44 protein-coding genes and 2 pseudogenes (1 of these 46 running past the window's edge) are annotated in these 57,671 nt (G+C 69.6%); 32 read left to right on the forward strand and 14 right to left on the reverse strand.

All coding sequences use genetic code 11. From position 1 onward, the window contains the following. The first annotated feature begins 325 nt into the window (after positions 1-325). From MILUP08_RS23005 to MILUP08_RS23035, 8 genes are all read left to right on the forward strand, one after another. Positions 326-1,711, forward strand: coding sequence for an extracellular solute-binding protein (locus MILUP08_RS23005; protein ID WP_237747175.1), 1,386 nt, complete (start codon positions 326-328; stop codon positions 1,709-1,711). After that, on the forward strand, positions 1,708-2,658 hold the full coding sequence (locus MILUP08_RS23010) for a carbohydrate ABC transporter permease (protein WP_007462172.1): 951 nt from the start codon (positions 1,708-1,710) through the stop codon (positions 2,656-2,658). The genes MILUP08_RS23005 and MILUP08_RS23010 overlap by 4 nt, the downstream gene beginning before the upstream one ends. Then, positions 2,658-3,569: a carbohydrate ABC transporter permease gene (locus MILUP08_RS23015; RefSeq protein ID WP_007462174.1), complete on the forward strand. Its 912-nt coding sequence runs from the start codon at positions 2,658-2,660 to the stop codon at positions 3,567-3,569. Before MILUP08_RS23010 ends, MILUP08_RS23015 begins: the two co-directional genes overlap by 1 nt. Then, entirely contained in the window at positions 3,569-4,636 is a 1,068-nt protein-coding gene (locus tag MILUP08_RS23020) for an ABC transporter ATP-binding protein (RefSeq protein WP_007462176.1), read from the forward strand. The genes MILUP08_RS23015 and MILUP08_RS23020 overlap by 1 nt, the downstream gene beginning before the upstream one ends. After that, positions 4,636-5,712 carry an ABC transporter ATP-binding protein gene (locus MILUP08_RS23025; protein WP_007462177.1) on the forward strand — a complete coding sequence of 359 codons (1,077 nt, stop codon included), beginning with the start codon at positions 4,636-4,638 and terminating at the stop codon, positions 5,710-5,712. The genes MILUP08_RS23020 and MILUP08_RS23025 overlap by 1 nt, the downstream gene beginning before the upstream one ends. A 125-nt stretch (positions 5,713-5,837) precedes the next feature. After that, positions 5,838-7,298: an NAD-dependent succinate-semialdehyde dehydrogenase gene (locus MILUP08_RS23030; protein WP_007462179.1), complete on the forward strand. Its 1,461-nt coding sequence runs from the start codon at positions 5,838-5,840 to the stop codon at positions 7,296-7,298. Then, positions 7,295-7,444: a hypothetical protein gene (locus MILUP08_RS36060; RefSeq protein ID WP_167626061.1), complete on the forward strand. Its 150-nt coding sequence runs from the start codon at positions 7,295-7,297 to the stop codon at positions 7,442-7,444. Before MILUP08_RS23030 ends, MILUP08_RS36060 begins: the two co-directional genes overlap by 4 nt. Then, on the forward strand, positions 7,437-8,660 hold the full coding sequence (locus tag MILUP08_RS23035; protein ID WP_007462181.1) for an iron-containing alcohol dehydrogenase: 1,224 nt from the start codon (positions 7,437-7,439) through the stop codon (positions 8,658-8,660). The genes MILUP08_RS36060 and MILUP08_RS23035 overlap by 8 nt, the downstream gene beginning before the upstream one ends. A gap of 4 nt (positions 8,661-8,664) precedes the next feature. Here MILUP08_RS23035 and MILUP08_RS23040 read toward each other — a convergent pair whose 3' ends face one another. Further along, positions 8,665-9,750 carry a hypothetical protein gene (locus MILUP08_RS23040; protein WP_039906480.1) on the reverse strand — a complete coding sequence of 362 codons (1,086 nt, stop codon included), beginning with the start codon at positions 9,748-9,750 and terminating at the stop codon, positions 8,665-8,667. Between the two features lie 128 nt (positions 9,751-9,878). Between MILUP08_RS23040 and MILUP08_RS23045 the strand changes: the two genes are divergently transcribed. The 4 genes from MILUP08_RS23045 (at position 9,879) to MILUP08_RS33970 (ending at position 14,302) form a co-directional block, all read left to right on the forward strand. Further along, positions 9,879-11,018: an alpha/beta hydrolase gene (locus tag MILUP08_RS23045; protein WP_007462185.1), complete on the forward strand. Its 1,140-nt coding sequence runs from the start codon at positions 9,879-9,881 to the stop codon at positions 11,016-11,018. Positions 11,019-11,031: 13 nt separating this feature from the next. After that, complete coding sequence (locus tag MILUP08_RS33965) at positions 11,032-12,141, forward strand: sensor histidine kinase (RefSeq protein WP_167626062.1); 1,110 nt, start codon at positions 11,032-11,034, stop codon at positions 12,139-12,141. Between the two features lie 51 nt (positions 12,142-12,192). Next, a complete protein-coding gene (locus MILUP08_RS23055) occupies positions 12,193-12,837 on the forward strand; it encodes a response regulator (RefSeq protein WP_039906483.1) in 645 nt (214 codons plus the stop codon). Positions 12,838-13,072: 235 nt separating this feature from the next. Further along, entirely contained in the window at positions 13,073-14,302 is a 1,230-nt protein-coding gene (locus MILUP08_RS33970; protein ID WP_007462190.1) for a GH25 family lysozyme, read from the forward strand. Between the two features lie 73 nt (positions 14,303-14,375). On the opposite strand, the gene MILUP08_RS23065 is transcribed toward MILUP08_RS33970, so the two are convergent. Continuing rightward, a complete protein-coding gene (locus MILUP08_RS23065; RefSeq protein WP_007462192.1) occupies positions 14,376-15,215 on the reverse strand; it encodes an ABC transporter ATP-binding protein in 840 nt (279 codons plus the stop codon). Between the two features lie 387 nt (positions 15,216-15,602). After that, positions 15,603-16,256 (reverse strand): hypothetical protein, encoded by a 654-nt coding sequence (locus tag MILUP08_RS23070; RefSeq protein ID WP_007462196.1) that lies wholly within the window; start codon positions 16,254-16,256, stop codon positions 15,603-15,605. A 220-nt stretch (positions 16,257-16,476) separates the two neighbouring features. On the opposite strand from MILUP08_RS23070, the gene MILUP08_RS33975 reads away from it, so the two are divergent. Beyond that, positions 16,477-17,631 (forward strand): HEAT repeat domain-containing protein, encoded by a 1,155-nt coding sequence (locus MILUP08_RS33975; protein WP_237747285.1) that lies wholly within the window; start codon positions 16,477-16,479, stop codon positions 17,629-17,631. Positions 17,632-17,731: 100 nt separating this feature from the next. Here MILUP08_RS33975 and MILUP08_RS23080 read toward each other — a convergent pair whose 3' ends face one another. Further along, the gene (locus tag MILUP08_RS23080; protein ID WP_039906485.1) at positions 17,732-18,340 is read right to left on the reverse strand and encodes a TetR/AcrR family transcriptional regulator; all 609 of its coding nucleotides are present in this window, start codon (positions 18,338-18,340) and stop codon (positions 17,732-17,734) included. A 70-nt stretch (positions 18,341-18,410) separates the two neighbouring features. On the opposite strand from MILUP08_RS23080, the gene MILUP08_RS23085 reads away from it, so the two are divergent. Together MILUP08_RS23085 and MILUP08_RS34210 are read left to right on the forward strand one after the other, a co-directional pair. After that, on the forward strand, positions 18,411-19,397 hold the full coding sequence (locus MILUP08_RS23085; RefSeq protein WP_007462205.1) for a hypothetical protein: 987 nt from the start codon (positions 18,411-18,413) through the stop codon (positions 19,395-19,397). Positions 19,398-19,528: 131 nt separating this feature from the next. Continuing rightward, a complete protein-coding gene (locus tag MILUP08_RS34210) occupies positions 19,529-20,197 on the forward strand; it encodes a hypothetical protein (protein WP_039906486.1) in 669 nt (222 codons plus the stop codon). Between the two features lie 470 nt (positions 20,198-20,667). Here the strand turns inward: MILUP08_RS34210 and MILUP08_RS23095 are convergent, their stop codons facing one another. After that, positions 20,668-21,336 (reverse strand): hypothetical protein, encoded by a 669-nt coding sequence (locus tag MILUP08_RS23095; RefSeq protein ID WP_007462210.1) that lies wholly within the window; start codon positions 21,334-21,336, stop codon positions 20,668-20,670. Between the two features lie 120 nt (positions 21,337-21,456). Between MILUP08_RS23095 and MILUP08_RS23100 the strand changes: the two genes are divergently transcribed. From MILUP08_RS23100 to MILUP08_RS23115, 3 genes and pseudogenes are all read left to right on the forward strand, one after another. Beyond that, on the forward strand, positions 21,457-22,377 hold the full coding sequence (locus MILUP08_RS23100; protein WP_039906489.1) for a hypothetical protein: 921 nt from the start codon (positions 21,457-21,459) through the stop codon (positions 22,375-22,377). Between the two features lie 61 nt (positions 22,378-22,438). Beyond that, positions 22,439-23,288, forward strand: a pseudogene (locus MILUP08_RS34820) (IS5 family transposase). 74 nt (positions 23,289-23,362) lie between these two features. Further along, positions 23,363-24,500: pseudogene (locus MILUP08_RS23115) on the forward strand (IS701 family transposase). Positions 24,501-24,726: 226 nt separating this feature from the next. On the opposite strand, the gene MILUP08_RS23120 reads toward MILUP08_RS23115, so the two are convergent. Both MILUP08_RS23120 and MILUP08_RS23125 read right to left on the reverse strand, forming a co-directional pair. Continuing rightward, complete coding sequence (locus MILUP08_RS23120) at positions 24,727-25,296, reverse strand: hypothetical protein (RefSeq protein WP_007462222.1); 570 nt, start codon at positions 25,294-25,296, stop codon at positions 24,727-24,729. Between the two features lie 17 nt (positions 25,297-25,313). Then, positions 25,314-27,029 carry a hypothetical protein gene (locus tag MILUP08_RS23125; RefSeq protein ID WP_007462224.1) on the reverse strand — a complete coding sequence of 572 codons (1,716 nt, stop codon included), beginning with the start codon at positions 27,027-27,029 and terminating at the stop codon, positions 25,314-25,316. Positions 27,030-27,174: 145 nt separating this feature from the next. Here MILUP08_RS23125 and MILUP08_RS23130 point away from each other — a divergent pair, with 145 nt between their 5' ends. Both MILUP08_RS23130 and MILUP08_RS23135 read left to right on the forward strand, forming a co-directional pair. Then, positions 27,175-30,333 (forward strand): hypothetical protein, encoded by a 3,159-nt coding sequence (locus MILUP08_RS23130; RefSeq protein WP_202805234.1) that lies wholly within the window; start codon positions 27,175-27,177, stop codon positions 30,331-30,333. A gap of 135 nt (positions 30,334-30,468) precedes the next feature. After that, a complete protein-coding gene (locus MILUP08_RS23135; protein WP_007462227.1) occupies positions 30,469-31,155 on the forward strand; it encodes a Type 1 glutamine amidotransferase-like domain-containing protein in 687 nt (228 codons plus the stop codon). Positions 31,156-31,224: 69 nt separating this feature from the next. On the opposite strand, the gene MILUP08_RS23140 is transcribed toward MILUP08_RS23135, so the two are convergent. Continuing rightward, positions 31,225-31,836 carry a cupin domain-containing protein gene (locus MILUP08_RS23140; protein WP_237747176.1) on the reverse strand — a complete coding sequence of 204 codons (612 nt, stop codon included), beginning with the start codon at positions 31,834-31,836 and terminating at the stop codon, positions 31,225-31,227. Between the two features lie 121 nt (positions 31,837-31,957). Between MILUP08_RS23140 and MILUP08_RS23145 the strand changes: the two genes are divergently transcribed. Genes MILUP08_RS23145 through MILUP08_RS23165 form a run of 5 tightly spaced genes read left to right on the forward strand, consistent with a single transcriptional unit; the run spans position 31,958 to position 38,855 of the window. Then, a complete protein-coding gene (locus MILUP08_RS23145) occupies positions 31,958-34,084 on the forward strand; it encodes a molybdopterin oxidoreductase family protein (RefSeq protein ID WP_007462231.1) in 2,127 nt (708 codons plus the stop codon). A 16-nt stretch (positions 34,085-34,100) separates the two neighbouring features. Beyond that, positions 34,101-34,448: a hypothetical protein gene (locus MILUP08_RS23150; RefSeq protein WP_007462233.1), complete on the forward strand. Its 348-nt coding sequence runs from the start codon at positions 34,101-34,103 to the stop codon at positions 34,446-34,448. Further along, positions 34,448-37,081, forward strand: coding sequence for a nitrite reductase large subunit NirB (gene nirB, locus MILUP08_RS23155; RefSeq protein ID WP_007462234.1), 2,634 nt, complete (start codon positions 34,448-34,450; stop codon positions 37,079-37,081). Before MILUP08_RS23150 ends, nirB begins: the two co-directional genes overlap by 1 nt. Then, positions 37,081-37,410, forward strand: a complete 330-nt coding sequence (locus MILUP08_RS23160; RefSeq protein WP_007462236.1) for a Rieske (2Fe-2S) protein — start codon at positions 37,081-37,083, stop codon at positions 37,408-37,410. The genes nirB and MILUP08_RS23160 overlap by 1 nt, the downstream gene beginning before the upstream one ends. A gap of 53 nt (positions 37,411-37,463) precedes the next feature. Continuing rightward, positions 37,464-38,855 (forward strand): nitrate/nitrite transporter, encoded by a 1,392-nt coding sequence (locus MILUP08_RS23165; RefSeq protein ID WP_007462238.1) that lies wholly within the window; start codon positions 37,464-37,466, stop codon positions 38,853-38,855. Positions 38,856-38,964: 109 nt separating this feature from the next. On the opposite strand, the gene MILUP08_RS23170 is transcribed toward MILUP08_RS23165, so the two are convergent. Both MILUP08_RS23170 and MILUP08_RS36065 read right to left on the reverse strand, forming a co-directional pair. Further along, positions 38,965-40,044, reverse strand: a complete 1,080-nt coding sequence (locus tag MILUP08_RS23170; RefSeq protein WP_039906496.1) for a hypothetical protein — start codon at positions 40,042-40,044, stop codon at positions 38,965-38,967. A gap of 101 nt (positions 40,045-40,145) precedes the next feature. Next, a complete protein-coding gene (locus MILUP08_RS36065) occupies positions 40,146-40,322 on the reverse strand; it encodes a hypothetical protein (protein WP_007462242.1) in 177 nt (58 codons plus the stop codon). A 160-nt stretch (positions 40,323-40,482) separates the two neighbouring features. Between MILUP08_RS36065 and MILUP08_RS23175 the strand changes: the two genes are divergently transcribed. The 3 genes from MILUP08_RS23175 to MILUP08_RS23185 all read left to right on the forward strand — a co-directional run bounded on the left by MILUP08_RS23175 (position 40,483) and on the right by MILUP08_RS23185 (position 46,150). Next, positions 40,483-40,737 carry a three-helix bundle dimerization domain-containing protein gene (locus MILUP08_RS23175; protein WP_007462244.1) on the forward strand — a complete coding sequence of 85 codons (255 nt, stop codon included), beginning with the start codon at positions 40,483-40,485 and terminating at the stop codon, positions 40,735-40,737. A 182-nt stretch (positions 40,738-40,919) separates the two neighbouring features. Next, positions 40,920-44,810, forward strand: a complete 3,891-nt coding sequence (locus tag MILUP08_RS23180; RefSeq protein ID WP_051065791.1) for a Pls/PosA family non-ribosomal peptide synthetase — start codon at positions 40,920-40,922, stop codon at positions 44,808-44,810. After that, positions 44,807-46,150 carry a M1 family metallopeptidase gene (locus MILUP08_RS23185; protein WP_007462250.1) on the forward strand — a complete coding sequence of 448 codons (1,344 nt, stop codon included), beginning with the start codon at positions 44,807-44,809 and terminating at the stop codon, positions 46,148-46,150. The genes MILUP08_RS23180 and MILUP08_RS23185 overlap by 4 nt, the downstream gene beginning before the upstream one ends. Before the next feature lie 100 nt (positions 46,151-46,250). Here the strand turns inward: MILUP08_RS23185 and MILUP08_RS23190 are convergent, their stop codons facing one another. The 3 genes from MILUP08_RS23190 to MILUP08_RS23200 all read right to left on the reverse strand — a co-directional run bounded on the left by MILUP08_RS23190 (position 46,251) and on the right by MILUP08_RS23200 (position 50,074). Then, positions 46,251-47,522, reverse strand: coding sequence for a CehA/McbA family metallohydrolase (locus MILUP08_RS23190; protein ID WP_144056998.1), 1,272 nt, complete (start codon positions 47,520-47,522; stop codon positions 46,251-46,253). Positions 47,523-47,592: 70 nt separating this feature from the next. After that, positions 47,593-49,314 (reverse strand): NAD-binding protein, encoded by a 1,722-nt coding sequence (locus MILUP08_RS23195; RefSeq protein WP_051065792.1) that lies wholly within the window; start codon positions 49,312-49,314, stop codon positions 47,593-47,595. 82 nt (positions 49,315-49,396) lie between these two features. Further along, positions 49,397-50,074 carry a hypothetical protein gene (locus MILUP08_RS23200; protein ID WP_007462257.1) on the reverse strand — a complete coding sequence of 226 codons (678 nt, stop codon included), beginning with the start codon at positions 50,072-50,074 and terminating at the stop codon, positions 49,397-49,399. 185 nt (positions 50,075-50,259) lie between these two features. On the opposite strand from MILUP08_RS23200, the gene MILUP08_RS36070 reads away from it, so the two are divergent. The 4 genes from MILUP08_RS36070 (at position 50,260) to MILUP08_RS23220 (ending at position 54,134) form a co-directional block, all read left to right on the forward strand. Continuing rightward, entirely contained in the window at positions 50,260-50,748 is a 489-nt protein-coding gene (locus MILUP08_RS36070; RefSeq protein ID WP_007462259.1) for a hypothetical protein, read from the forward strand. Positions 50,749-50,993: 245 nt separating this feature from the next. Continuing rightward, positions 50,994-51,317: a hypothetical protein gene (locus MILUP08_RS37455; protein WP_237747178.1), complete on the forward strand. Its 324-nt coding sequence runs from the start codon at positions 50,994-50,996 to the stop codon at positions 51,315-51,317. A gap of 96 nt (positions 51,318-51,413) precedes the next feature. Next, on the forward strand, positions 51,414-51,986 hold the full coding sequence (locus MILUP08_RS23215) for a hypothetical protein (protein ID WP_007462263.1): 573 nt from the start codon (positions 51,414-51,416) through the stop codon (positions 51,984-51,986). Between the two features lie 804 nt (positions 51,987-52,790). Beyond that, positions 52,791-54,134 carry a poly(ethylene terephthalate) hydrolase family protein gene (locus MILUP08_RS23220; protein ID WP_039906502.1) on the forward strand — a complete coding sequence of 448 codons (1,344 nt, stop codon included), beginning with the start codon at positions 52,791-52,793 and terminating at the stop codon, positions 54,132-54,134. Positions 54,135-55,096: 962 nt separating this feature from the next. Here the strand turns inward: MILUP08_RS23220 and MILUP08_RS34825 are convergent. Then, positions 55,097-57,671 carry the 3' portion of an RICIN domain-containing protein gene (locus MILUP08_RS34825; protein ID WP_007462269.1) on the reverse strand. Its footprint extends 134 nt past the window's final position, so 2,575 of the gene's 2,709 nt are visible here — the last part of the coding sequence; the start codon falls outside the window, past its right edge; it ends in the stop codon at positions 55,097-55,099.

The raw sequence follows: 57,671 nt of genomic DNA on the forward strand, positions 1-57,671 counted from the left end.
CGTGAGGACCTTTCTTGCGCCTTCGGGAACCTGTTGACATCAGTCACAACGCTGCGGGATGCTGACGCCCCCACCGGATCCTATAGGAAAAGCGGCGGATGATCTTCATCCTCCGCCATCGCGGAACCACCGCCATCGCTCTACTTCGATCACGTGACGCCAGCCCGCGGGTCGACCCCGCGACAGCCCGGCAACACGCCTGAACAACCCAGCAACTGCTCGACGAAGCACATAGCGAGGCTCTAGAAGTCCCCACCACCAGAAAGCAGGCAGGAATATGCGGCATCCGAAGCGAACAGGACGAACATCCGCACCCGGTCGGAAGGTGCGGTTGGCGACCGCGGCCATGCTGCTGGTGGCCGCGACCATGACGGCCTGCGGTGACAGCAAGGACGACGACGCGAAGGCGAGCGCCCCCAAGGCGCCGGCGACCATCCCGGAGCTCACCAAGGACCCGCTGACCCTCAGCTTCATCTGGTTCGACTGGCCCCCCGCCCACGCGCTGGAGGACTTCGCGAACGCGGAGTACAAGAAGGAACGGCCGAACACGACCATCAAGGTCAACACCGTGCCGAACGCGAATTGGCACGACGCGATGTTCACCCAGTTCGCCGCGCACAAGACCGACTTCGACATCGCGATCCTCGACTCGCAACACATCGGCGAGGCGGTGACGAACGGCAACATCCTCGACATCACCGACTTCGTCAAGCAGAACATCGACGTCGCGGCCTACAACCCGTACCTCCTGGCGGCCTACGGCCAGTTCCCCCAGGCGGAGACCGGCAAGCGCGACGAGAACGCCAGCCTGTACGGACTGCCGTTGCTCGGCGACACCTGGACGATGATCTACCGCAAGGACCTGATCGGCGACAAGCCGCCGCAGACCTGGGACCAGATGATCTCCGTCGCCGAGAAGTGCCAGAGGGAGAACCCGGGCGTCAGCGGGCTGGCCTTCCACCAGGCCAACGGCTCCGACGCCGCAGCCGTCACCTACAACACGGTCAACGGCATCTACGGCGGCAACCTCTGGGACTCCAAGACGCGCAAGATCGACGGCGTCATCAACGACGCCGCGGGCCAGGAGGCGATGGACGTCCTGGTCAACAAGATGAAGCCGCTGACCGCCAAGGGCTCCGGCAACTGGTTCATCGACGAGACGAACGCGGCGGTCGCCCAGGGCAAGGCATGCATCGCGTTCAACTGGATCGCCGCGAGCGGCGGCCTGCTCGACCCGAAACAGTCGACGCTCGGCACCACGCGGAAGCAGATTCTCGACAAGCTGGGCTTCGCCACGCTGCCGACCCAGAAGACGAACCTGGTCCCTCTGGGCGGTATGGGGATGCACGTGTCGGCCTACTCCGCGAAGGCGAACCAGGCCGAGGCCCTGAACTTCATGAAGTGGTTCGAGCGGGCTGACATCCAGAAGAAGTGGGCCGCGGCCGGTGGCGTGCCATCGCGTACGGACGCCCTGCAGTCGCCCGAGTTCCTCAATGCCGGGCCGTTCAACCAGGTGTACACCGACTCGGTTCCGCGGATGCGGGACATGTGGAACGTGCCCGAGTACGCGCGCCTCGTCAACATCGAGAACACCAACGTGAACGCGGCTCTCAACGGCGCGAAGAAGCCGAAGGATGCGCTCGACGACATCGCCAAGGAGCAGCAGGGCGTCCTCGACTCCAGCGGCCGCAAAGGCGGCGGCGGACTGTGAGTGACGCCGTCCCTCTGACGACCGACCACCCCGGGCAGGTGGCGTCCGCGACGCCACCTGCACCGGGTCGGTCCCGCCGGCTGAGCGACCGTGGGCTCGCCGTTGCCTTCATCTCCCCCGCACTGCTGCTGCTGCTCGCCATGTCGGTGTTCCCGCTGCTGTGGGCGTTGTACCTGTCCTTCACCGACTACTCGGCCACCCGCGGCGGGCCCGCGAATTTCGTCGGGTTCGGGAACTACACCGCCATCCTGGCGTCGGCGCAGGTCCACCAGAGGGCCCTGACGACGTTGATCTACGTGGTCGGCGCGGTCGTCCTGCAGACCGTGCTCGGTTTCGGCATCGCCTACCTGATCTCACGGCGTACGCGCGGGCGAGGAGCGCTCACCACTCTGTTCCTGGTTCCGATGATGCTGTCGCCGGTCGTTGTCGGGCTGTTCTGGCGCTTCATGCTCGACGCGCAGTTCGGCGTGGTCAACAGCATGCTCGGCTCGCTCGGCCTGGGGCAGGTGGAGTGGCTCACCCGGCAACGAACGGCGTTGCTCTCCCTGATCGTGGTCGACACCTGGCAGTGGACGCCGTTCATCATGCTCATCGCGCTCGCGGGCCTCACCGCGGTTCCCAAGTACCTGTACGAGGCGGCCTCGATCGACCGGGCGTCCGAGTGGTTCCGGTTCCGCACCATCACTCTTCCGCTGGTGTGGCCGCTGCTGCTCATCGCCGTGATGTTCCGGGGCATCGAGGCCTTCCGGCTGTTCGACCTCGTCTACATCCTCACCAGCGGTGGTCCGGGTGTCTCCACCGAGACGTTGTCGTTCCACGTCTACAAGGTCGCGTTCCTGGGCTTCAACACCGGAACCGCCTCGGCGTACGGGATTCTCATGGTCCTCGTCGTCATCGTCCTCACGCAGCTCTACCTGCGCTACCTGAACAAGCTCAAGGAGGGCTGATGGCCGTCTCCGTCGACGAGGCCGTGTCCACGGGTCCTGCCCCGGATCACACGCCCGCCGCGCGTCGCCTCGGCGGCCGGGGCCGCTCCGGGCTGGAGGTCGCGCTGCTGATCGTGCTGGCCGTCGTGATGCTCTTTCCGGTGCTGTGGATGATCGAGACGTCCATCAAGGACAACCGCGACGTCTACGCCATCCCGGCCAAGTTCTTCGGCTTCAACGTCACCATGGACCACTTCAGGGACGTGTTCGTCGCGCCCGGCGGCGGGCGCTCGGCACTGTCGGTCGCGTTCCTCAACTCCGTCGTGGTCGCCGGAGTCTCCACGCTCCTGGCCACCGTGCTGGGCGTCCCGGCGGCCTGGGCCTACTCACGCTTCTCCGTGCGGGCCAAGAAGGACCAACTGTTCTTCATCCTGTCCACCCGCTTCATGCCGCCCGTGGTGGTCGTGGTCCCGATCTTCCTCATGTACCGCCAGGTCGGACTCATCGACTCCAAGATCGGCCTGATCCTCATCTACGCCGCGTTCAACGTCCCGTTCACGATCTGGATGATGAAGGGGTTCGTCGACGAGGTGCCCGCGGAGTACGAGGATGCCGCCATGCTCGACGGTTACACCCGATTGCAGGCGTTCTGGCGATACACCCTTCCCCTGCTCGTGCCCGGCATCGCCGCGACGGCGGTCTTCGCACTCATCTTCTCGTGGAACGAGTTCGTGTTCGCGATCTTCCTCACCTCCAGCGACGACGTGCGGACGGCGCCACCCGCCATCGCCGGCCTCATCGGTGGCACCACCACGGACTGGGGTCTCGTGGCCGCCGCCTCCGTGGTGTTCGCCCTACCGGTGCTCGTCTTCGCCTACCTGGTGCGCAAGCACCTCGTCGCCGGCGTGACGCTCGGGGCGGTGCGACGCTGATGGCGGGCATCGAGGTGACGGCGCTGCACAAGCGCTACCCGGACGGGACGGTCGCGGTCGATCACGTGGACCTGTCCATCGGCGACGGCGAGCTGTTCGTGATGCTCGGCCCTTCGGGTTGCGGCAAGACGACCACGCTGCGGGCCATCGCCGGCCTGGAGAGGCAGACGACTGGCGACATCCACATCGGCAACACGCTTGTCAACGACCTGCCACCCGCCGATCGCGACATCGCCATGGTGTTCCAGTTCTACGCTCTCTACCCGCATCTGAAAACCCGCGACAACCTGGCGTTCCCCCTGCGGGCCGAGGGACTGCCCAAGGCCGAGGTGCACAAGCGGGTCAACGAGGCCGCCCGACTGATGCAGCTCGGCCCGCTCCTGGACCGGCGCCCACGCCAGCTGTCCGGCGGGGAGCAGCAGCGCGTCGCGCTCGCCCGCGCCCTGGTACGACGACCGCGCGCATTCCTCATGGACGAACCGCTCACCAATCTGGACGCCGAACTGAGGGCGGACATGCGCACGGAGATCAAACACCTGCAGGGCGAGCTGGGGGCCACGATGGTCTACGTCACCCACGACCAGGTCGAGGCGATGTCGCTCGGTCACCGGATCGCCATCCTCAACAAGGGCCGCGTCGAGCAGATCGGCACGCCGCTGGAGGTCTACGACCGTCCGGCGAGTCTCTTCTGCGCCGCGTTCATCGGCTCCCCGCCGATGAACCTCATTGAGGTGGAGGTGGCCGACGGGACGCTGCGCAGTAAGGGCGGACTGGTCCTCACGCCACCGCCAGGCCTGCCGCGCGACCGTTCCCTGGTCGCGGGCGTCCGACCGGAGGCGCTGGAAGTCACCGAACCAGGGGCGGAACGTTCGGTCCCGGCCCGCGTGGTCTCGGCGGAGTGGCTGGGCGACGAAATCATCTACGTGGTTGATTACGGCGGCCAGCACGACGTACGGGTCCGGATGCCACCGACTGTCCGTTTCGCCACTGACGCACGGGTCGGGCTACGGCACACCGGCGCGACCCCGGCGGTCTACGACGTGAGCACGGAAGAGCTGGTGGCCTGATGGGAACCGTGGCAGCGCAGGGGCTGTGCAAGTCCTTCGGGAAGGTCCAGGCCCTGGACGGAGTGACGCTGGACGTGCCGGACGGCTCGTTCTTCGTCGTGCTCGGGCCGTCCGGGGCAGGCAAGACGACGACGCTACGAGCGATCGCGGGCCTGGAGAAGCTCGACTCCGGGTCGGTGCATCTGGACGGTAGGGACGCGACCGGCGACGCCCCGGCCGCACGTGACCTGGCCATGGTCTTCCAGAGCTACGCCCTCTACCCGCGACACACGGTGTACGAGAACATCGCTTCGCCACTGCGGGCACGGCGCCGTTCGTCGAGTGAGATCGCCGCTGCCATCGAGCAGATGTCGAGCCTGCTGCACATCGAACGTCTGCTGCAGCGTCGTCCCGCGCAGTTGTCGGGCGGTGAGATGCAGCGTGTCGCCCTGGCCCGGGCGCTGGTCCGTAGCCCGCGCGCGTTTCTCATGGACGAGCCGCTGACGAACCTCGACCTCAAGCTCCGCGTCGAGATGCGCACCGAACTGACCCGCATCCACCGCAGCCTCGGGGCAACCTTCGTCTACGTGACGAACGACCAGGTCGAGGCCCTGTCCATGGCCGACCAGGTCGCGGTTCTCAAGGAGGGGAAGGTGCAACAGGTCGGCACGCCCACCGAGGTGTACGAGCGTCCCGCCAACCAGTGGGTCGCAGGATTCGTCGGGAGCCCGCCGATCAGCCTGCTCGCCTGCCGCGCCGAGGGAGATTGCCTGGTGGGTGCGGGAGGCTGGACGCTGCCGCGGCCCCGCTGGACCACCGCGGAGGACGGCCGCGCGCTGATGCTGGGCCTGCGCGCGGAGGACCTGTCCGTCGAACAGCGTGGGGACGCGTCGTTGTCGGGGGAGCTCTACGGACTTGAGCCGCTCGGTGACCGAACGGTGGTCGACGTCCTCGTGGGGACGGAGATCCTCAAGGTCAAGGCACGACCCACCGTCACCGGCGCGCCGGGCGAGCGGCTGCTGGTCACGGTCGATCTGGACCGTGCGCACCTGTTCGACGCGGGCACCGGGCTGTCGCTGTCCGAGGCTGGGCGCTGACCGCGCAGGGCGGCGACGGCACCATGCGCCCGGACCTGGCAATCGAGCGTCGACGGATCGTCACCGGCGAGCGCGACCGCTGAGGCACGCCGGACAGCAGCAAGAAGAACACAGGAGGCGACGCGATGAGTGACCCGATGAACGTCCTGGCCCCCGAGCACCGGCGGCTCCGGATCGGCGACGCCTGGCGCGACGCCGCAAGCGGCGCCACCTTTGCCGTCGAGGACCCGGCCACCGGCAAGACCATCGCCGAGGTGGCGGACGCCGACGTCGTCGACGGGCTCGCCGCTCTGGACGCGGCGAGCAAGGCGATGGCGGAGTGGGCGGCGACCCCACCACGGAAACGGTCCGAGTTGTTGACCGCGACGTACCGGGCACTTACCGAGCGATCCGAGGAGGTCGCCCGGCTGATAACGCTCGAGATGGGCAAGCCGCTCGCCGAGGCTCGGGGCGAGGTGGCCTACGGCGCCGAGTTCTTCCGTTGGTTCGCCGAGGAGGCGGTACGCGTCGAGGGGCGCTACAGCGCCGCTCCCGCGGGCGGATATCGCATCCTCACCGTGCCGAAGCCGGTCGGACCGTGCGTCTTCGTGACGCCCTGGAACTTTCCGTTGGCCATGGGCGCCCGCAAGATCGCTCCGGCGCTGGCCGCGGGTTGTACGACGATCACCAAGCCGGCAGGCCAGACGCCACTCACCATGCTGCTCCTGGCCCGCATCATGGAGGAGGTAGGCGTCCCCCCGGGCGTCGTCAACGTGGTGACCACCAAGCGTTCCGGCACGGTGGTCTCGGCGCTGCTGGCCGACAGTCGGACCCGCAAGCTGTCGTTCACCGGGTCGACCGAGGTCGGGCGCGTGCTGCTGCGACAGGCCGCGGACAACGTGCTGCGTACCTCCATGGAACTGGGCGGCAACGCGGCCTTGATCGTGTGTGCGGACGCCGACCTGGACGTCGCGGTCGACGGCGCCATGGTGGCCAAGATGCGCAACATCGGGGAGTCCTGCATCGCGGCCAACCGGATCTACGTCGAGGAGCCGGTGCGCGAGGAGTTCACGGCGCGCTTCGCCGAGCGGATGGGCGCGCTGTCGGTGGGCCATGGTCTCGACGACGGCGTGGACGTCGGTGCCTTGATCGACGAGGCCTCGGTCACCAAGATCGACGGGCTCGTCGCCGACGCGGTCGATCGCGGCGCCCGGGTCCTGGTGGGCGGCGAGCGGCCGGATGGGCCGGGCCACTTCTACCCGCCCACGGTCCTCGTCGACGTGCCCGACGATGCACGGATGCTGGAGGAGGAGATCTTCGGCCCGGTGGCGCCCATCATCTCGTTCACGTCCGACGACGAGGTGCTGGCGAAGGCCAACGACACCGAGTACGGCCTGGTCGGCTACATCTTCACCCGTGACCTCCAGCGAGCCCTCCGGTTCGCCGAGGGGCTGGATACCGGGATGCTCGGTATCAACCGTGGTCTGATCTCGGACCCGTCGGCTCCGTTCGGAGGCGTGAAGCAGTCCGGGATCGGCAAGGAGGGATCGCACGAGGGCATCCGTGAGTACCTCGACCTCACCTACGCGGCGATCGACCTACCGTGACCGGCCTGCTGGTCGGGGCGCCCGGCGCGCGCGCCTGCGCCACCCCGGCGGCCAGCCCTGCCGACGCCGTCCCGGTCTTGCAGGTGACCTGGACGTACGCCCAGCCCATCGCCGCCGACGTTCCGGAGAGGCACCGACATGCTTGAGACCGTCCGCGGACCACGCCAGTTGATAGTGGGCGAAGGGGTCGCGCAGAACATCCCGCGAGTGGTGGCCGAGAGTGGCTCGCGCGTCCTCATCGTGACCGACCAGGTTCTTCTGGGGCAGCCGGGCGTGGCCGAGATCGTGGCCGCCGTGCGGAAGAAGGTCGAGGCCGTCGAGGTGTTCTCCGACGCGACTCCCGACGTGCCACTCTCCGACGTCGCACTGGCCGTCTCGGCCGCCGCCGAGGTGGACGCCGACGTGATCCTCGCGATCGGGGGTGGCACGGTGATCGACCTCGCCAAAATCGTCGGCGTGATCCGGCGCCACGGTGGGACACCGCGCGACTTCTACGGCGAGTCGAAGGTGCCGGGGCCGACGATGCCTCTCGTCGCGGTCCCGACGACGTCAGGCACCGGCTCCGAGCTCACACCCGTCTCGGTGTTGACCGACCCGGACCGTGCGCTGAAGGTGGGGGTTTCCAGCGTCCACATCGTGCCCGACTTCGCCATCGTCGACCCCGAACTGACGTACACCTGCCCTGCGACCGTCACCGCCCACTCCGGCATCGACGCCTTCTGTCACGCGGTGGAGAGCTACACCGCGCGCCCCCGACCCCACGGACCGCGCGACCCGGTGGAGCAGGTCTTCCTCGGCCGCAACCCGATCACCGACCACTACGCGCTCCTGGCCGCGGAGCGGATCGCCCGTAGCCTGCGTCGTGCTGTCCGGGACGGAGGCGACACGGACGCGCGCGCGGACATGTCCTACGGCTCCATGCTCGCCGGCCTCGCGTTCTCCCACGCGGGCAACGCGGCCCCGCACGCTCTCCAGTACCCCATCGGCGCCGCCACGCACACGCCGCACGGCGTCGGAGTCGGGCTGCTACTGCCCTACGCGCTGGACGCGGCCAGGGATGCCATCGGCGACCGGTTGGCCGTCCTCGCCAGGGTGTGCGGGCTCGACGTGACCGACGCCTCCGAGGCCGAGGCCGCAGACACCTTCCTCACCTGGCTCGACGGGCTCCTCGCCGACATCGGCATCCCTGCCACACTGGCGGACATCGGGGTGGCCCGCGCCGACCTGCCGCGCTTCGCGGAGATGGCCGGTGGCGTCACCCGTCTGATCCAGAACCACCCCGGCCCGACCGACACCGCCAGCCTGACCGCGATCCTCGAAGCGGCGTGGACCGGGGACCGGACCCGACACGTCCCGGCATGATCGACTATTGCCGCGCCAGCTCCTGATCCGACGCGGCGTAGCGGTAGTAGTAGCCGGTCAGCGCGACCGCCAACGATATCGACCACAGTGGAAACAGGCACCAACCCAGCCCGCCCGCGCCCCAGTACGCCCGGTCGTAGACCGGTTCTCCCCACAACTGGAACGTGTCGAGTTGGCCAGGCAGCTGCACGCCCAGTTGTCCCAGCAGCAGTCCGCGGCCGAACACGAAGATGCCGACGACTGCCGACCCGCCCAGCAGCAGGGGGAACCACATCGGTACGACCCTGCCACGCAGCCCGGGAATCCACGTCGGGAACCACCTCCCCCACCGAGACAGCAGTCCCGAGGTCAGGATGGCGCCACCTGCCGCGAATGACGCGAGGGTCGGCTCGATGTACACGTTCTCCGGCTGGTTGCGGAGCAGGGACACGACGAACGGCTCGGGTGCCCCGACGGCCCAACCTCGTGACCATGCCAGCCGGATCAGCGCGTAGGGCAGCGGGCACGCCATCGCGACGTAGGTGGCGATCCTGCCCGTACGGATCCAGGCGGAGGCTCGGCGGCGTCGCAGGTCCTGTGGGTCGGGTCCCCTGGTGCCGTCGGCGTAGTCGATGCTCGCCAGGAGAAACAGGGCGGCGCCGGCCGCCACGGCGACCTGGAACAGTGTCGGCCAGTCCGCCCTCAGCCAACCGATCGGGAGAATGCCCAGTGGCGGCAACAGCACGATCATCCGTCCGTCCAGCACGACGCCCACGATCACCGCCGCGACACCGACTCCGCCGACGATCAGGGGTTTACGCCGGCGTGGGTGGCGAGCACGTCGTTCGAGCTGCCAGGCCACGGCAAGCGCCACCACACCGAACATGGTGATGATCGGGCCACCCACGTCGCGCTCCATGCCGGCCAGCAGCGACGAGTAGTCCGGGCCGGTGCGGTCGTTGCGCCCGAACGGGTAGCCGGCGCCGCCGAGAGACCAGAAGATGCCCATCACGATCAGGAACCAGGACCATCCGCTCGCTGCGGCCGGTGCCCACCGCCGCCAGGACCGCCACCTGCCGTGCGTCGTCACCGATGCTGTCGAAGCTGTCATGGTGGTGAGTGTCAGACACCGGCGCCGGGCTCGACGTCTGCCTGGCGGGGTGGACCGGGGCGTCAAGCGGGTCCGTCTCTGCCTGGCGGGAGAGGCGCAGCCATCTGGTGTCCGTGCAGGATCGAGTCATGCGAAGGCGACAGCTGACATCCGCGCTTGTGGCGATCCTCCTCGCCGGAGTCGCCATGGTGGTGCTACCTCGGCACGGCAACACCGACGGCTGGCAGGACACGTTCAGTCCTGCCCTTCCCCCGCCGAGCGGATCACATGACGTGGGTGTACGACGGATCCGGCTGGTGGACCACGACCGCCGTGACCCTTGGCGCCCGGACAGCGACCGGACGTTGATGGTCGACGTGCACTACCCGGCCGACGCCGGGCCCAGGTCGTTGGCGCACTACGCCGTTGCACCCGCCACCACCGAATTCGGCTCCCTCGCCTGGGCACCCGGGGAAGAGCAGCGCCTGGGACTGGTGGCGGACGACGTCAACTGGATGTTCCGCACCCATTCCCACGAGTGGGCGCCACCCGCCATCGGCTCGTTCCCGGTCCTGGTCGGCTCGCCTCCGCCGGGGGTGATGCGCACGGCGTACACAGGTGTCGCCGAGGAGTTGGCGAGCCATGGGTACGTGGTCATCAGCATTGACCACCCGTTCGACGCTCCGGTCGTCGATCTCTATCCCACCCGACGGGTGATCGAGCCGACCGACGCCGTCGCGACCGTCAAGCGCCTCGAGGCCGACGCGACAAGGGTCGCCGACATCGCCTACGTCACGAAGGAACTCTCCGGTCTGGACCCGCAGTTGAGCGGTGTGCTGGACCTACGACGGCTTGGCCTTTTCGGCTGGACGGGATCGGACGTCTCCCAACGAGCACGTCTCGCCCGCCTGCCGGGGGTGTCCGGCATCGCGGACACGACCGGCACCGTCGGGGCCACCGACATCGGTGCGGTACCACTGTTGATCGTCGGCGGCTCCCCCGTCGACGATCACGCCGGCCTCCACCGCCGCGGCTGGCGGGCCACCGTGACCATTCCGGGCGCGTTCCCACGGTCGCTCACCGACGACGGTGTGGTCCTGGCGCAGATCGCCCAGCGCTACCCACGCACCCAACCGGTCGTACGGCAGGACATCGGCACGGTGCAGCCGTTGGCATACCGCACCGTCCGCCACGCGCTCGTCAGCTTCTTCGACCACCACCTGAGCGGTGTGCCCGCCGGCACGTTCGCCGCGGAACCGGGTGTGACAGTCGACGTGGTCTCACCGTGAGATGCTGACCCGCATGGGACGGCTCGCCTGGGTGGCCGCAGGAATGGTGACCGCCCTGGCGCCCTGGTACGGCCAGCCGGCCGCGCTGCGGCTGACCGCCTGGGTCGCGGTGCTCGCCGCCACCGTGGCGATCTCGGCACCCCGACCGGCCCGTGCGCCGCTCGGCGCCACGGCGGCCATCGTGTCGGTGTGCGGGAGCCTCTGGGCCTGGCAGTCGCTTGGCTACAACTTCGTCGACGACGGCAACGACTCCAGCAAGCTGCTGCTGTGGACCACTATCGAAGTCGGCGCGCTGACCGCTCTCGGTGTCGCTCTGACCCGCAACGCCGGCGGGTCCGCTCGGCTGCTCGGATGGCTCCTGCCGGTGCCCGGCGCCGCGGTCGGTCTCCGGCTGCTGCCCGACGCCGCCATCGGAGAACAGCTGTTCCTGAGCGCTCTGGGTGCCGTCACGGTGCTGGCCGGAACGCTGCTCGGTCACTACCTTCGCGGACTCGACGAGTTCCGGGTGGCCGCCGTGGAGCAGGCCCGATCGGAGCAACGCCGTAGAGTCGCCGCGGATCTCCACGACTACGTCGCGCATGACATCGCCGGCATCGCGGTCGCGGCCCAGTCGGCGCGGATCGTCGGCGGGAGCGACCCGGGAGCGCTCATCGAGCAGGTCGAACAGGCCGCGACCCGAGCCCTACGACGCCTTGACCGCAGCATCCAACTCATGCGGGACGATGATGAGCGGACAGCGCCGCAGTACGGCCTCGCGGACGTACCGGATCTCGTCGATGCCCACCCACTCCCCACCGAACTGAGCCTGGCGTTGCCGGGACGCGACGACATTTCCGCGGCGATCCAGGCCACCGCGTACCGCGTGGTGTCCGAGGCGCTCACGAACGTGGCTCGACACGCGCACCCCACCGTCCCGGTGCGGGTGTCGGCGGCCCAGCGGGACGGACGGCTCGACATCGTCGTCGCCAACGAGCTGTCGATCCGCGCGACGCCGGCGCGTGCCACGGGCCCCGGCGCTGGTCTGGCCACTCTTCGGGCCCGCGTGGAGGCGCTCGACGGCACCATGCGCGTCGGCGCCGAGAACGGATCGTGGCAGGTGCATGTCACGCTGCCCATAGACTGAGTCGATGTCGCCGCTCACACACCTACGGCTGGTTGGCCGGCAGGCGACTTGATGACCACCGTAGTGATCGCCGACGACCACGACATGGTCCGCCACGGTTTCCGCATGGTGTTGTCGACGCAACCCGACCTCACGGTCGTGGGTGAGGCCAGCAACGGCAACGCCGCCTGGGACCTGGTCCGCCGCCTACACCCGGCGGTACTGCTGGCGGACATCAGGATGCCCGGAATCGACGGCCTCGAGCTCGTCCGCCGCATAGCCGCCACATCCGATCTGGCGACCAAGGTGATCGTCGTGACCACCTTCAACGAGGATGAGTACGTCACCCGGGCGTTGCGCGACGGCGCGAGTGGCTTCCTCCTGAAAACCTCGGCGCCCGGGCTGCTCGTCGAGGCCGTCCGAGCGGCGCTCGTCGGCAGCGCCCTGATCAGCCCGGAAGTCACCGTCCGCCTACTGGAAAGGCTCAGAGCCGGCCGGGAGACACTCCAGCCCGACCCGCCGTTGACCCCACGCGAGCGGGACGTCGCCAAGCTCGTGGCACGTGGGCTGAGCAACGACGAGATCGGCGCGACACTCCACATCGCTCCGGGCACCATCAAGACCCACGTCAGCCACATCTCCATGAAGCTCGGTAACGTCACACGTGTCCGGATAGCCGCATGGGCATGGGAATCCGGCCTGGTGTCACGCCTCTGACCGCCCGCCGGCCCCGGCTCCCGATCTCCCCCGTACGGCTCGACGCGTCCTGCCGATGATCTGATTTCGCCCCACCGGACAGCGCGACCCTCCATCGACAGGAAATACTCTGCGGACCCACGTCGATGGAGTCAGCCAGCCGCGCCCCCTCGGCACGGCGCACTGGCGTGGCGGGTTCCGCCCGCCGCGCCGACGGTCCCCTCGGCCCCGCGAGCAAGGAGAAACCCACCTCACCATGCCTAGAAGATTGCTCTGCGTGCTGATGTCCGCCGGCCTCGCGGTCGGTACGGCGCTCGGCGTGACGCAGCCCGCGCAGGCCGCGGACCCCACCGTCGACGGTGGCGGCCGAGCGAACGCCGGCGTCGCCCCGGGCGCGCGCAGCGGCGCGATGGCCAAGACCGCCGCCATCCCGGCGGGTTACACGGTCCGGGGCATCGACGTCTCCAGCCACGACCACAACCTCGGCCCGATCAGCTGGCCCGCGGTCGCGGCCAGCGGCGTCAAGTTCGCCTACGTCAAGGCGACGGAAGGCCGGACGTACCTCAACCCGTACTTCGCCGAGGACTATGCCGCTGCCAAGGACGCCGGTCTGCTCGTCGGGGCCTACCATTTCGCCCGCCCGGACAAGCGCGACCCGATCAACGAGGCCAACTTCTTCGTCGACAGCGCGAAGTTCACCAGGGACGGCCAGACCCTCGTGCCGATGGTCGACATCGAGTGGCCCTACTGGAGCGGCGCGCCCACCTGTTACGGGCTGACCCCGACCGAGATGTCCACCTGGATCCGGTCCTTCACCGACCAGGTCAAGGCACGCATCGGCCGACCCGTGATGATCTACACGAACACCAACTACTGGAACCCGTGCACCGGCAAGAACGCGTCGTTCGGCGCCAACCCGTTGGACATCGCCGGCTACACCGCGGCTCGTCCACCGCTGCCGGCGGGTTGGACCGCGGAGACCATCTGGCAGTACGCCGCCGGCAACCCGAGCCAGCCCGGGAACTACAGCCAGAACGTCTTCAAGGGCACCTACGCGGCCCTCACCCAGTTGACCGGCGTACCGGTGGCCGCGCCTCCGGTCGCCCTCCGCTCCCGGTCCAACAAGCGCTACGTGGTGGCGGAGAGCGCCGGCGCCAAACCGCTGATCGCCAGCCGCACCACCGTTGCCCGGTGGGAGCAGTTCGACGTGATCAGTGCGGGCGGCGGCTACGTCGCGCTCCGCTCGCGCGCCAACGGTCGCTACGTGACGGCGGAGAGCAAGGGCGCCAAGCCGCTGATCGCCAACCGAGCCAAGGTCAGCACCTGGGAGAAGTTCACCATCATCAACAACTCGGACGGCACGATCAGCCTGCGCGCCGCGGCCAACGGCAGATACGTGGTGGCGGAGAGCAAGGGCACCAAGCCCCTCATCGCCAACCGGACGTCGATCAGCAGCTGGGAGAAGTTCGACCGGATCTCCCTCTGAGCACCGCCGCTGCCCGGCACCCGCACAGCGTGGGCGCCGGGCAGCGGTCTGTCACAGGCGTACCGGAAAGGTGTCAGCCGGTGGCGACCGCCGACCGGCGGACGGACCCGGCGCGGGCCGCCCAGCGCCCGTCCTCGTGACGCACCTCGATGGGGTGTGCGAAGGCCGCCGACACCTGGGCGGTCGTGACCGTCTCATCGGCCGGGCCGGCGGCGACCGCGCTGCCGCCGCTGATCAGCATCGCGTGGGTGGTCGTCGCCGGAAGTTCCTCGAGGTGGTGGGTGACCATGATCGAAGCGAGGCGGGGGTGGTTCTCGCGGAGGAGGTCGATGGTCTCGAGCAGCTGTTCCCGGGCCGCGACGTCGAGACCGGTCGAGGGCTCGTCCAGCAGCAGCAGTCGCGGTTGACTGATGAGCGCCCGGGCGATCAGGGCGCGACCCCGCTCGCCCTGCGAGAGGGTGGGCCAGCGTTCGTCGGCCCTGTCGACCAGCCCGAACATGCCCAGCAGGGAGTCCGCCCGGTCACGGTCGCCCCGGGTCGGCTGCCAGCGTGGCGGCAGGTCGACCGACCCGACGAGCCCGGTCAGCACGACCTCACGGATGGTCAGGGGCGACCGCAGCGGATGGCGGGGGTTCACGTGACCGATCGCCCTGCGCAGCTGTTGCAGGTCGACGCGGCCGAGTTGCTGACCGAGGATCCGCACGGTTCCCGAGGTCGGATGGGTCAGCGCGCCGCAGAATCCCAGCAGTGTGCTCTTGCCCGCGCCGTTCGGGCCGAGGAGCGCCCAGTGCTCACCTTCGCGCACCGTGAGGTCGATGCCGTGCAGGATCTGCTTGCCGTCGCGCCGGAACGTCACGTCGCGCAGCTCGACGACTGGAGACGGCGGGTGTGGCGCGGCGGTCCTGGGGAGCATGGCCTTCTCTCGGTACGGCGGCGGTCGCTCTGCACGGTGCCACAGACCGGCGCGCAGGTCAGTGACCAGGACCACCGCCGCCGTACGCACCAGCGGCTGATGCCCGGCGGTGGGGCCTGGCCTGCGACAACGGCTCGGCCCACCAAGATTGGGGACGATCGTTCTTGACTGGCTGCCGTTCTACAAGTGCATCGCGTAAACCCGGACCTGCCGGCCGGTGTCCGGCTGCACCGTTTCGCGCTCCAGCGACATGCCCGGCTTGACCATCACCCGCGCGGACGCCTCGTTTGCCGACGATGTGGATGCTTACGCCCGGTCCAGGGTGTGGCATTTGGAGTCCACGGCGAGTATCACCCGCGATGTCGCAGCCCGCCCTGCGCCATCTGTTCACGACCACCGTGCACATTCCGCGTCGAGGCGTGGGTCGGTGACCACCCAGACTTCGCCCCCGGCGGCCCCGGTCGGGGCGTCGGCTCGTTCGAGACCGAGGAATTCGATCAACTGGAGCAGTTCGGCTCGTTCGGCTCGGTCATCGTCGACATCGTGCGAGTCGAAGAAGACGTAGTACTGATCGCTCGGGTCGACGCTGCCGGAATCTGCCCAGATCCGAGCGACTTCTCCGATTGCCGCTGCTTCCGTCGTGATCGCGGCGGCGCGTGCGGCTCCGCGGGTCTCCGGTGACGCGTCGAGGTCGGAGAGGTCGGAGAACCACTGGCCGAAGTAGTCGAGGCCGGCATATCCGTTCTCGAAGAACAGCATCGCGCTGGGAAGGTAGCGGTTGGGCCTGTCGACCTGGAGGTGCTCCGACCGAGGTTGGTCCGCGTCCTCGAACCGGGAGATCACACCCAGCCGGGGCATGAGTACCAAACGCTGCCTCGCCGGTTCATCCTTGATGATGTAGGTGCCGGACTCTCGACCCCGGAAGAACGCGGAGAACGCCACGTAGGCCTCCTGAGGGTCGCCCACGGAGACTTGTTGGTCGTTGCCAGCACCGACAGCGAAGACGAACTGCTTCGGGCCTGGACTGTAGGGGCGGGCCATGGGCGTCCTTCGTTCACGTGTGACAGGTCCGTCAGCGTACGTCTCAGGTCGTGGACCGGCACCGGTGGCTCGTCGACGAGTTCCGCCGCGAAGACGTACGGGCCCGGAAACCGGAAATGACCCCAGCGGAGCCCAAAGCCGATTTGGGTACGGTGTTCCACCGCCGGTGATGGCGTGGCAGGGTGACCTGATGATCGACAGCCGTGGGGCGTTGGAGGCTGTGGTCCGGCATGCCGTGGAGCTTGAGGACGACTACGACGACGTCGCGCCGACCGTCACGGCCCTGACCGCATCCGGGGACACCACCCTGGTACCCCGGCTGCAGGAGGTACTGGCCCGGTTCCTCGACGAGGGAAACTTCTACGGCCGGGACCTGATCGCCGGTGTCCTGGCTGGCATCGAGGGTGTGGCGGCGCTGCCGGTGCTGCTCCGCGCGTCGGCGCGCGATATCGGGGACGACCAGGACGGTCTCCAGGCCGAGATCATCGATCTGCTGCACGCAGACCGGGCGGCCAGCCGACGTGTGGTGCGTGATTTCGTCACGGGTGATTCGCCGGAGCTGCGCCGTGTCGGGCTCTGGGCGCTCGGGTTCGTCGTCGAAGCACAGGATGTCGAGCTGCTGACCGCGGCCGTGACCGACGCCGACCCGAAGGTCAGGTCCATGGCGGTCGGCTCCATTCCTGACCCAGTCGGCGACGACTGTGCATTCCGCGCGCTCGTTCTGGCACTGCGGGACCTCGATGAGCAGGTGCGGATATCGGCAGCGAGCAGGCTTGGCTACACCGGCCGAGTTGACGCGGTCGGACCGCTCGTCGCCCTCGCGGCCGACCCGACACCGCGGGTACGGTCCATGGTCGCCTACGCGCTCGGGCGACTCGGCAGTCACGAGGCGGCCTCGGCCCTGCAACGGCTCCTTGACGACCCCGATCGGCACGTCCGCGAGAACGCTGCGGAAGCCCTCGGCTCGGTCGGAGGGCCGGCCGCAGTAGATGCGCTGCTGGTGCTGGCTGCCGACCAGGACTCACGGCTGCGAGTCCAGGCCGCCAAGGCGCTCGCGAAGGCGGCCGACTCGGATCCCCGCGTGGCGCCGCAACTGACGATGCTGGCGCGTGACGGCGAGGCCGCAGTACGAGCGGCCACCCTCAGCGGACTCGCCAGCGCCGGGGGCGGGCCAGCGAACCTGCGGTATCTCCTGCTCCAATTGGTGGACGACCCGGACCCGATGGTCCGTCAGCGGGTCGCGGTCGTGGCACGACATGTCGCGCCCGACGCTGCCCCGGACATCCTCCGCCGGTATACCCGCGATCACGATCAGGCCCTGCGCCGACTCGCCGCCACCGAACTGGACCGACTGACTCACCCCACCGCCCGTTGACCCGGCAGCCCACAATGTGCGGTGCCCGAGCGGACGAACCGGGAGTAGGTTCGCGCATTGGCTTCGTGGTCCGGGTGATCCGCTGCCGCCGTACCGCTGATCAGCGTTCGTCGGCGGCGGCTGGCGCGATCTGGTCGAGGTGTGCGCCAACGGTGGCCTTGGCGGTTGCGTTCGAGGTCCGGCCGGGGCGCAGGAGGGCATGCAGGATCACGCCGTCGACGAGGGCGTAGAGACGCTCCGCCTCGACCTTCTGATCGAGCCCGGGCCGGAGCGCACCGGCGTCGGCCAGTCGCCGGATCATGGCGGCGAAGGCGTCGGTGAGGCGTTCGTCGATTTCCTTGCGCAGGCCGGCCATGGTCGGTTCCACGACGGCGCGTGCCGTGAACGCGAGCCACACTTCGCACTCGCCGCGCCGTGGCCGGTCCAGCGGCAGCATCTCGTCGATCATCGACCGGACCACCGCACGCTGATCGCCAGTGGTGTCCACGGCTCGGATCCGCTCCTCGATCCGTTCTCCCACCAACCGTAGAGCGAATCCGAGCAGTTCGGACTGGGTGGTGAAGTAATGGCGCAACGACCCCATGGACAGGCCGGCCTCGCGCGCCACGTTTCGCACCGATGCCTGCTCAAGCCCGTCCCGCACCACGATCCGCCAGACCGCTTCGGCGAGCTCGGTCCGTCGGGCATGCGCATCCACCAACTTCGGCACTCCCCTTTATAACACACCCGTGCTACTTTCTTGTTGCTAACACAACTGTGCTAGATAAGCGGGAGCGTCCATGTCACGTCGAGAAAACGCCTGGCTCACGGCAGCGGTGGTCGGCTGGATCGCACTCAACGGCGCGGTACTGCTCCTCGCACCCGGCGACGCTCCCTTCGACTGGCCGGCGCAGCACGAACCGCCATCCGGGCCCGGCCAGGTGATCGCCGCTCAGGCCACCCTCGTCGAGCTGGTACTGCTCGCCGCCATCGGATACGCGCTCACCCGTGGTCGACCCGCACCGCTGATCGCCGAGCGCGCACCGACGCTCCCGAGCGCTCGCCGGGAAACAGGACTCGTCCTGGCGTACGGCGTCCTCGCCCAACTCGGTGGCCTGCTCATCGGCCGAGGGCTCGGCTGGAACCCGATCGGCTTCCATCTGGCCGGTACGCTCGTCGGCGCCACCGATCCGGTCGGGCCCGCCGAGGCGCTCGGCTGGGCCACGTATAACGTCGTCGTCTACGCGCTGGTGCCACTCCTGTGGTTCCGGCGGCGCTACACCGCCCACCAGATGTGTCTGCGCTCGGCGGATCGGCGCGGCGATACCATCCTCATCCTCGCCGTGCTGGTCGTCGAATCGCTCGCGCAATGGGTGGTGCTCGGCCACGCCTTCGCCGGCCTGGCCCCGGGTCAGCTCGCCGTCGGAGTGCCACTGACCTTCCTGCTGTACCTGGCTGGCACGGTGCTGCCCACGGTCATCTTCGTGCAGAGCATCCTCGTCCCCCGCTACGCCCGTCTGACCGGCTCCACCACAGCGACAGTCGTTCTCGGCGGCCTGACGTACGCGGCACTGCACGTGTTCGAGGGCTGGGGCAGGTTCGGGTCGCCGCGCGAGGCCACGCTGACGATCCTGTTCGTGCTTCTCATCTACACGCTGCCCGGCGCATTCAAGACCTGGCTCACCGTACGGACCGGCAACGCCTGGGTGCACGCGTGGGCGTACCACGCCTTGGCGCCACACACGATGCACGACACCGGGCTGATAGTCCGGATCTTCCGCCTCTGAAATGTGCAGCCCTGCCACCGGTCCGCCGCAGTTTCGTCGAACCGTGCAGCGGTCGATCGCGAGGCGGGCCCACGGTCGCGCGCCTTGTCGGCGGCCTGAACGCGCATCCAGTAGCTGGATACCATGCGGATGTGTTGGGGTTTCGTCGGCCGCCGACGGGTTTGAGCAGACGGGCCCGTTCGTACGTCAGCAATCACGGAGTTTGGCTCGACGTGCCGCCGGTGAGTGAGTTTCGAGGCGCGTGGCAGGAGGCGCAGATTCCCGACGAGGTCATCGACCGCGCCGAGGCGTTTCAGGCCCAGTGGGGTGGCCTTGTCCTGCCGTCCGCGCCGGGCATGCCCGAGGGTGCCGCAGGCCCGCGAATGCTCCGCGTGGACACGCCAGAATGGGAAGACACGTTTGCTCCCCAGGGGTGGTTCTTCGAGGCCGGGCCGCAACGCACCGCTGTGCCGTATGCGTTCCTGATCGGCCCGGACGGAACGTTCGGTATCGCCGGTGGCGATGATGGGCAGTGGGTCGCGTTGCATCGCAGCATCGACGGCTGGGTTGAGGCCCTGGCTCTGGCGTACGCGGCGATGGACGTCGCGGACACGGTCACCAGGCTGACCGGTTCGGCCGTCGACCAGCTCGACCTGACCGCGATGCAACCGGTAGCACAGGTTGGTGGCATCACGAACGGCTGGTGGTACCGGCCGGGCCTGCTCGCTGCCGTGTACTCGGGTGAGCCGGAGCCGTCCGCGCTGTCGACCCACCGCACCGCCTACCTGTACGCCGGCAACATCGATGAGCAGTGGTTGTAACGCCCTTACCTGTCGACACATGGGTGGGGATCGGGTGAGCACCATCAGTGGCAGATCGGCGTACCTGCTCTTGTTCAGGTCGGACTTCCAGGTCGGCTTGCTTCCAGAGCTTCGGCACGGCGTGTCAGGTCTGCCGCGATGTCATCCCAATCAGGGCCGTAGTGCTCGGCGTGATCAGGGCCGCACCGCTGCGCAGCGGGTCGATACTCGTCGCCGTAGAGGCACCGAGCGTGCTCCGTCAGACTGCTGTGCATGCCTCGGACCCTACGACGCCACCACTCCCACCGTGTTGACACGTTCGGGTTCGCCGATTCGGCAACCGCAGGGGATGCGCTGGTCGCGGCGCCGCTTGTGGAATCGGCATCTCAGCATCGGGACCGGCTACTGGTCCGACACGGCGAAATGCGTGACGTCATCGATGTCGGGCAGGCCGCCGTGCCGACTCGACGCCAGATGCGACGCCCGTCGATCTACTGATGTCGCCAGGCCGAGGCGCACGCTTCGATCCAGGTCTTGAGGTCGGGCACCTCATCGATCGTGAGCAGTGAGTACGGCGGGGAGCCCGCCACGGGGGTGACACCGGCAAAGGAGTGGTCCGGCGCAAAGAGCAGTAGTCGGCCGTCTTCGCGATGCGCCAGGGTCAGGTTTCCATTGGCCTCCACCGCCACCGCGTAGTAGTCATCTGGGTTGATGGCAATCTGCAGACCATCGTCTTCCCAGATCCACGCATAGTCGTTGAGCACATCCGCGACCCGCACCTGCGTCGCCGCCGCCGTGAGCACCTCGTTCTGGTTGATCCACCAGCTAGACGGCTCGCCGAACCGTTCGACGATCCCACCGCAGACCTTCCAGAAGCTCTTGTGCGTCTGGACGATGCGGTCGCTGTCCGCATCGCGCGGTAGGTGGCAGAGCCATCCCCGCCGACGGCCGGACGATCCCCATGCCAGCAGCTCGAAGGCGGTGTCTCCGACTGACACCGGCGTGACCGTGGCCGAGGCGAGCAACGCGGACAGTTCAGGCAAGCCAGCGATCGGCTCACGGGCCCAGGGTCGCGCCATGCCCACCTCAGCGCCTTCTCCCGGCCCGAGGAACCACGACACCTCATCACGGAACTGCTGCCAGTCGCTCACGAGCCGCATGATCGCAGACCCCCGTACGCGCATGCTTGGCGAGGATGGTGGGGCAGGGTGCCTGTGTCGGGGTGATTCACGGCGGCCCGGCCTAAGCTCCTGCGCGTGGGTTATTGGGGGACGGTCGTTGTGGCGCGACCACAGGGGTTGCTTGTCGACCAGGACGGCATGAGCGGGTTCGGTTACCAGCATCGTTGGTTGCGCGATCTGGGCGATGGGTGGCAGCTGGTGGAGACCAGGGGGTGGAACGATCCGCCGGACCTGGTCGGGCCGTGTGGGGCGGTGGCGGCGTCGACAGGGCATCCGGTCTTCGCCGCGTATGTCAGTGACGGCGACTGCGCGGTGATGTGCACGGCGGTGCCGGGCGTCGTGGGGTCGTTGACCCACCTGTGGGATACCAGCGGGCCGTGCGGGGTGTACCGGCATCAGCCGGACGGTATGCCGGAGCCGATCGGCCGCAGCGTTGACGATGTGGTGGCGGAGCTGACCGGCTGGTCCACCTCGGCTGGCTTGCGGGCGGATGCCTCGGTGCTGCGGGCGGTGCTCGACCATGACCACAACGCGGCGTGGAAGCCGGCGGATGATCTGCTGTTCGACCTGGTGCAGGGGTTGGGGGTCGCCCGGATCGGCCGGACGACGCCGTGGGCGTTCCCGATAAGCCGTCGGCCGTTCACCCTGATCACGGAACTCATGGGCGGCCTGGCAAGCAGAGCCCGATCGTGGGCGGTGTACCGGCGGGCCGAGGAAGAGGACGGGGACTCGCCGGAGCCGGCGCAGCCGTGGGAGGGGGCCGCGATAGCGCTTGAGGAAGAGCTGTGGGCGTCGCTGTACCGCCCGCGCGTGGACGTGATGGCGTTGGCGCGCCAGGTTGTCGAGGTTCAGACGGCCTACGACGAGGCCAGTGGGGATCGGGCAGGGCGAGCAGCGGTGGACCCGGATCGGTTGTTCGAGTCGCTCTTCGCCGGTCTGGTGGATGGCACCCTGCAACCGGACGACCCGGAGGACTCCGGCCGTCGGTGGGCGGACGAGCGGGCGACCGGTGTGGACTGAAGCTCCTTGAGCAGCCCTAGGCAGTGTCTTCAAAGGATCTTGGTATCGGATGATGTAGCGCGTGGGTCGTCGCTACGAGTTGTCTGACGTCGAGTGGGAAGCCCTGTCCAGGTATCTGCCGTCGGCGGTGACGGGTGGTCGGCCGCGGGTCGATGACCGGCGGGTGCTCAACGGGATCGTGTGGAAGGTCCGGGCCGGGGCAGCGTGGCGGGACGTGCCCACCCGTTACGGGTCCTGGCAGTCGATCTACACCCGTTTCCGCAGGTGGGCCCTGGACGGGACGTTCGAGCGGATGCTGGCCGGAGTGCAGGCCGACGCGGACGCGGCCGGTGACATCGACTGGCTGGTGTCGGTCGACTCGACCATCGTGCGAGCCCACCAGCACGCTGCAGGCGCTAAAGGGGGCGCCGAGAAACGGACGAACCACAAGATCACGCCCTCGGCCGATCTCGAGGTGGACTGACCACCAAGATTCACCTCGCCTGCGACGGCCTGGGTCGGCCCCTGGCCTTCGTGCTCTCCGGCGGCAACGTCAACGACTGCACCCGCTTCACCCAGGTCCTCACCCGCATCCGTGTCGAGCGTTCAGGCCCCGGCCGGCCCCGCGTCGCCCGGAGCACGTCATCGCCGACAAGGGCTACAGCTCCAAGGCCATCCGCGCCGGCCTACGCCGACGAGGCATCCCACACACGATCCCCGAACGCGCTGATCAGCAGGCCAACCGCCGCCGGCGAGGCAGCCGCGGCGGCCGGCCACCAGCGTTCGACAAGCAGCTCTACAAGCGGCGCAACGTCGTCGAACGGTGCTTCAACCGGCTCAAGCAATGCCGCAGCTTGGCGACCCGATACGACAAGACAGCAACGTCATACCGGGCCACCGTCACCATCGCCGCGCTACTCCAATGGTTATGAACCTTTGAAGACACGGCCTAGTACTGCAACGGCAGTAGGCGAATCGAGTTCGACTCGTGTTCGTTGGTCCGACTGTGACGGATGTTGATGTCGATCGTTGGCATGGAGAGTTGGACCGGCTGCATGCCCGGATCGGGCCCAGGTTTCGGCGGTCGGAGCCGCGGCTGCGGGTCCGTCAGTACCTGTGTGGGCTGGTCTCTGGTCTGGGTCGTAAGAACGGCTGGACCTTGGCTGAGCAGGCCGGGGATGCGTCGCCGGACGGGATGCAAAGGTTGTTGCGGTGGGCGGACTGGGACGTCGACGCGGTCCGCGACGATGTGCGGGACTACGTGGTCGAGCACCTCGGCGACCCGGCCGGAGTGCTGATCGTCGACGACACCGGGTTCCTGAAGAAGGGCACCCGGTCGGCCGGAGTGCAGCGTCAGTATTCCGGCACCGCCGGGCGGACGGAGAACTGCCAGGTCGGTGCGTTCCTGGCCTACCGCTCAGCGAAGGGCCACGCGCTGATCGATCGGCAGCTCTACCTTCCGGCGTCGTGGACCGATGACCGGGACCGGTGCCGGGCCGCGGGGATCCCGGACGCGGTGCAGTTCGCCACGAAGGTGCAGATGGCCCGGGAGATGCTGGCCCGCGCGTTGGATGCCGGGGTGCCGGTCGGGTGGGTGACGATGGACGAGGCCTACGGGCAGTCGGAATCGTTGCGGGTCTGGTTGGAACACCGGGATGTGGGTTATGTGGTCGCGACCCGCCGCAACGACGACATGATCACCACCACGATGGGCACCTGCCGAGCAGACAAGCTGATCGCCGCTCTGCCGGCCCGGGCGTGGTGCCGGCCTGTCCGCCGGCGCGGGCGCCCACGGCCCGCGCGAGTACTGGTGGGCGCGGGTGCCGGTGCGGATCTGCTGGCAACCCGGCCGGGGCCACTGGCTCCTGGCCCGGCGCAGCATGACCACCGGGGAGATCGCCTACTACGTCTGCTACGGACCCCGCCGCACCCGACTGCTCGACCTGGCCCGCATCGCGGGAGCCCGTTGGGCGATCGAGGAGTGTTTCCAGCAGGCCAAGAACGAAGCCGGCCTCGACGAATACCAGGTCCGCGACTGGCGAGCCTGGTACGCCCACATCACCCTGTCCATGGCCGCTCACGCCTGGCTGTCCGTGGCCCGATCCCTTACCGCAAAAGGGGATCCAGTCCCGGCGACGACATGATGATCGGCTACACGGTACCGGAGATCCGAAGACTGCTCACCGCACTCATAGTGCGATCAACCCACCCACCCGAGCACGTCTGGGCCTGGTCGCGATGGCGCCGACGACGCCAACACCAAGCCCGAACCTGCCACTACCGACGACACGGCTACCCCTGACCAACTGCCGTTGCAGTACTAGGTGCAGGCAAGCGGGCAGCCCTCGGCGCCGGCCTCGTCCGGATGGTTCAGGGACGAAGGGCGCGGAGAAACACTGGCAGCATCGTCTCCACCTCGGCGGCGACAACCGCCGATTCCGACCTCAGCCGAGCGACCGTTGAACCGTCGAAGTCTCCTTGGAGCTGGCGGATGCTGGACTCCTGTGCAGCGATGTCGAGTTGCTTTAGCCGGGCCGTCAAGCCCTCGCCCCTCACGTACACGTCGATCGCGGCGGCAATGCCGAGTGCGCCTGAACATACCCAGTTGGCTGCGTCGGGCGAGCCGTCAGAACGCGCGCATTCGAGGGTGTAAGCGACCAGAGACAGCGCGTCGGCGACCCAGTAGTCCGGGTCCTGACCGTCACCAACCTTGGGCACCAGCGCGTCGACACGCTCGTAGGCCGTCGTCAGCCGGCCGTCGTCGACCGCCCCGAGGTGATCGGTGATGAGGTCGATGTACTCGACAGCGACCGTTTCCAGGTCAGGGGCGATCGCCGTCAGCACCGGCACGTAGCGCAGGGCGCAGCACGCTCCGTGTACCGCCCTCGCCGCTCGGGGAAGCGCCGCTAGGCCGTGGGTCAGCTCGGTGTAGCCGGTCACCTCAGGCCCTCTCGTGATCACTCGGTCCAGAAGGTTCTGATCCGGGACTTGTATCGCGTACCGCTGCGGAACTCAGCCGGGCCGATCGTGAGTCCCTCGACGTTCTCCAACTGCTCCATGCACGATACGTCGCAGTTGGGCGCCTCACCGGGTTGACATACGTTGCGCTGTGCAGCGCCTTCGACTATGTACCAGTTGGCGTTGTGCTTCAGCCACTGAATGATCGACGCCTCGGCGTGCCCCGTGTACTCGGCGTACTCCATGCCCCCCAGGTCGACGTCGGTCCATTCGTCCGGCCTGGTCGGGGCTTCGGTCGCGACGATCTTCTTCGTGCCGTCGCCGTTCTTCTGGGCCACCTTCGCCACGGCGACGGTCCCGTTCTGGCACTGTCGCTGTCGCCGCTTCCCCGCGAGCCGTTCGGCGTCTGCTCGCGCCGCTTCCGCACCGGCCTTGGAGCCCTTCACCGGATAGCCGCAGCCCTGACCGGCCCGACACCTGGCCAGTCGTCCATCGACGGAACGATCGCGGCGCAACTGCTTGGTGACCGCGGTGACGTTGACGTCCGCCCGCGCGATCACCATGATGTTCGCGTTCACCGGCCAGGTACAGACGCCGCGCTTGTTACACCGCGGCAGGACCAGGCGCACGACGCACGACATGGACGTCGAGGAATTGACCGCCATGGTCTTCGAGTCGGTGCAGGTCTTCGCGTTCGACGGGCCGGTCACGAATGCCGTCATGTCGGCTCGCACCGTGCCGGTCGCACCGGCACCCTGGGCGGCAGTCAGGGTGTTGGCGACGGTGGCGCGCACGGTGCAGGCGCCGCTGCCGAACGGACAACTGATGCCGCCAGTGAGCGTGGCATTGAACTTCACCCGCGAGTCGACTGCCTTGCCGAGCTCGCGTTTCGCCTCGTTCTCGACATCGTCGTAGAAGCCGTCGAGCGCCGAGGGGTCCATCTCGCCGAAATCAAGGCTGTCGTCGGACGGGTCCCGCTGCGCGACGCGGAACGCCGCACCGCGCACCGCCCCTCGCGTCGCACGATTAGCGGCTCTGATGCGCGGGTGCTCGACCTTCAGCAACCGGTACGGACTGTTCGACGTGACGTGATAGATCGTGGAGCCGACCGTGACGACCGTGCTCTGCTGCTCGCCGACGGTACCGCGCCCCACCGCGGTGACGCCCGTCTGTCGTAGCTGCTCGCGGAACTGCCCGGCGACGTTGGCGGGGCGCAGCGTGAGGCCGGGATCGCCCATCACCCGGGCGTCGATGGCGACCCAACTCTTGGCGAAGCGTTTGGTCAGCTCGGCCTTGATCTTCGGGTCGCCCGCGGGCTGCGCGGATGCGGCGGACTTCCAGAACGCCTCGCCTGCGCGAATGAGTGTTCGGTCCTGCAGGGTGAGGATCCGCAGCGTCGCACCGGAGTCACTCATCGAGCCGTACGTCACGCCGCTGCCGGAGACGCGCAGATCGACGTTCGCGGTTCCGGCCGGATTGTCGAATGCTCCCTTGTAGTGCAGGCCAGGCGAGGCTTCGAGCCGGTCAAGCGCGCTGGTAAGCGCGACCGCGGCACCTTCCTCGGGCGACGGCGGCGGGGTCGTGGCCTCGTTGTCCGGCTCCCGGTCACCGCCGAAAGTGCATGCCGACAACAGCAGTAAAACGCCGAGCAGGACCGCAATGGACGCCCGTCCCACTGCGACGAAGCTTCGACTCACCGCGGTGAATCTGTTCATGGACTGAGAGTGCCCTGCGGTGTCAACGGCGCAATACCTACTTCCCACGAAGCACGTTCAGGAGAAGTTCCCGGTAGCCGATGACGCTCACCGCCTGCCACCGCACGTCGAGAACGGAGAACGGTACGGCCACTACCATGCGAATGTGGCTCACGTTCCCCAGGTCCGCCGGCCGTACCCGCTGCTCGTCGTCGCGGCGGTCCTGTTGGCGCTCGGCGCCGCCACGGCCTGGGGGGTCGGCGACACGCTGGGGCTGAGTCACTCCCCCGCCGCTGTTCCGCAGGAGGACACTGTCGCCGCGCCGGCACGGACGCCCGCGCCGGTTCCGCCGTTGGCGTCCCTCGTCGTACCCGACGATCCGCGCCTCAAAAAGGCCGCAGCCGCCGTCGCCGACGCGGTCGCCCTCCGCGGCCTGCCCCGGCCGGTGCTCGCCCCGGCAGCGTCGAGCCCGGCCAGCTCCGCGACGGCTACGCCCAGCCCGGCCAGCTCCGCAACGGCCACGCCGAGCCCGGCAACGGCCGCGACGGCCAATGCGGGCACCGGCACGACGCGCGGCGGGGCACCGGACCTGTCGGCGGTGAGCACGCTGCGGGCGGGCGTGCTGGCAGCCCTCGGCGCAACGCCCGAGTCGTACCGGCTCGATGTGCGCGGCACCGAGCTGGTCGTCCAGGGCGGTGACGTCGCGGGCGTGGCGGCCGGGATGTACCGGCTGGCCGACCGGATCCGCTCCGGTGTCGAGGCGCTCCCCGCGGCGGACGCGGGACGGGTGGTCCTCCCCCGGCTCGGCCTGCGGCTGACCGACGCGGGTTCGGTGGGGCGCGAGCCCGACCCGGCCGTCTTCGCCGCCGGCGACGACTACGGCCTGAACACCGACGTGGTCGGGTCGGCGGTGCTGCCTCGCGCCCCGTGGGTGGACGCCGGCGCGGTGGCCCGCATCGACGCGCAGTTTCGGCAGTTCGTCGACCACTCGGTGGCGCAGGGATTCAATGGGATCGTCGTGCCCGGCTTCCTGGAGTACGTCACGTTCGCGAAGGTCGGCGACGGGCACGCGGTCTACCCGCCCGGCGACCCGCACGTCGACCGCGCACGGGCGATGGTCGCGGCGTTCGGCCCGGTCTTCCGGTACGCCGAGGACATGGGCGTGCGGGTCTACCTGCTGACCGACATGCTCGCGGTGTCGCCCCCGCTGGAGGCGTACCTGACGCGAACCGTCGGCGGCCTCGACGCGGCCGACCCCCGGCTGTGGGCGGTTTACCAGGCCGGCCTGGCCGAGCTGTTCGAGAGCATGCCGTTCGTCGACGGCCTGATGGTCCGCGTCGGTGAGGGCGGCGAGGTGTACGCCGGAACCGGCTGGGACTACTCGTCACGGCTCGCGGTCACCACGGAAGCATCCGTGCGCGCGATGCTGCGGGCGCTGCTGGACACCGCGGGCCCGGCCGGCAAGGAGATCATCTTCCGGACGTGGACGGTGGGCGTCGGCGCCGTCGGCGACCTGCACACCAACCCGGAGTCGTACGCGAAGGTCCTCGGCGGGCTCGACGATCCGCACCTGATCGTGTCCACCAAGTACACCCTGGGCGACTTCTACAGCCACCTCCCGCTGAACACCACACTGCTGGGCGGCGAGCACCGCCGCATCGTGGAGTTCCAGGCCCGGCGCGAGTTCGAGGCGTTCGGCTCGCTGCCCAACGACCTCGGCCCGCTGCACCGCGAGGCGCTGCGCGCGTTCCTCGCCGCCAACCCGAACGTCGAGGGTGTGTGGAACTGGACCCAGGACGGCGGGCCGTTGCGCGCCGGGCCCATGTCGCTGTACCTGCGCGCCGGGTTCTGGCAGCTCTACGACCTCAACACGTACGCCGTCGGTCGCCTGGCCTGGGACCCGGACGTCGACCCGGCGCAGGTCACGGCGGACTGGGCGTACCGCACGTTCTCCGGCGACCCGGCCACCGTCGCCGCGATCGGGCAGGCCATGGCGCTGTCCCGGCAGGCGGTCACCAAGGGTCTCTACATCGGCCCGTACGCCGACCGGTCGGTGCGCGCACTCGGGCTGGAACCGCCGCCCATGATGTGGATCTTCGAGTGGGACATCCCCACCGGCGACACCGCGGCGCTTGACAGCATCTACGCGGTGACCGGCGGCCGCGTCGACGAGGCGATCGAGGAGGGCAGGCAGGCCGTCGTGCTGGCCCGGCGCATGCGTGACCTGATCGCCGCGACCGAACCGACGACCTGGCGGGACGCCGAACTGCGCGGGCGCTTCACCGCGACTCTCGACTACCAGGTCGACCTGTTCGAGACGCTTGGCGCGTACCGGACCATGGTGCTGCGACACGCGCAGTGGCTGGACACGGGTGACCCGGCCGCCCGCCACGACTGGCGGCTAGCCACGGCGGCGTACCACGACGCGCGCGACGCGCACCGGCAGCGCTACGGCGCCGACCTGGACCTGCCCGCGTACAACTTCACCGCCGCCGACCTCGGCGCGCGGCGCGCCGATCGGGACCCCGCGATGGCCTGGGCGGCCCGGGTGATGCTCGGGTCGATCCTGCTGCTGGTGGTGCTCGGCCGGTACGGGCGCGGGTCCGGCGCGGCCGCCGCGCGCGCGTTGCTGCTCGGCGCGCTCCGACCGTGGCGGGTCGCCGCGCTGCCGACGCCCACGACGCGGGTGGACCGGGTGTTGGTGTGGCTGGTCCCGGCCGTGGTGCTGGTGGCGAGCCGGCTCGTCTTGACCTGGTTCGCCGCGCCGGCGCACCTGCTGGTCACCCTCGGTGGGTGGGCGCTGTTCGCCCTCGTCGTACGCCTCGCCGGCGGCCGCCGGGATCCCTTCCACCTGTGGGCCGTGGTCGGCGGCGTCGCGCTGCTGCGCAGCGTGCTGCTGCTGACGGCGCTCGCCGGGCGCGGGCCGGGCGGTTACTGGTTCGCCTTCTGGACCGCGCCGAGTGTGCGCGCGGCGTACGTCACCGTCGCGTTCGCGGCGTTCTGCTGGCTGTTCGTGGCCGTCGCCGTGGTCCTGCGGGACCGGTACGGCCTGCGCCGCCGAAGCGCCGTCGGGCTGACCCTCACCGCCGCGGGCGTGCCCCTCGGCGTGCTGTCCGCCCTGGTCTCGGTGGTGGGCCTGGAACGCGCGTTGACGGTGTGGAACGACCAGCTCGCGCTGCTGCCCTGGGGCCTGTCCCGCATCCTCGGCATCACCGTCTACCTCGGCATCCCCGCCCAACTCCCTGCGTACACCGCCGCCGTCGGGGTCGCCCTGGCCGCAGTCGGCCTGCTCCTGTCACTCGGCCGCCACCGGCAATCCGCCTGACCCGCCTCGATCGGACCTGTGTCGCCGCGCCGGCGGAGGCAGTTGACCGTGGGACGGCCGCAGCGGATGATCCAGCGACGTGTCGCTAGGGCAACGTGATCACCGTTAGGCGGCGGCTTCGGGAGAGCGGATTTCATGAAGTTCCTTCTCACGTCGGGGGGCATCGGTAACCCGAGCATCTCCGACGCGCTCGTCGACCTGTTGGGCAAGCCGATCGCCGAGTCCACGGCCCTGTTCGTCCCCACCGGTGTCTACCCCTTCCCCGGTGGAGCCGAGAGGGCGTGGAAGGCGATCCACGGCCAAGCGGAGATCCCGCTGACCCAGCTCGGTTGGAAGTCCCTGGGGCTGTTGGAGCTCACCGCGCTGCCGACCATTCGCGAAGAGAACTGGCTCCCGGCGGTCCAGGGGGCCGATGCCCTCCTGGTCTGGGGCGGCGATGTGCTGTACCTGACCTACTGGATGCGCCAGTCGGGCCTGGCCGACCTCCTGCCGTCGCTTACCGACACGGTTTATGTGGGGGTCAGCGCCGGGAGCATCGCGGTCACCCCGTACAACTGCGACGCCGAATTCGACAGTCAGTTCGTCCCTGACGGCAGCGACATGGCGCAGGACGCCGACCGTGCGCTGGGGTTGGTGGATTTCACCCTGTACCCCCACCTCAATCATCCGGACATGGAGGACACCGAGCTGTCCCACATCCAGAAGTGGGCGTCCGGAATCCCCGTCCCGACGTACGCCATCGACGACAACACCGCCATCAAGGTGGTCGATGGCACCGTCGAGGTCATCTCCGAAGGCGACTGGAGACTGATCAACCCCTGACGGAGACGTCCCTTCAGCCGAGCCAGCTCCTACCCGGGGCGGGTCCGCAACTCACGGGCAATTGGCCGGTCACAGGAACTCGCTGCGGTACGTCGAGGCCAGCTCGGCACCGCGGCGGCGGCGTTCGGCGAGTTCGTCAGGTGAGAGCTGCGGCGGCGGCGCGTCCTTGCCCGCGACGACGTCGCCGATGCGGGCGAAGTACTCGTCCTGGCCGGCCGGGGTGCACATACAGAGCATGTGGGCCGGCGCACCGGAGGTGTTGCGGAAGTTGTGCGGCGCGTTGGCCGGGATGTTGATCGTGGAGCCGGCCCGCACGACGTGCTTCTCGCCGCGGAAGGTGAACTCGATCTCGCCCTCGAGGATCGTGAACATCTCCTCGAAGTCGTGCCGGTGCGGTGGCGGGCCGCCGCCGTCGGGGACGCGCATGTCGATCAGGCAGTACGCGCCGTTGGTCTGCTCGCCCGTGATCAACATGCCGTAGGTGTTGCCCACGAGGGAGATGTAGGTCGTGTCGGGATCGTCGGGGTTCGCCACGGTCAGCGAGCGAGTGGGGTCGTCGTCGGGAATCATCGTGATCATCTCCTGGGTGTGTGCGGTCGGTTGGTGGGATCGTCCGGTGACGGCGCGTCTCCCGGAGGCGGGGCTGCTGGTGTGATCCTCGCGGAACTCGTGTCGTTCCACAGCCCAATCGTGCGCGGAAGGCTCAGACGACGCGACGCAGCCGAGGGTCGCAGAGCGTTACGGCCTCGGTATGGATCGGAAACAGTGCCCGGCGAGCATCGGACGGGTGAGCGCATCGCCCATGATCGATACGCACTGCCCCTACTGCGCCCTGCAGTGTGGGATCTCCCTGACGACCGGCGACGGGCCGCCTCGGCTGGCGCCCACTGAATTCCCGGTCAACAGGGGCGGTCTGTGCGCCAAGGGATGGACGGCTGCCGACCTTCTCGACCACGGTGACCGGCTGCTGAGCCCGCTCGTCCGTAAGGATCCCGCCGACCGCACCAGCCCGTTGCGACCGGCAGGCTGGGACGAGGCCCTCGACCGTGTCGTCGACGCCATCCGTACCAGCCAACGCCGGTACGGCCCCGACAGCGTCGGGGCCTTCGGTGGCGGCGGGCTGACGAACGAGAAGGCGTACGCGCTGGGCAAGTTCGTCCGGGTGGCCCTGCGGTCGGCGTCGATCGACTACAACGGCCGGTTCTGCATGTCGTCCGCGGCGACCGCCTCGAACCGCTCCCTCGGGATCGACCGTGGCCTGCCGTTCCCCCTGGCCGACATCGCCCAGGCCCAGGCCGTGCTGCTGGTCGGCGCGAATCCGGCTGATGCGCTGCCGCCGTCGATGCAGTACTTCGACGCCGGACGGGCCGCCGGTGCGCGACACGTCGTCGTCGACCCCCGCCGTACGACCACCGCCGGGGGCGCTCATCTCCACCTGCAGCCACTGCCCGGCACGGACCTCGCACTGGCGAACGGGCTGCTGCACGTGGCGATCCGCGAGGGCCTGGTCGACGAGACGTACGTGCGCGACCGGACGAGCGGCTTCGACGCGGTCCGGGCCACCGTCGCGTCGTACTGGCCGGACCGGGTGGAGCGGATGACCGGCGTACCGGAACGGGACCTGCGGGAGACGGTCCGGCTGCTGGCGACCGCGACGTCGGCGATGGTGCTCACCGCTCGCGGCGCCGAGCAGCACAGCAACGGCACGGACACCGCGCAGGCGTACCTCAATCTGGCCCTCGCCCTGGGCCTTCCCGGACGGCCCTTCTCCGGCTACGGCACGATCACCGGGCAGGGCAACGGGCAGGGCGGCCGCGAGCACGGGCAGAAGGCCGACCAACTGCCCGGCTACCGGCGCCTGGACGACCCCGCGGCGCGCGCACACGTCGCGGCCGTCTGGGGCATCGACCCGGACGAGCTGCCCCGGCCGGGCCGGTCGGCCTGGGAGATGCTCGACCGGCTCGGGACCGACGACGGAGTACGCGTGCTGCTCGTGCTCGCCAGCAACATCGCCGTGTCGGCCCCGCACACCAACCGGGTGATGGACCGGCTGCGGGCACTGGACCTGCTTGTCGTCTCCGACATCTTCCTCTCCGAGACCGCGGCCGTGGCCGACGTGGTGCTGCCCACGGCTCAGTGGGCGGAGGAGGACGGCACGATGACGAATCTGGAGGGGCGCGTCATCCGCCGTAAGCGGGCCCTGTCGCCGCCGCCGCAGGTCCGCACCGACCTGCGGATGCTCGCCGACCTCGCCGGCCGGCTCGGGCGCGGCCGCTACTTCGACGACGATCCGCGCCGCGTCTTCGACGAGTTGCGCCGGGCCAGCGCCGGCGGGACCGCCGACTACGCCGGAATCACGTACGAGCGCATCGAGGCGGAGCAGGGGGTCTTCTGGCCGTGCCCGAGCGAGGACCATCCCGGTACGCCCCGGCTGTTCACGGACCGGTTCCCGACCGCCGACGGGCGGGCGAGGTTCTTCCGGGTGGAGCACCGCGATCCGGCGGAAATGCCCGACGCCGACTATCCGTACGTGCTGACCACCGGCCGCAACATGCAGCAGTACCAGAGCGGCAACCAGACCCGCCGGGTCGGCGCCCTGACCATGGCGCTGCCGGACGCCCGGGCGGAGCTGCACCCGGACCTCGCCCGCCGGCACGGCATCGCCGACAACGACGTGGTGGAACTGCGCAGCCGACGCGGGCGGGCGCTCTTCCGTGCGCGCCTCACCGACGGCATCCGCCGCGACACCATCTTCGCACCGTTCCACTGGGCCGGCAGCTCCGCCGTGAACGCGCTTACCGACCCGACGCTGGACCGCCATTCGCGGATGCCGGCCTTCAAGTCCTGCGCGGTGTCGATCGCGCGCGCGGGCGGCCCGGACGACACCGACCTGTTGACCAACCCACCGCCCAATCCAGCATCTCATTGAGCAAGGGAGCGTCGCTGTGCACACCACTCCCCGTTTCTTGCAAGGCGTCTACAGCTTCGAGGGCAAAGGCCTCGACCGGCCCGGCCTCGTCGACGGCACGCTCAGCTACGTGGTGCCGGGCGGCGTCGTCGCCCAGCCGGTCTACTTCCGGGGCGGCAACGCCAGTGACGAGCTGATCTGTGTCCTGCTCATGCGCGACGGCCAGCCGATGCGGTACTTCCCGATCGGCGCCAAGTCCGACGTCCACGTTCCGCTGCGGGTGGTCGAGGACCTCGACTCCGGCACCGGTCTCGAGGTGCACGTGGCGGCGCCCGCCGGGGTGTCCGGCACCGTGATCGTCGACCTGGGGCTGGTCGAGGTCTGATGGACGCCGTCGACAAGCGCCGGCGCCTCGTCGTGGTGGGTAACGGCATGGCCGGCGCCCGCACGGTCGAGGAGATCCTCGAACGCGGCGGGGGCGACCAGTTCGCCATCACGATGTTCGGCGAGGAGCCGTACGGCAACTACAACCGCATCCTGCTCTCCAACGTCCTCTCCGGGGTCGACGACGAGGCGGGCATCTTCCTCAACGACGTGTCGTGGTACGCGGAGAACGGCATCACCCTGCACGCCGGCACCCGGGTCACCCGCATCGACCGCTTCGCGCGGCGGATCTACGCGGACGACGGCACCGAGACGCCCTACGACAAGCTGATCATCGCCACCGGCAGCCGGGCGTTCGTCCCGCCGATTCCCGGCATCCACCGCCCTGGGCGCGGCTACCACCAGGGAGTGTTCGCGTTCCGCACCATCGACGACACCCGCAACATGATCAGGTACGCCCGCGAGCACGAACGCGCGGTGGTGATCGGCGGCGGCCTGCTCGGCCTGGAGGCCGCCCGCGGCCTGCAGAACCACCTGGCCCACGTGACCCTGGTACACGCCGCCGGCCATCTGATGAACGCACAGCTGGACGCCCAGGCGGGCGCGATCCTGCGGCGCAGCATCGAGCGCCTCGGCATCGAGGTCGTCCTCGGCGCGCACACCACCGAGGTGCTCGGCAAACACGCCGTGACGGAGGTCAAGCTCAAGGACGGTCGGACCGTGGCCTGCGACGTCGTCGTCGTGGCCGCCGGCATCCGGGCGAACGCCGAGATGGCCGCGACCAGCGGACTGCCGGTGGAGCGGGGCATCGTCGTCGACGACCAGATGCGCGTGCAGGACGAGGCCGACATCTACTCGGTCGGCGAGTGCGCCCAGCACCGCGGTCAGACGTACGGCCTGGTGGCTCCGCTGTGGGAGCAGGCGCGAGTGCTCGCCGACCACATCACCGGGACGAACCCGTTCGCTGCGTACCACGGCTCCCGGCTGGCCACGAAGCTCAAGGTGGCGGGCGTGGACGTCGCCTCGATGGGCCTGAAGGAGCCCGAACGCGACGACGACGAGACGGTCGTCTTCGCCGAGCCGCGCAAGGGCGTCTACAAGAGCATCATCATCCGTGACGACCGGCTCGTCGGCGCGACTCTCCTCGGCGACGTGCGGAAGGTCGCGTTCCTCATGCAGGCCTTCGACCGTGGGCTGGCCCTGCCCAAGGAGCGGGTCGAGATGTTGTTCGACCTCGGCGCGCCGTCGGCCGAGGTGAGTGCCGCGGAACTCGGCGACGACGTGCAGGTGTGCAACTGCAACGGCGTCACCAAGCGGGCGCTGGTCGGCACCGTGCACGGCGGCGTGAAGACGCTCACCGGCGTCATGGACGCCACCCGTGCCGGCAAGGGCTGCGGGTCGTGCAAGGGCCTGGTCGCCCAGATCGTCGAGTGGGCCGCTGACGGCAAGGTCGAGGACGACCCGGCCGCGAGCTGGTACGTCCCCGGTGTGCCGATGCCCAAGGCGGAGCTGATGGCGGTGATCCGCGAACACGGCCTGAAATCCGTCTCCGCGGTCTTCGCCACCCTCGTGCCCGGCGGCGAGGAGGACGCGAAGAGCAAGATGGGCCTGGCCTCGCTGCTGCGGATGATGTGGGGCGACGAGTACGTCGACGAACGCGACGCCCGCTTCATCAACGACCGGGTGCACGCCAACATCCAGCGAGACGGCACCTTCTCGGTCGTTCCCCAGATCAAGGGCGGCGTGACCACACCGGCGCAGCTCAAGCGGATCGCCGAGGTCGCCGAGAAGTACTCGGTACCACTGGTGAAGATCACCGGCGGCCAGCGCATCGACCTGCTCGGCATCCGCAAGGAAGACCTGCCGAGGGTGTGGGCGGACCTCGACATGCCGTCCGGGTACGCGTACGGCAAGAGCTTCCGGACGGTCAAGACCTGCGTCGGCTCCGACTTCTGCCGCTTCGGCGTCGGGGACTCCACCGCTCTCGGCATCGCGATCGAGGACCGGTTCAAGGCCATCGAGGGCCCCGGCAAGATGAAGCTCGCCGTCACCGGCTGCCCCCGCAACTGCGCCGAGGCGTACGTGAAGGATCTCGGAGTGGTCGCCATCGACGGCGGCAGGTGGGAGATCTACGTCGGTGGGGCGGCCGGCGCCCACGTACGCAAGGGGGACCTCCTCGCCGTCGTCGACTCCCCCGACGAGGTCATCACGCTTACCGGCCGGTTCCTGCAGTACTACCGGGAGAGCGCGAACTGGTTGGAACGCACGTACGCGTGGGTGCCCCGGCTCGGCATCGACCACATCCGGGCGGTGGTCGTCGACGACAGCGACGGCATCGCGGCGCGCCTCGACGCGGCCATGGCTGCCTCCGTGGCCGCGTACCGGGACCCGTGGCTGGAACGGCGCGACCCGGTCACCCCGGGGCAGTTCCGCACCTCCCTGCCACTGGCGGTCCTGCCGCAGGTGCCGGTCCGCGAAGCCGTACCGGTCGCTGTCCCGGGGCCGGTGGTGCCGTCGATCGGCTCCGCCGTGCCGGGAGGCGGCTCGACCGGCATCGGGCACGGGGGCAACGGCCACAGGGGGCGCGGCGACAACGGCAACGGCGCCGGTCCGGCATCCGCGAGGGGGGCGTGATGGCCAGGCTCATCGCCGTGGAGCACCGGCTCGGGTCGGTCGACGAGATTCCCCTCGGGGAGGGGCGTGCCTACGCCGTGGGTGACGACATGATCGCGATCTTCCGGCTGCGTGACGGCAGCCTGCGCGCGGTGTCGGCGGTCTGCCCGCACGCCGGCGGGCCTCTCGCGGACGGCCTGGTGGACATGACTGTCGTCGTCTGTCCCCTGCACCAGAACACCTTCGAGTTGGCGACCGGATGTTCGACCACCGGGCAGTCCCCACTCACCGTGTATCCGGTCCGTGCCGACGCCGACGGAAGCCTGGTGGTCGGTCTGCCGTCGGCGTGAGGAGCGAACCGAGCACGGTGTCGAGCGGACCGAGGACTCATCTGGGAGGAACCATGACGACGGCCGTGCCCGGCAGCATCGAGCAGGACCGGCGCAGCCTGACCCTTCGCGGCCGCTGGATCGACGACTGGCGGCCCGAGGACCCCATCTTCTGGGAACGCCGGGGATCCCGCATCGCCCGGCGCAACCTGATCTTCTCCATCTACTCCGAACACATCGGCTTCTCCATCTGGACGATGTGGTCGGTGCTGGTGCTGTTCCTCGGGCCGCAGTACGGCATCGATCCGGCAGGGAAATTCCTGCTCACCGCCGTGCCCGCACTGGTCGGGTCGGTGCTGCGGATCCCGTACACCCTTGCCGTGGCCCGGTTCGGCGGCCGCAACTGGACGATCATCAGCGCGTCGCTGCTGCTGATCCCGAGCCTGCTCGGCGCCTTCCTGATCCGGCCCGGCGTCTCGTACCCGACGCTTGTGCTCATCGCCGCGCTGGCCGGAGTCGGCGGCGGGAACTTCGCCTCCTCGATGGCGAACATCAACGCGTACTACCCCGACCGGCTCAAGGGCTGGGCGCTCGGCATCAACGCCGGCGGCGGCAACCTCGGCGTCGCCGCGGTCCAGCTCGTCGGCCTGTTCGTGCTGGCGGTCCTGGGGACGGCCAGCCCCGGTATCGTCGCCGGCATCTACCTGCCGGCGATCGTGCTTGCCGCACTCGGTTCCGCGCTGTACATGGATAACCTCAGCCATGCCCGCAACGAGAAACGGGCCATGCGCGACGTCACCCGCGAACCGCACACCTGGATCATGTCCCTGCTCTACATCGGCACGTTCGGATCGTTCATCGGCTTCGGGTTCGCCTTCGGTCAGGTGCTCCAGGTGCAGTTCGCCGACACCTTCGACACCCCGGTGAAGGCCGCGTACCTGACGTTCCTCGGACCGCTGCTCGGCTCGCTCATCCGTCCCGTGGGCGGTGTTCTGGCCGACCGGCTCGGCGGCGCCCGGGTCACCTTCGTGAACTTCGTGGCGATGGCGGCCGGCGCGTCGGTCGTCCTGCTCGCCTCCCAGCACCGTTCGCTGCCGTTGTACCTGGTCGGCTTCATCGCGCTGTTCGTGTTCAGCGGCATCGGCAACGGCTCGACGTACAAGATGATCCCGGCGATCTTCCGGGCCAGGTGCGGTGTGCACCTGACCGCCGGCGGCGCGGCCGACCCGCACGACCGGACGGCGGAGCACGAGGCCCGGCGTCTCTCCGGCGCGCTCATCGGCGTCGCCGGCGCCATCGGCGCGTTCGGCGGAGTCCTCGTCAACCTTGCCTTCCGGCAGTCGTTCCTGGCCTACAGGACCGCGGACGCGGCCTACATCGCCTTCATCGCCTTCTACGCGCTCTGCTTCGTCATCACCTGGTTCGTGTACCTGCGCCCGTCACCCGGGAGACTTGAGGGCGTCTGACAGCCGCCAGCCGGGCCGTCGTGGCCTATGTGCTCGCGAGGAGCGCCGGCAGAGCGGCGACGAGCACCAGCACGATCAGGCCGCTGCGGGCGGCGGCACAACGGGACGGCTAGGCCAGGGCGCGGCATGCCTCGCGGTCGTAGGGCAGGCCGGCGTCGCGGAAGGCCAGGGCGGCGTTGCCGTGGGTGGGGTCCCACAGGTCCGGATTGGCGGTGAGCGCGCTCAGGTATGCGTGCTGGACCGCGGTGAGAGGCCCGCCCGCGTACCTGGCGAAGAAGGTCCGCAGCAGCAGGCCCCAGTCCTGGTCGCAGGTGTGCGCGGTGGCGACCCCGGCGAGCCGCACGGCGGCTGGGAGCAGCGGGTCGGGCGTGGAGAGCCGGTCGATCGCGGCCGCCAGCAGGATGAACCGGATCCGCGTGGAGAACTGGGGCGGCCGATTGGTGAACCAGTCGTCGGCGGCGGTCGGGTCGTCCAGGGCCGCGAGGAGTTCGGCCGTCGCGGCGGGGTCGTCGGCCAGGGCGGGGGCGAGGGCTGCGCAGGCGCGTACCCCCGGGTGAGGATCTTGAAGATGACGGCGAGGCGCAATGCCCAGGTCGCCGATGGCCAGGACCAGGGCGGCTCGCTCGTCCGGCCCGGCCGCCTCGGCCAACTGCTCCAAACGAGAGGCGTCGCCCCCTCCGCAGGCGCCGATCGTGTACGCGGCCGCGGCCCGGACCTGTGGGGACGGATCGGACAACGCCGCGGTGGCCGTGGCCAGCAATGTCGGCAGGATCTGTTGGCAACCGAGCACGGCCCGGAGGTAGAGGGCGTCCGGCAGCCGTTCATCCTCCCAGATCCCCTCCTCGTCCCCGTCGCGGAGCACCTCTGCCAGAACGGCATCCACGTCGAAGTCGGGCTCGGACAGGTCCTCGCCCGTCACGCGACCCGCCTCGGCCACCGCGGCCAGGAAGTTGAGCAATTCGGCACGCAGGCCGGGGTCGGTCACCCGCGGGTCGGAGAGCAGCGCGGCCACCTCAAGGGCTGCGGGCGGGGTCGCGGTCCACGGCGTCCCCTGGTGGATGATCGCTGACCACAGATGCTCGAGCGCCCTCGCGCGGGCCGCCGGGTCGTCGCCGGCAAGCGCCGCCAGGTGGCCAGGGGTGTCCACGGCGAGGCCGTAGGCGTGCAGCAGAGTGGCGTATTCGGTCACGCCTCGAAGGTAACGAACCGAGCAGTCCACTCGCGGCCCCTCGGGCGTGGGTGGCCCGGTCCGCGGCCCACCCCGTACCGGGACGGTTCATCCTTGGCGGGTTACGGATAGGCCACGAGCACGGTCGTGATCAGCGCGGCGGCCACCGCCAGGCTCAGAGCCACCAGCGCTCCGGTGAGGCGGTGATGGAAGGCCGGGCTGTGGGCGAGCGGTTGCTGCAGCGCCGTCCACGTCGTCGCGCCGAACAGCGTCAGCGTGAGGACCACGATAATGATCACGGGCTGACCAAACGTCAGAGGAACTCGCCTTCCTGACCGTCCCACCGACGGAGTGGGAATGCCTGTCCCCGAAGGTGAACTTTGCGCAAACGAACGAATGTCGAGTGGATGTCCGGGGCACCACCTGTACAGACACTCAAGACGACGTGCGAGGTGCGTGATGACCGAACCCGCAGCCAGTGGCGGTCTCGCTGACCCGGAGATCGCCCTGCAACGCCAGGTCGAGACGCTGAAACAACGATTTCCGGATGCTGACGAGAGCGAGATCTCCGCCCTCGTGCACGAAACGCACAAGCGCCTCAAGGACGGGGCGAGCATCGACTCGCACCTGGTCGCCCTGACCGAGAAGCAGGTGACTGAGGAACTGCACAGCGGCGGTGGGACCGTTCACATCCGTAGCGACGACACGGCCTGAGCTTCCCGCAACCGGTTCGCTGTGGTGGTGGACACGAAGCCGTTGTTTGACAGTCGCCTGCGGCCGGGTGCGACGTAGCGTTGAGGGCTGCCCAGGGCGGTCCGCATGCCGCGCGCCTGGTTGACACCGATCCGCACGACGAAAATAGTGAACGCCGGGTGCCCGTGACGAGTGAACCCCAGATGGTGGTGCTACCGCCGTCAGTTGCCGCACCGACGATCCCCGCGGTGTTCCGATCCGCCTCGGCCCCGGCCCGCCGCACGCTTGTCGACATTCTCGACGACTCCGTGCGCGCGCACGCCGACGCAGCTGCGCTCGACAGCGCTGCCACCACCTTGACGTACCGCCACCTCGCCGATGAGGTCGAGGCCGTCCGGAGGTCGCTGGCCGGGCACGGCATCGGTGTCGGCGACCGCGTGGGCATCCGCATCTCCTCGGGTACGGCCGAGCTGTACCTGGCGATCCTCGGCGTTCTCGCGGCCGGCGCGGCCTACGTGCCGGTCGACGCGGACGATCCCGAGGAACGCGCCGAGCTCGTCTTCGCCGAGGCGGGGGTCGTCGCGGTCCTCGGTGACGGGCTGACGGTGTCGGTACGTCGTACCCCCGTGGGTCGGATCGGCAGGCCCGGCCCGGACGACGACGCCTGGATCATCTTCACCTCCGGCTCGACGGGCACCCCGAAGGGGGTGGCGGTCAGCCACGGCGCGGCGGCGGCCTTCGTGGACGCCGAGGCGCGGTTGTTCCTCACCGACGAGGCCAGCGAGGCGATCGGCCCGCAGGATCGGGTCCTGGCCGGGCTGTCGGTGGCGTTCGACGCGTCCTGCGAGGAGATGTGGCTGGCGTGGCGGCACGGCGCCTGTCTGGTGCCGGCCGCGCGGTCGCTGGTCCGCAGCGGCGTCGACCTCGGTCCGTGGTTGGCCAAGCAGCGCATCTCGGTGGTGTCGACGGTGCCGACGCTCGCTGCGCTGTGGCCGGTCGAGGCGCTCGAGGAGGTCCGGCTGCTGATCTTCGGTGGGGAGGCCTGCCCACCGGAGCTGGCGCAGCGCCTGGCCGTCGAGGGCCGCGAGGTCTGGAACACCTACGGGCCGACCGAGGCGACAGTGGTCGCCTGTGCCGCCCGGATGACCGGCGAGGGGCCGGTACGGATCGGGCTGCCGCTGGCCGGCTGGGAACTCGCCGTGGTGGATGGCTCCGGCGCTCCGGTGGCGATGGGTGAAACCGGGGAGCTGGTGATCGGCGGGGTGGGGCTCGCCCGCTATCTGGATCCGGGCAAGGACGCCGAGAAGTTCGCGGCGCTGCCCGCCCTCGACTGGCAGCGGGCGTACCGCAGCGGGGACATCGTCCGGGCGGAGCCCGAGGGGCTCCTGTTCGTCGGCCGCGGTGACGAACAGGTGAAACTCGGCGGACGCCGGATCGAGCTGGGTGAGATCGACGCCGCGCTGCAGGCGCTGCCCGACGTCGCCGGTGCCGCCGCGGCGGTGCAGCGCACCGCGGCAGGCAACCAGCTGCTGGTGGGGTACGTGGTTCCGCACGACGGCGTCACGTTCGACGCCGCCACGGCGGCGCTGCGGATCCGTGAGCAGCTGCCGGCCGCGCTCGTGCCGCTGCTGGCGGTGGTGGATGCGCTGCCGACCCGGACGTCCGGCAAGGTGGATCGGGCCGCGCTGCCGTGGCCGCTGGCCACCGGGCAGGACACCGCGGGCGAGCTGACCGCGACGGAGGAATGGCTCGCCGGTGGTTGGGCGGAGATTCTGGGCGTACGTCCCACGGAGGCGGACGCGGACTTCTTCACCCACGGCGGTGGGAGCCTGAACGCGGCGCAACTGGTGGCGTGGATCCGCCGCCGGCACCCGCGCGTCTCGGTGGCGGACATCTACCTCCACCCGAAACTGTCGCGGCTCGCGGCCGTGCTCGACGCGCTCGACACCACGGCGGCGACGCGCCGGGAGGTCCGGCCGACGCCGAGGCGTGCCGGGTTGATCCAGGCCGCGCTGATGGTGCCGATGCTGGCGCTGGTCGGACTGCGCTGGCTGGTCGTCCTGGCCGCGCTCGGCGACGTTCTCGCCCTGTTCGCTCCGGCACCATGGGCACCTGTCGTGTCCTGGTGGTGGTTGGCAGTGGGTTGGCTCCTGCTGTTCAGCCCGCCCGGCCGGATCGCCGTGGCCGCGGCAGGAGCGCGACTGCTGCTGCGCGGGGTACGCCCCGGCAGCTACCCGCGCGGTGGTGGTGTGCACCTGCGGCTGTGGGCCGCCGAACGCCTCGCCGAGCTGACCGGTGCCACAAACGTCGCCGGTGCATCCTGGATGATCACTTATGCCAGGGCGCTCGGCGCGTCCATCGCTCCCGACGTCGACCTGCACTCCGCGCCGCCGGTCACCGGCCTGCTGAAACTGGGCCGTGGCGCGGCGATCGAGCCGGAGGTCGATCTGGCCGGCCACTGGGTCGACGGCGATGTCGTCCATGTCGGCAGGGTCCGCGTCGGCGCGGGCGCCCGGGTGGGTTCCCGCAGCACCCTGATGCCTGGCGCCCGCATCGGTAAGGGCGCGCGCATCGCGGCCGGCTCGACCGTGACCGGCGCCGTACCGGCGAATCAGCGCTGGGCCGGCTCACCTGCCGCACCCGCTGCCAAGGATCCCGCCGATTGGCCCGGTCAGCGGCCCCCGCGAACGCAGCTTCGATCTCGCGGCTGGCCGATCGTGTACGCGCTGACCGCCCAACTGCTGGGGCTGGTGCCGGTCGTGGCCGCCCTGCCGGCAGTCGCCCTGCTGGGTTGGACGCTCGCCGTCCGACCGACGGTCGGCGCGGTGCTGACCGCCGTCGCGGTGGCGACCGTCGCCTACGTGGTGGGCTATGCGCTGCTGGTACTCGGGGCCGTCCGGGCGCTCAGTATCGGCCTGCGCGCCGGATACCACCAGGTGCAGGGGCGGGTGGCGTGGCAGGTGTGGACGACCGAGCGGCTGATGGGGATGGCGCGGGTCGGGCTGTTCCCGCTCTACGCCAGCCTCTTCACGCCTGTGTGGTTGCGGCTGCTGGGCGCCAGGGTGGGGCGCGGGGTGGAGGCTTCCACGGTGCTCGCACTGCCGGCGATGACCACTGTCGCCGACGGGGCCTTCCTGGCCGACGACACCATGGTCGCGACCTACGAGCTGAGCCACGGGTGGCTGCGCGTCGCCCCGGCCCGCATCGGTAAGCAGGCGTTCCTCGGCAATTCAGGGATGGCGGCCCCCGGGCGTTCGGTGCCCAAGCGCGGGCTTGTCGGCGTGTTGTCGTCGGCGCCGTTCAAGGCGAAGAAGGGCTCGTCGTGGCTCGGCGCGCCGCCGATGCCGCTGCGCCGGACCGTGGAAGCGACCGACACCAGCCGCACCTTCGACCCGCCCTTCCGACTGAAGCTGGCCCGGGCCGCGATCGAGCTGTGCCGGATCGTCCCGGTGATGTGCGCCGGCGCCCTGGCGGTCGGCGTCCTGGCCGTGCTCGCGTTCGTCTGGCGGACCGCCGGGTGGTGGGCGGCCACGCTCACCGCCGGGCCGGTTCTGCTCGGCGCGGCGATCGTCGCCGCGGCCATCGCGACGGCCGCGAAATGGCTGCTGGTCGGGCGCTTCCGGGTCACCGAGCGCGCGCTGTGGACCTCCTTCGTCTGGCGCAACGAACTCGCCGACACATTCGTCGAGGTCCTCGCCGCGCCGTGGCTGATCCGCTTCGCGACCGGCACGCCACTGCTCACGGCGTGGCTGCGGACGCTCGGCGCGAAGATCGGCCGGGGCGTCTGGCTGGAGACCTACTGGCTGCCGGAGTACGACCTGGTGCGCCTCGGCGACGGCGCCACGGTGAACCGCGGTTGTGTGGTGCAGACCCATCTGTTCCATGATCGTGTGATGAGCATGGACGAGGTGACACTGGACGCGGGAGCCGCGCTGGGCCCGCACGGCATCGTCCTGCCGGGCGCGAGCATCGGGGCGCGGACCACCGTCGGGCCCGGTTCACTGGTGACCCGTGGGGACGCCGTGCCCTGCGACAGCCGGTGGTTGGGCAATCCGATCACCACCTGGTCGGCGCCAGCGGCACGGTCGGCATGAATCCGAAGGTGGCGTCGGCGTCGAGCGGCGCGACGCCCGGCGCCGCCCACTCCGGCGACTCCTACCTGCCCGAGCACGGCAACGGCGGCTACCGGGTGCGGCACTACGACCTGGACCTCGACTACCGGGTCGTGTCGAACCGGCTCGCTGGCCGGGCGGACATCACCGCGGTGGCTCTGCAGTCGTTGTCGCGGTTCACTCTCGATCTCGGCCGTCTCCGCGTTCAGGACGTCCGAGTGGACGGGCGCCCGGCGAAGTACCTGCACCGGCCGGACAAGCTGCAGATCAAACCCGAGCGGCCGATCGGCGCCGGCGACACGTTCCGGGTGGAGATCCGGTACGCGGGAAAGCCGGTGCCCATCTCGGGCCGGTGGGGCGAGCTCGGGTGGGAGGAACTCACCGACGGCGTGCTCGTGGCCAGCCAGCCGAACGGGTCACCGTCGTGGTTTCCGTGCGATGACCAGCCCGGCGCCAAGGCCACCTTCCGGGTGTCGGTCACGACCCCCTTCCCGTACACCGTTCTGGTGACCGGTGATCCCGTGCTCCAACGCCGGGGCGCGGGCAGCACGACGTGGGTGTACGAGCGCCGCGAGCCCACCTCGCCGTACCTGATGAGCGTCCAGATCGGACGGTACGAGCTGGTGGACCTGGCGGTCGGCGATCCGGTGCAGCGCGCCGCGATCCCGCCCGCGCTGCGCCGCAACGCCGCCCACGACTTCGGCCGGCACGGTCAGATCATGTCGGCGCTGCAGCGGCTCTTCGGGCCGTACCCCTTCCGGGAGTATGTCGTCGTGGTCGCCGACGACGACCTTGACGATCCGGTCGAAGCGCAGGGCATGGCGGTCTTCGGGCGAAACCACGTCGACGGGCGGCGCACGCACGAGCGGCTCGTGGTGCACGAGCTGGCCCACCAGTGGTTCGGCAACAGCCTCACGGTGGCGGACTGGCGGCACATCTGGCTCAACGAGGGCTTCGCCACGTACGCCGAGTGGCTGTGGTCCGGCGTCTGCGGGGACCTGCCGACGGACGCCCTGGCCGCGCGGTGGTACGCCTGGGTCGCGGCTCGCCCGCGCAACGTCGTCGTCGCGGATCCCGGCGTCGACCGGATGTTCGACCCGCTCGTCTACAAGCGTGGCGCGCTCGCGGTGCACGCCCTGCGCAAGAGGGTCGGCGACGAGTCGTTCTTCGCACTGCTGCGATCCTGGGCCGCTGAGCACCAACACGCGACGGTGACGACCGAGCAGTTCCGGCTGCACGCCCAGCGCTTCGCCCGCGAGCCCCTCGACGACCTGTTCGCCGCCTGGCTCGACAGCCCGGCGCTGCCTCCACCACCTCGCTGACCACGCCGGACGCGACCGCCTCCGGACACCGGGTGCCGGTCCCGGGCGACCGCGCAGCCACCTGCGGCTGGCCACCGCGCCGGGACCGGCACCTCGCGGGTCAGGGCCGGAGCCACCACGGGCTGGTGTAGGCCACGGCGAAGTCGTTGCACGGGTGACCGGCTGGGCCGGGGGTGCCGTTGGCCAGGGACGGGTCGGAGATCCGGAGCACCACCCAGTCGCCGTCGGCGACGTTGAGCGGCACCGTGAAGTCGGTGACCTGCCCGTTGACGGTGTCCACGACGTCGACGACGGTCGGCGCCGAGGTGCCGGGACGAAGGACCTGGATCCGCAGGGGCTTGCCGTCCCAGGCCGAGCCGCGGTCCAGATCCAGCAGGAACCGGACGTCGCCCGAGGTCACGTTCAGCACCCCACCCATGCGTACGCCATTGGCCGTGGCGTCCACCCGCAGCCCCGAGACGCGCGTGGCGAAGGAACGGCGGGCGGCCATCGCCTCGAACACCGCGGCGCGGGTGTTCTCGGCGACCCACAGCCCGCTGCGGCCCTTGCCCTCGTGGAAGCCCCAGGTGGTGCCGTGCTCGTCGGTGACGCCGGTCAGAGCCGGCCGCCAACCGGCGTTCAGGCACGCCACAAGCGGTGACGTCACACCCGATGACCAGCCCTCGAAGAGGAAGTCGTCGGTCCGGTTGAACATCTCCAGGCCCACGAGCTGGTCGCGGGCCGCGGGGTTGAAGGAGAAGTTGTTGAACCGGCCCGCCTCCCGACCGGGGTGATTGAAGCTCGCCAGGCCCCCGGGCCGGCCGGTGAGCCAGTTGTACAGGCTGCCGGGGCTGCCGGCCCGCAGCAGGTCGGCGAAGTCGGAGGTGTTCCAGACGTTGATGTGCCCCTGCAGCGGATGCGACCACTCGAACCCACGGATCGCGGTGAACTGACCCGGGTCGTTGGCCGCGTTGGCCAGGTCACCGGTGGTCCGCCACTCGGACGAGCTGAGCCCGTCGATGGCGAAGAGCGTCGCGTGATCGGTAAGCGCTGCGACGTCCAGACCGGCCTCGCGCATCGAGGCGAACGCGGCCTCGGCGCTGCCGTCGCCATCCGACATGACCGTGTGGTTGTGCATGTCCGCATGGACCAACGTCGTGCCCTGGGTGATCCTGGATGTCCGGCCGGCGCCGACCGCCGCGGTCGGGGCGCCGGCCATCGTCGTGTTGGCCGCCCGGGCCGCGGTCGGCAGCGCGGCCAGCATCAGCGTCCCGCCGGCGCCGGCCAGCAGCGCCCGCCGGCCGAAGCCTGCGGGGACCTCGACCTGGCCGTACGGCACCTCGTCGTCGGATCCATGGTCGTGCTGGCAGTGGTGTGGGTGATGTCCAGTCATGGATACATAGATGATGATGGACCTGGCTGAGACGTCACACCGAGTCGTCGGTCAGGCGAACAGTGCAGGTTCACTCACCATCACGCGGGGCCGACGCGAGCAGCCGCAGGGGCGCGACCTCGGCCAGTGGTTCAGCGTCGGGGCTGGGTACGGTGCGGGGCAGCAGCGCGGCGAGACCGGCGCGTGTGGCCAGCACGATCAGCCGGTCGGTGCGGACCAGCGGCCGACGTTCCGGCAACGACCAGATGGTCTGTCCCGTCCGACCGGTCCGCACCGCGATCACCCACACCGCGCCCGGCTGGTTGACGTCGTGGCAGTACCGTCCCTCGAGTTCGGACCCGGCGCCAACGGGAAACTCGGCCACCAGCAACACCCGACGGCCGACCGAGATGGTGTCGATGACCTGCTGGCCCATCATTGCGGCTGCGAACGCCGGCGCCGCCAAGGATGAAACGCTCCGGGACTCGTCGATGCTCAGGATGCGCTGCGTACGCTCCGCGAAGCCGTCGTCGAACAGCCGCAACACCACCCGCAATGACGGCCTGTCCGCTGCCGACCGTGCTCGGTCCGCCTCGTGCGAGGACCGCCCGGACAGGGCGGTCTCCAGGTTGGTGACATCGTCGTCGGTCAACACCACAAGCGCCCGACAGGTGTGTACGGACGCGGCTCGCAGTGTCTCGGGACGGGTCGCGTCGCCGACAATCACCGGCAGACCCAGCTCACGGGCGACGCCGATACCTCGTGCCGACTCCGTGCGGTCGACGGCGACCACGGAGATGCCGACGGAATGCAGTTCCTCCAGGACCCTGGTGCCGATGTTGCCGAGTCCCACCAACACGACATGGCTGGCGATCGGCTCGATCATGCCGCCGGCGGCGACCGCCAACCGGGCACGCACCAGCGAGTCCACCACCAGAGCCGTGACTGTGGGGAGAAGCGCCACCCCGGTGGTCACCAGCACCACCGCGGTCACCTTTTCGGTGAGCGGTGCGGCGGTGTCGGCCTCGGCGGCTCCCATCGCTGTCAGCAGCGTCAGATAGGCGGCCTCCGCGAGGTTCACGCCGCGGGTGTACGCCAGCAGGACGCTGGCCACGGCGAGTAGTGCGGCCGTGCCGATCAGCGCCAGTCGCAGATTGCGGCTGAACACCAAGCCGAGAGCACGAAGCAGGCGCGGCCTTCGACGCGGTGGGTCCATTCGGGGCCGCCCGTACGCGCGGACAAGTACCAGGTCTGCCGAATCCTGGTCCGCCGGAAGGACGACCGGCTCCGAGCCGGTCGTGTCGGCCAGGCCGCACACCACATCCGCGCCGGCCGGGTCAACGGCGCTGCGCATCGCGCTGCGCAGAAGCTCACCATCGGGCAGCCGCAGGTACGTCGGCGTCGCGTCGCCGAGAGTGGCGGCAACGAACGCCGGCGCGGCAATCTCGGATCCCGAGAGTACGGCGCAGTCCCCGAGCATCGTGGCGACGCCCTCGCCGAGCACCGGGTTGAACAGTCTGACCACGAGCCGAACGTCGGGAGCCAGTTCTCTGGTGATCATGGCGGCGTCCACATTTGTCACGTCGTCGACACCGACGAACGCCACGGCCGCAGCCTTCCGGACCCCAGCCTGATCGAGCACCTCTCCGGTCAGGCGGCGGGCCATGATGATCTCCGGTTGCCCCTCCGCCACGCCGAGTTCCGAAGCGAGGTCAGCAACGTCGGGTACGTCGTGATCGCTCGACGACGGTAGGACCATGGTGACCGCGACACCGTAGCGGTCTGCCAGTTCGATGACCAGACGGCGAGCCACCGCGCCGTCCCCACAGACAACGAACCGCCGCCGTGCCGGCTCCGCGGTGGGGCCCTGCCTGGTGTCTTCGGACACGGTCGAATCAGCCTCCGGTGCCCTCCGCTGCCTGGTCGGGCGTGAACGCGCCGCCGTCCTTGCCGGTGTCGAGGTAGACATGTTGGTGACCGTGCCCGGCGTCGACGTTGACCTGGTCGAGCTGGGTCGCGGCCACCGACCATGTGGTGGCCGCGAGGGTCGCCTGCCGCGCCGCGAGGTCCGTCAGCGCCTTGCGGTTGACCGCCGGCGAGTTCGCGGCCAGGGCATACGTGTCCACCGCCACGGCAGCCTGATCCACGGCGCTGCGCAGGCCACCCCGCGCCACGTTCGTGGCGGTGGTGCCTGACGGCGGGTTGGCGAAGGGTTCGGCGGCGGCGCGCACGGCCTGTTGCCACTGTCGGGCCTGACCCGGGTCAGGCACCGGCCCGGTCGTACCGCCAGCCCCGAGGGCGGCGAGGATGGGCGAGATCTGATCACTGGTCCTACGGGCCAGCGCGGTGAGCTCGGCGATCTGCTGCAGGTCCCGCTTGGTCTCCGCTCGACGCAGGTCGGCAATGCTCGCCTCGGTGGCATCCGGCCGCCCGATGCCGTAGCCGATGCCGCCGCCGAGCAGGCTCGCCGCCACGACGAGCCCCGCGCCCGCCACGGCCAGACGAGTAACCCGGCGCCCGCGGCTGTCGGGACGTGTCGACAGGTAGGAAGGCTTGCCTGTCCGGCGCGACATCGTGCCTCCTCGAATTCACCGGCATCGTTGGCGTGCAGCGTACCGACATGATGTTCAAGGCGTCGATAGTCGACGGCGTGCGCGCAGCGCCCTGCGCAGTGCTCGTCGGCCCCGATAACTGATCCCACCCGTTCGGCCGAGGCTGGTAGCGTGCGCCGAACATGAAGATCACGGGGGAAACATCGATGAACCGAACTCGACTCGTCCTGACTGGCCTGGCCGTTGCGGCGGCGATCGCGATGTCCGGCTGCGATCCGCAGCCCGAATCCGAGAGCACCGCAACCTCGCCGTCCGCGGCGGCCTCGAGCGCCGCCCCGACCGGCGGTGCGGCCACCACCGCGACCAGCGCGGCGGCAAACGACGCGGCCACAGTGAAGGCCTGCGCCGACATCAAGAAGGACGTCAAGGACAACGCAGCCAAGATCACCAAGGCCGAGAAGATCGGTCCGCCGGCCGGACACATCGCGGTCAGTGCCCAGTGGGCCGCCGGCTCGGCCGCGGTCATAGCGCACTCGATAGGCGCCAACGAGGCAGTCACCGCCGCCGCCGACAAGATCCAGAACGAGATGATGGGCCTGAGCGACGCGTACAACGAGTCCGCCGACGCCAAGCCCAGCAAGAAGGCCCTGGAAGCCGCCATCAAGGAGTTGAACGCGGCCTGCTCGGCCGCCTGACCGGTTCGACCACGCGATCGGCGGTGACCGTCTCCCGGGACGGTCACCGCCGATTCGTATGTCCGTGCGGCCGGCGGCACCTGGGCCGGCGGCCTCCGAGCAACCCACACGGAGGCTGCGCGAACGCCCAGCGAGCTACCGCGAAGAGCGGCACGCTGGTGGGAGAGCACCTGGCGAGACTGACGCTTGCACACGGACCGCGTCTGTTGGCGCTGTCCTGCGATCTGATGTGGGCGACGGCGTGGATGGAGGATGCGAACGAGGTCATAGCGCCACTGCTCGGCCTGCCCACGTTGCCGGTGGTGGACATGGGTGAGCTGCCGGAGATCGACGATCCGGTTTTCTCCGAGGACGACTGGACTGCCAAGTTGCACTGGAAGACGCGGGCCCTCGTCGAGGCCGCAGCGGGACGCCCGTTCGTCTGGGTCGACGACGAGATCACCGAGGTTGATCGATCCTGGGTCGCCGCGCACCACCCTGGGCGAGCGCTGCTCCACCGTGTCGCCTCCGACTCCGGTCTCACGGACGCCGACCTCGTCGTGGTCGAGGAGTGGTTGCAGGCGCCATAGCGCGGCTGGATCGCGGCGGCCTCGGCTGCTCTACTGAGGAACAGCTGAGTACGCATGCCCATCCATAGGTTGCCGGCGAGCTGAAGGATGGTTCGCATGCGAAGGACACTGATTGTGGTGACGGCCGTGATCCTGGGGCTGGTGTCGGCGAACGGGCCGGCGGCGGCGCAGCAGCGGCCACGGGGGATCCCTGACCGGGTCATGTTGCAGCCGGACGATCTCGGCGGGGCCGTGCCGGGGCCGGTGGAGGACGGGCTGGTCTGGTCGCTGCTACCCCAGCCGTGCGCGGACACGCCCGTGCCGCGGCCGGTCGTGAGCCGCACTGAGGCGGCCGACCTCGGTACCCGATTTCGGATCTACGAGAACGTCGCCTGGTACCGCCGCGATGGGGCACAGGCGTACATCACCGAGCTGAAGGCGCAGCTCGCCCGGTGCGGGGCGGGCGGCGACGAGGAGGGCTTCGACCCGGTCGCCGAGGACCACCTCGGGCCGGACACGGTGCTGTTCCTCGGCACCTACGACGAGGGCGACCGCTACGTCGGCTATGTCGCCGCCGCGGTCGGCCACTACGTGGTGGTGGTCATGATGTCGGACTCGTACCTGGGGGCGGCCGACCTGACCACGTTGAACGGGCTGGCCAGTGCGGCGATGAGCCGAGCGGCGGCGTGACGCGGGGGGCCGGCCGTCTTGGGAGGGCCGGCCCCCCGGCCACGGGCAGTGCGACCGGGCAATGGGCTGCCCAGCAGCACCACTGCCGCCGGCCACCCGGCCCCCGATCGAGTAACGAGCTGCCCTTGAGTCCAGCCCGAGAAGCCTCAGCGCCGTGATCGGGTGACAGCCGCCGGCGCCGGCCGCTCGGCCCGAGGCCGGCGGATCTGACCTGCCGTCCACGACGGACTCGGCCCGGCCGCTCCGAGCCGTAACAGGCCCGAAACTACCGGTTGAAAATCCTGGAATTTTCTGCCAGCCTGAGACCCATCGATCAGTGTGAACGTTAACAAGATCCTTCCCAGCTGGAGGCGCCGCACGCCACCGTCAGGCTCACTGCCGGGCGCACCAGACTCCGAACGCTCGCGATTTCCGGAACGCCTGCGATAGTTGCGGTCCTGGTCGTAGCCCTGCTGCCCAATCTCGCCCAGGCCGCCGAGACGACCCTCGGTGCCGCCGCCCAGTCCGGGCGGTACGTCGGCGCCGCCGTCGCCGCGAACAGGCTCGGCGACAGCGCCTACACGACGACCCTGTCGACGCCACAGGCCACGTCGGAGAGCAACCCGTTCCCCCGGCAAGGCCAACAGCGGCCGTACCGGTCGGGTCTCCTGACGCTGCAACGCTGACGATCGGACAACGTCGGGGCGGGCAGGTTCGGCACACGAGCAAGCCCGCCCGCACCCACCCAACCACCACCAGGAGGTACCGACAGTGCGAGGACACGCCAACCATCCCCCGCCCTCGGAGAACACTCGTGCCGACCGAATGTCCCCTCGTTTTCGGGGACGGCTGTTCAAGCTCGCCGCGGCCGGGATCGCCGCCGCGGTCGGGATGTTCACCATGACGGTGGCGACCGGGTCGGCGTCGGCCGCCGACAACCCGTACCAGCGGGGCCCGGATCCCACCCGGACCAGCGTGACCGCCGTGAACGGCCCCTTCGCCAACACCTCGGTAAGCGTCCCGACCGGGTACGGCTTCAACGGTGGCAGGATCTACTACCCGACCGACACCAGCCAGGGCACCTTCGGGGCCATCGCGATCTCGCCGGGTTACACCGCGTTGTTCTCCGCCGAACTGGCCTGGATGGGCCCGTGGCTGGCCTCCCACGGCTTCGTCGTGATCGGCATCGAGACCAACAGCCGCAACGACTTCGACACGGCGCGAGGCACCCAGTTGCTCGCCGCGCTTGACTACCTGACGCAGCAGAGCCCGGTACGCGACCGGGTCGACCCCACCCGGTTGGCGGTCGCCGGTCACTCCATGGGCGGCGGTGGCGCGTTGAGCGCGGCCACCCGACGCTCGTCGTTGAAGGCAGCGGTCGGCATCGCGCCGTACTCGCCGTCGTCTAACCTGGCCAACGACCGGGTACCCACCATGGTCTTCGCCGGGCAGGCGGACACGGTGGTCACACCGTCCTACGCCACCGGTCTGTACAACAGCCTCCCGGCCACGACGGAGAGCGCGTACCTGGAGGTCGCCGGCGCGGACCACGGGTTCATGGTCGGACGGTCGAACCCGGTGCTGGTCCGGACCATGCTGCCGTTCGTCAAGATGTTCGTCGACAACGACGCCCGGTACAGCCAGTTCCTCTGCCCGCTGCTGGACTCCAGCGGCGTGGTCACCTACCGCAGCACCTGCCCCCTGCTGCCCTCGACGCCGACCACTCCGACGGCGACCCCCACCAACACGCCGACTCCCACCGCTTCGCCGACCGTCCCACCCACGTCTGCCAGTCAGATCGTCGGCACCCAGTCCGGCCGATGCGTCGACGTGCCCAACGCCTCACGCACCAACGGGACCCGGGTGACGCTCTACGACTGCAACAGGCAGATCAACCAGACCTGGACCTACACCGCGAACAAACAACTACAGGTGTACGGCACCATGTGCCTCGACGCCGCAGGCACCGGCAACGGTGCCGCTGTTCAGATCTACAACTGCCACGGACAGACGAACCAACAATGGAACGTCAACTCCAACGGCACCATCAGCAGCGTCCAGTCCGGACGTTGTCTCGACGTCTGGAGCACCTCGAACGGCGCCCAGATCCAGCTCTACGACTGCCACGGACAACCCAATCAACAATTCCGGCTCGTGTCCCTAGCGTGATGACCACGGCCAACGTCGCACACAACCTGATCGAGGACGCGCCGACCGACAAGCCGCAGGGCAAGATTCACCGCACCTGAGACAGATCGGACTGCGAACGGGCGGGCTCGGCAGCACGCCGAGCCCGCCCGCACCACCGAGACACCGCACCTGGCACGACCGCCGATGCCACTGGCCTGCCTACAACAAGCTGACCCCCCGGCCGTCCGGGCCTGAGACGGGCGGGTGCTCGCCCGCGACGGTCCGCCTTCCGCCGCCCTCTCCGGGGCGCACATTGCTCGTCAGGAAACCCCGAACTCCCAGAGTGAGCAGCCGTACTGGTTGTAGCGCCTGGTGCCACGACACGGACGAACTCCTCGAGGCATCCGGGCCCCGTCCTGGCCGGAATGACCGTGCCCACCGTTCGCCCGCGGTGGCGCCGCGCACCACCCCGACGTCAGCGCCGCCTGCGGCGCGTCCTCCACCAGCCCGGCCTGCGCGCCCACCGGACAGTCGAGGTAGTTGGCGAGCAGTCGCAGCAGGGACTCCGTGAGATGAGCGGCCTCTGATCGGCGAGTGCAGGATCGCGCTGCGCCTCACTCCACACCGGTACCGATAGCGGCGGCTGGCCGTTCGCGCCGGCCTGCCCGTCAACGTAGGCCAACGCCCGGTCCAGCACTTCGACCAGGGACAGTGGCGGCTCGCAAGGTGTTCGTCCGAGACACGGGACATGGCCGCCGCGACCCCGGTACAACCGGTGTACCAGTCGCTCGTCGCAGCGGTTGTCGAGGCCCTAGACCCGACCATGTTGGTGGCTCAGTTGCGTCCGCGAGCGGACCGGACCCGCGTCTGGCCGGATCGGTCGCTCGTGTCCCACCGTGATTGCATCGCGGCCGACTCGGGGGCACAAACCGTGCCCCCGAGTCGGCGCGACAATCACCAGCCCGTTACTGGCCGAACTTCACACTCACCTCTGCCACTGGTCAGGAGGCTACGAACTGCCACTGTTGGTTGGTCCCGCCGTTGGCGGTCCACTGCACGACCTGCGCGCCGTCGCTTGTCGAGGCACCGGAGACGTCGGCCGCCAGTCCGCTGCTGCGGGCGACGATGGTGTAGTAGCCGTCACCGGTGGGCCGCAGGTACCACGACTGGTTGGCGCCGCCGTTGGCCGTCCACTGCTGCAGTTGCAGGCCTGCCGTGGTGCTGCCGGCGTTGACGTCGAGGGCCTTCCCGGAGGCGGTGTAGCGCAGGGTGTAGGCGTCCCCGCTGGCGCTGACCGTCCAGGTGGGGGTGCCGCTCTGCTGGACCGCCTTGGCGCCGTCGGCGGTGGAGTTACCGGCGATGGCGAGGGGCTTACCGCTGTTGCGGTTGACGATGCGGTACGTGCCCGGCGTCGGCCCGGTTCCGCCGCCTCCAGCGAGGTTGAGGTACTCGACCGAGTCGCTGAAGACGGTGCTGCCGGACTTCGTTGTCGACAGCTGCAGGTACACGCGGCTGCCGGTGGCGGGGGCGGTGAAGGACACCGGTTGGGTGACCCGTGAACCGAGCGGGACGGTCAGGGTGCTGCTGCCGGAGGCGACGACCGCGCCGGTGGGGCTGTCGAGCCGGGCGGTCCAGGTGAAGCCCACCGAGGTGTTGGTGAAGTCGTCGTTGAACACGGTGATGGTGCGGGTCACCGTGGCGTTGCGGGCGTAGCTGGGTACCGCCTGCGGCAGCGGGAAGGTGCCGTTGGAGTCCGAATTGCCGGAGGCGGACCAGTACGGGAGGTCGACCGCGGCCACCGGGTTGAACGCCGCCTGCACCCGCTGGATCTGCGGGTTGCCCCACGGGTCGGGCAGATTGTCGGCGCCGTAGATGGGGTGACCGCCCTCCTCCGGGGTGAAGTCGGTGGACCGCACGCCGGGCACGACGCTGGCCCAGGCGGACAGCAGCGTGTACGGGCGCAGGTCGGTGGCGCCCTTGCCGCGCTTGGCCATGGTTGCCGTGGCGAACCACTCGAAGCCCTGCTTGTTGTTGCATGCCGGCCAGATGAACTCGCCCTCGCCGTCGGGCCGCCCGTTCACGCTGACCAGGCCCTCCCCGTACCTGCCGAAGCCGTCGACGTAGTGCGGGATCACCGCGAAGTTGGCGTACGTCATCCCGGGATACAGGCTGACATTGTTGCCGACGCCCACCTCGGCGATGATCGGCCGGGTGCCGTCGGCGCCGTTCATCGCCGCGTACAGCTCCTTCTCGAACTGTTCGGAATCCTGGCCGCTCTGGTTCGGCTCGTTGTTCTGACTCCAGCGGATGATCGCGGGGTGGTTGCGGTCGCGCAGGACCAGCGCACGGGCGTGGTTGACCATGTTGTCGTGCCCGACGGACTCCTTCCACTCCTGCGAGGATTGGGAGCCACGAATCGCGACCTCGTCGATGATCATCAGGCCCATCTCGTCGGCGACATCCAACATGTACGGGCTTCCGGGCTCCTGGTGGATGCGCACCACGTTGTAGTTCAGCCGCTGGTAGTTGTCCACCGCCTGCGGCCAGCCGCCGTTGCCGGACGACGGGGGCAGGAAGCCGGGCAGGGTGTGGTACGCGTCGCCCTTGCCGCCGTTGTTGATCCGGTCGTAGTCGGCACCCTGGAGGTTGTCGCCGCGGAAGTTCACGCGCACGCCGTTGAGGTAGTAGTAGTCACCGTTCTGGGTGGCCTCCCGGAACCCGAACCGGTACTCGGCGTCGCTCGTCCGGCCGTCGTCGGTGACGGCATGCACCGCCAGACCGTGCAGCTGCGCCCGGTACCCCGACCGGTACGGCACGTTGGGCCACCAGTACGAGGTGCTGTCGAGGTTCCACGCGATCGGCCCGACGGTCACGGTCACGGTCGAGCGCGCCGCCACGGTGACCGTACGGCTGGGCAGATCCGGGTAGCTGAAAGCCGTTCCGTTCTTGGACGACAGCGACCCGGTCAACGTCACCGACCGGGAACTGCCCGACGTGTTCCGCACCGTCACGTCGTAGGTCAGCGTCTTGTTCGCCACCGACGGACGCACGAATGTGTCGCTGACGTACACCGCCGGGTACACCCGCAGGAACGCGGACCCGAAGATCCCCTGCGGTACCGCCTCGGACCACGTGGCGGCGTCGGGCACCAGGTACCGGCCGTTGGATGCCTTCAACGCGCCGCGGCCCTTCACGTTCACGGTGATCGTGTGGGTGGTACCGGGCGCCGCGTATGCGCTGATGTCGAAGTTCGACGGGGTGAACCCGGTGGTCTGGGTCGCCACCACCCGGCCGTCGACGGAGAGCGTCGCCTGGTGGTTCACGGCGCCGAACTCGATCCAGGTCGACTGCGGCTGCCCCGAGTCCGGCACCGTGATGCTGCGCGAGTACACCGCCTCGTTCACGGTGGTGAAGCCCTGCTTGTACCAGCCGCCACCGGGTACCGCGATCGTGGTCGCCGCCCGGCCCGCGGGCGTGAAGGTCCACGTCCCGGCCAGGTCGACCGAGGCGACCGCGGCATTCCCGGCCGCCACACCGTCGACACCGGCGGCAGCGACACTCTGCGTCGCGCCCGGC

This window comes from Micromonospora lupini str. Lupac 08, assembly GCF_000297395.2.
Classification (GTDB): Bacteria; Actinomycetota; Actinomycetes; order Mycobacteriales; family Micromonosporaceae; genus Micromonospora; species Micromonospora lupini.

Coding starts and splice junctions, on each gene's coding strand:
- MILUP08_RS23015 (WP_007462174.1), top strand. CDS start 2,658: ATGGCCGTCTCCGTCGACGAGGCCGTGTCCACGGGTCCTGCCCCGGAT.
- MILUP08_RS23020 (WP_007462176.1), top strand. CDS start 3,569: ATGGCGGGCATCGAGGTGACGGCGCTGCACAAGCGCTACCCGGACGGG.
- MILUP08_RS23025 (WP_007462177.1), top strand. CDS start 4,636: ATGGGAACCGTGGCAGCGCAGGGGCTGTGCAAGTCCTTCGGGAAGGTC.
- MILUP08_RS23030 (WP_007462179.1), top strand. CDS start 5,838: ATGAGTGACCCGATGAACGTCCTGGCCCCCGAGCACCGGCGGCTCCGG.
- MILUP08_RS23035 (WP_007462181.1), top strand. CDS start 7,437: ATGCTTGAGACCGTCCGCGGACCACGCCAGTTGATAGTGGGCGAAGGG.
- MILUP08_RS23040 (WP_039906480.1), bottom strand. CDS start 9,750: ATGACAGCTTCGACAGCATCGGTGACGACGCACGGCAGGTGGCGGTCC.
- MILUP08_RS23045 (WP_007462185.1), top strand. CDS start 9,879: ATGCGAAGGCGACAGCTGACATCCGCGCTTGTGGCGATCCTCCTCGCC.
- MILUP08_RS33965 (WP_167626062.1), top strand. CDS start 11,032: ATGGGACGGCTCGCCTGGGTGGCCGCAGGAATGGTGACCGCCCTGGCG.
- MILUP08_RS23055 (WP_039906483.1), top strand. CDS start 12,193: ATGACCACCGTAGTGATCGCCGACGACCACGACATGGTCCGCCACGGT.
- MILUP08_RS33970 (WP_007462190.1), top strand. CDS start 13,073: ATGCCTAGAAGATTGCTCTGCGTGCTGATGTCCGCCGGCCTCGCGGTC.
- MILUP08_RS23065 (WP_007462192.1), bottom strand. CDS start 15,215: ATGCTCCCCAGGACCGCCGCGCCACACCCGCCGTCTCCAGTCGTCGAG.
- MILUP08_RS23070 (WP_007462196.1), bottom strand. CDS start 16,256: ATGGCCCGCCCCTACAGTCCAGGCCCGAAGCAGTTCGTCTTCGCTGTC.
- MILUP08_RS23085 (WP_007462205.1), top strand. CDS start 18,411: ATGTCACGTCGAGAAAACGCCTGGCTCACGGCAGCGGTGGTCGGCTGG.
- MILUP08_RS23095 (WP_007462210.1), bottom strand. CDS start 21,336: ATGCGGCTCGTGAGCGACTGGCAGCAGTTCCGTGATGAGGTGTCGTGG.
- MILUP08_RS23125 (WP_007462224.1), bottom strand. CDS start 27,029: ATGAACAGATTCACCGCGGTGAGTCGAAGCTTCGTCGCAGTGGGACGG.
- MILUP08_RS23135 (WP_007462227.1), top strand. CDS start 30,469: ATGAAGTTCCTTCTCACGTCGGGGGGCATCGGTAACCCGAGCATCTCC.
- MILUP08_RS23145 (WP_007462231.1), top strand. CDS start 31,958: ATGATCGATACGCACTGCCCCTACTGCGCCCTGCAGTGTGGGATCTCC.
- nirB (WP_007462234.1), top strand. CDS start 34,448: ATGGACGCCGTCGACAAGCGCCGGCGCCTCGTCGTGGTGGGTAACGGC.
- MILUP08_RS23160 (WP_007462236.1), top strand. CDS start 37,081: ATGGCCAGGCTCATCGCCGTGGAGCACCGGCTCGGGTCGGTCGACGAG.
- MILUP08_RS23165 (WP_007462238.1), top strand. CDS start 37,464: ATGACGACGGCCGTGCCCGGCAGCATCGAGCAGGACCGGCGCAGCCTG.
- MILUP08_RS23175 (WP_007462244.1), top strand. CDS start 40,483: ATGACCGAACCCGCAGCCAGTGGCGGTCTCGCTGACCCGGAGATCGCC.
- MILUP08_RS23180 (WP_051065791.1), top strand. CDS start 40,920: ATGGTGGTGCTACCGCCGTCAGTTGCCGCACCGACGATCCCCGCGGTG.
- MILUP08_RS23185 (WP_007462250.1), top strand. CDS start 44,807: ATGAATCCGAAGGTGGCGTCGGCGTCGAGCGGCGCGACGCCCGGCGCC.
- MILUP08_RS23190 (WP_144056998.1), bottom strand. CDS start 47,522: ATGACTGGACATCACCCACACCACTGCCAGCACGACCATGGATCCGAC.
- MILUP08_RS23200 (WP_007462257.1), bottom strand. CDS start 50,074: ATGTCGCGCCGGACAGGCAAGCCTTCCTACCTGTCGACACGTCCCGAC.
- MILUP08_RS36070 (WP_007462259.1), top strand. CDS start 50,260: ATGAACCGAACTCGACTCGTCCTGACTGGCCTGGCCGTTGCGGCGGCG.
- MILUP08_RS37455 (WP_237747178.1), top strand. CDS start 50,994: ATGGAGGATGCGAACGAGGTCATAGCGCCACTGCTCGGCCTGCCCACG.
- MILUP08_RS23215 (WP_007462263.1), top strand. CDS start 51,414: ATGCGAAGGACACTGATTGTGGTGACGGCCGTGATCCTGGGGCTGGTG.
- MILUP08_RS23220 (WP_039906502.1), top strand. CDS start 52,791: ATGTCCCCTCGTTTTCGGGGACGGCTGTTCAAGCTCGCCGCGGCCGGG.